The organism is Helicobacter monodelphidis, from assembly GCF_003288845.1.
GTDB lineage: Bacteria > Campylobacterota > Campylobacteria > Campylobacterales > Helicobacteraceae > NHYN01.
Window position 1 is genome coordinate 1 of sequence record NZ_NHYN01000009.1, and the last position, 57,671, is coordinate 57,671.

Genomic DNA, 57,671 nt, shown 5'->3' on the forward strand with positions numbered 1-57,671 from the left:
GTAATTAAAGGTAATTGACCAAAATAGCCTTTACTCTTGCTTAGTTGTCAAAGATCATAAAAACCGAAAAATATCGTTTGGTTTTTGAATAAAGAACAAAGTCATCTTATTTAAAACACAAAAGAATTAAAATATTGTTTATCGAAAACCATACTTAACTTTTCGTGGATAAAAGATGGCAGAATTATAACCTCAAATTTCTTAAATATTTCTTAAATAAAAGATGTTTTCATATTTTTTGTTATTCTCTCTCAAATGCCCTTCTTTCAATCTCTCCACTCAAACATCAAAGTCGCAAAGAATCTCCTTTGCTATCTTCAAATGCCCAGAACTCATAAAATGGATGCTTGAATGCAAATTCCAAAGACTACTGAACAATACCCTACTCATCGCAACTCCAACCTCCCTTTCGTATTCTTTTCCTTGTGCTTGTGCTTCTTGAAGCCTATGCAACCATTCCTCTGGAATAAAAAGACCCGGTAATTTGGAATAAAAAAATAAGCACTTTTATAGCTTATTACGGGATAAAAGCCTATAATCAAAATGGTTTTACTCCCTAACTGATGATTAATCTTATGCAAACATTCAAGCAATTGCTCAGCAACTTGTATATCGTAAATAGGTTGTGTAACAATAGCATTCACCCCACTTTCAACTTTTTTATACATTTTGCGTTTAAGTTTTTCCCAGTCAGTGGCATAAGAGTTCATCACACATAGCGGGTAGATGGGTTTTAATTTTCCACTCAATTCATTGCCTTGTAAATCCCGACCCAAATTAAGTGCATGTATAATCTGAATCAGCAAAGAGCTATTTGACTCAAAAACATCTTTAGCTTGAGGCTGATTACCATATCTAATGGCATCTCCCGTAAGTGCCAAAAATATTCGTAATTCAAATTCATTAGCGGCGATTATATCCGCCTGCAAAGCAAGAGAATTTCTATCACGCATACTAAGTGTGCAAATTGATGGTTTACCCAAAGCATTCTGCAATTTTATACTCGTGAGTATTGATGAGGGCTTCAAGCAAGCTCTAGGCGAGTCTGTACAAATAAAAGCATTAATTTTCTCAACAATTCCGCTCACTTTCAAGGTTTGAATTTGAGCAGAAAGACTTCCGGATAACGATGGCACAAATTCAAAACTTAAGAAAGATCCTTGCTCAATACTTTTAATTACTGATTCAATCATTTCATGCTCCTATCCAAACGCCTTATTAACCACATTCTCTATCCTCCAACATTAGCAAGGTTTTAAAAATGCTACCAAACAAAAACGACCGCAATTTCTCTCACGTCTATAAGAATAAAAATCTGTGCAACAAGAAGAACAAATAGGACAAATATGCAAAGCAGATTCTAACCCACCTACCCTACACCATTCCATCTGCAACAATCGCACTAAATCTAAAAAATATTTTTCACCTTGCTGAACAACACCCATAGCAAGATATTCATTCTGCAAAAAAACAGAATAAACATCTTCTTGAACCTCATAACAACAGACACGAATACTTGCTCCAATATAACCATAAAGGTCGCTTGGTTGACTTCCAAATAAATTGCACATTTTTTGAATTGTTTTTGTAAGAATTTGTAATTCCACGCCTCTTCTGCCTGCATGCACAACACCCAAAATCCGACACTTTGTGTCATAGATGACGATTGGATTACAATCTGCAACCATTACCATCAGTGCTAATTCAGGACAATTTGTTATCAAAGCATCGCCTTGAACTTCTACCTCTTGTCTCCCTTGCAATATCGTTTTATCCACACAAATCACTTCGTTGCTATGAATCTGATTCATAAATACAAGAGGTAATTTCTCTGACTCAAGCTTGCTTAAAAGAATCTGACGATTGTAATAAACATTCTCCTTCGAATCACCCACATGATAAGCAACATTCAAAGAATCAAACTCGCCAACACTCACTCCACCAAAGCGGTTACTTAAAATAAACTTTAGCTCTGCGTAAGGATTCTCTATAAGCATTTATAAAACCTATTTTATGGAGAATCGATTAAAAGGCTGTAAGCCCCTTAAGATTTCTGTTGCACCTCTGGAAATATCTTGCAAAGGATCAGGGGAAAGATGAACTAGCAACTTTAATTCTTGTTCTAAATATTCCTTAAACCCTCTTGTTAATGCTCCGCCACCCGTAATAATCACACCATCTTCTACAATATCAGGAACTATTTGCGGTGGAATGTTAGCGATTGTTTCTACAATAGTTTTTTTGATTTTTTCGATTGCTGGCATAATCGCTGTATATACTTCAGCTGCCGTAATTTCAAAACTCACAGGAAGTCCATTCAATAAATGTTTAGCATTTGCACGATAACTGCCTCCCGTATCAGGATTAATCAGATTTGCCATTTTAATTTTGATTTGTTCTGCAGTATCTTTTGAAATAAGTAAATTTTTTTCGTGTTTAATATATTCAAGTATCACATTATCCAATGTATCACCAGCAGTTTTACTGCAAGAGGAAGTCACAAGCCCACTTAAAGAAATAATGCTCACTTCAGTTAAACCACTTCCGCAATCAACAATCATTCTTCCCCTTGAACTATTAATGTCTACGCCCGCACCGACAGCAGCACTAAAGGGGTCTTCAATCAAAATAACCTCACGTGCACCCGCAAGCATCGTCGCTTCATATAAAGAATTACGTTCCACCTGTGTAAGATTTTGCGGAATGGAAATTCCTACACGCGGACGCGACGAAATATGGGCAGAAAGAATATTAATTAAAGTGCTCATAAAAGCTTTTGTCATTTCAAAATCGCTAATCGCTCCGTTGGCAAGGGGGCTAATTACCTCCAAACTACTATGAGTTTTTCCCCTCATTGCCTTCGCTTTTTTTCCTATCGCAACAACACGGCTCGCACCATACCTTCTTTCAACAGCAATACAAGATGGCTCATTAAAAATAACACCCTCATCCTCAATAGCCACAATCGTATTCGTAGTTCCCAAATCTACAGCAATATTACTACTTTTCTTAAAATGATTTAGATAATTGAACATTTTATAAACTCCTTATTTTAATACATAATCACTAAATTCTAACAAACATCAATTGTCCATTTTTTGGATATAATTCTAACAAAAAAAAATAAAAAAATCTACTCTATTTGTATTTCACAATAACGATTCTCTATCCTCAAACAAGAACAACATTATTCTTGACATAAATCAAGGATTTTGTTGGAGGATTATTATATCATTACTTCCATCGAGTGCGGTTTTATTGTCAGTTTTTTTATAAAACTAAAATCAGCAAATCGAAAAAAGAGGGGGTCAGATTGAAACAAAGTAAAATTCTTGTTTATCTTTCCTTATTGAGTTTTATTGTTGCCATTGGAATGTTTGCTTATTTAGTGAATGCCTCAAAAGCACTTTCTTATCTTTCAGACAATCCGAAAGCCTGCATTAATTGCCATGTAATGTTCACGCAATATCAGACATGGCAGCACAGCTCACATCAAGGAGTTGCAACTTGTGTTGAATGCCATCTTCCAACAGATGGTTTTTTTGCAAAATATCTTGCAAAAGCCAAAGATGGATTCAATCATTCTGTTGCTTTTACAATGGGAAGTTATCAACAAAGTATCGCCATCAGTCAAGATGGTGCAAATAGGGTACAAGCAAACTGCATTTCTTGTCATAGCAACCTTGCAGCTACACTTGTAGATAACGCACAAAATTATCATAATTTCAAGAATCCCACAGAATACAACGACAGGTGGTGTTGGGATTGCCATAAGGAAGTTCCTCATGGTCGTGTGCGTTCTTTATCAGCAACACCTAATGCAATTGGCATTAGAGAGTGGCATCAAAAATAAATTAGGGGAGGAAAGTCAATGAAATACAAAACTTTATTAATTGGGTCTTTATCAGCTATTGTTGTGATGGGGTTACTTGTTGGCAACATCAATGCACGGGAAAATGAACGGGAATCGTTACTTAAAAAACCAACAGAAGAAACAGGAATTCCTAATAAGGAAAAGAGCGATGAATGGGCGAAATATTACCCGCGTGAATTTGATTCTTGGAGACGAACAAAAGAAAGCGAAACAATTGAAGATATGCTAGAAAAAAATCCAGCACTTGTTGTCGCTTGGGCAGGTTATGCATTCTCAAGAGATTATAATGCACCACGAGGACATTATTATGCGGTGCAGGATAATATTAATACTCTAAGGACAGGGGCACCTACTGATGATAAAACAGGACCTCAACCAACCGCTTGTTGGACTTGTAAATCTACAGATGTACCGCGTCTTATGGAAGAGGAAGGAGAATTAGAATTCTTTACGGGTAAATGGGCAAGGCTAGGAAGTGAAGTTGTGAATCCTGTAGGTTGTTCTAATTGCCATGATGACAAAACTGCTGAATTAAAAATTAGCGTTCCTTATTTTGATAGAGGATTACAAGCAGCAGGTATGCCTACTTTTGCAGAATCAACACATCAGCAAAAACGTAGCCTGGTTTGTGCACAATGCCATGTGGAATATTATTTTAAGAAAACTGAGTACATAGACAAGAACAACCAACCTCAAACTGCGATGGTTGTCACATTACCTTGGGCAAAAGGCACAACGGTGGAAGAAATTGAAAAATATTATGATGAGATAAACTTTGTAGACTTTACACATAGCATTTCTAAAACCCCAATGCTTAAGGCCCAACACCCTGATTTTGAATTATTCCAAATTGGCATTCATGGTAAAAAGGGCGTTTCATGTGCAGATTGTCATATGCCTTACACACAAGAAGGGAGCGTAAAATATTCAGACCACCGCATCGCAAGCCCGTTAGAGAATATCGATAAAACTTGTCTAAATTGTCATCGTGATAGCGAGAAGAATTTAATGACAATCGTTGGTGAAAAACGCGAACGTAAAGATATACTCCAAACAATCGCTTTTGACAATATTGCTAAAGCCCATCTTGAAACAGGGAAAGCACTTGAAGCAGGTGCGAGTTTAGATGAATTAAAAGAAGTGCATACATTAATCCGCCACGCACAATGGAGAGGGGATATGGCAATTGCAGGACATGGATCGTTCTTCCACGCACCAGAAGAAGTCTTGAAACTTTTGGCTTCTGCAAACGAAGAGGCACAAAAAGCAAGAATCAAGCTTGTTGGGATTCTTGCAAAGCATGGCATAACGAATTATATTGCACCTGATTTTTCAACAAAGCAAGCGGCTCAAAATGCCATTGGCTTGAATTTGCAACCTTTTATTGATGAAAAGCTAAAATTCAAGGAAACTCTTGAAAAAGAATGGAAAAAACAAGCTATTGAAAAAGGGAGAATTAATGCGAAAGCAGCGGAGGACATTCCTGATAATGCGACTTCCTATTTCAAAAAATAAATTTTGAATGCGTGTTTTACATTCCTACATTTTAAGTCTGTCTCTATTTCTGCTTTTGGCAGGGATAGTGGCAGTGGCGACTTTTATCGAGAATGATTTTGGTACGGAGAGTGCCTATCATCTTGTTTACCAATCATTCTTTTTTGAAATTCTTTTTTTTATTCTCAGTATTCATTATCTCTATCTACTTTTTGCAAAAAAGCTTTACAGACACCTTTTGCGTACAATTTTTCACCTTGCCTTTATTGTCATTCTTATAGGTGCCTTAATTACGCGTTATTATGGCATAGAAGGAAGTATGTACTTAAACCCTCACGAAAAAACTTCCCATTTTTTCACACAACAATATTTCATTCAAATCAATACCCAACAACAATCTTTTTCTGTCCCATTTTTTCTCAACGCATTTAGTCAACCATCTACAATCATTCTTGACCCAGAGGAACATTTAATCCTTCAGGTCATTGATTCCTTCTTTCAAAAAAATGGATTACAGACAAGCGGTTATATCGATGTTAACCTATTGTATCGCCATCAAACCCTAAACCAAAAGCCATTACGGTTTTTTTATCCTCTTTCATTGCAACAATATTCAGAATCGCAAACATTACAAAGCCCTATCGGAGAAATTAAAATAAACTTTATGCCTCAAAAAATTCAACTCCCTTTTTCCCTCAAACTTGATTCTTTCGTTCTTAGTCTTTATGCTGGTAGCCAATCACCTTCAATGTATGAAAGTTTTCTAACCCTCATAGATTCACAACAAAAAGAGCATAAAATTCATCTCTATATGAATCATACTTTTAGCCAAGAAGGTTATAAATTTTTTCAAACTTCTTATGATTCAACCGGAGGTAGCATTCTTAGCGTAAATTACGATCCAGGAACACTCCCCACATACATAGGTTATTTTCTCCTCTTTAGCGGTATGCTCTTGACTCTCTCACATAAACAATCTCGCTTCCAAACTCTTTTAAGACAAATCAAAAAAGGGCAGACACTTCTTTTGTGGCTTCTGTGTCCCATATTACTCTTAACTCCACTCAAAGCCTCACTAAATACGGAATATAAACAATTTCTTATGCAAGATTTAAAAACAGCTAAGCAGGATTTTAAACGTTTAAATACACAAGGCAGAAGCGGAAGAATGCAACCACTTAATACCCTGAATATCGATATTTTACATAAGATTTCCTTGCAAAATCACATAGAAGGACTCGATGCAGATTCAGTTATTTTTGGAATAATCACACATCCTCGCTTATGGCGAAATGTTCCATTAATTGCCGTTAAGAATCCTATGCTACGTGATGAGATTAGCAAAAATAATAAAAATAAATTATTTACATTTCATCAATTTTTTGACTCTCAAGGATACAAACTATCAAAAAATTTACAAAAGGCAAGAATGGTTCCCGCCGCAAAACGCAATATTTATGAGAATGAACTGATTAAGGTTGATGAACGATTACAGATTTTTGCAATGGTTGCTAAGGGTGAATTATTGCGCATCCTTCCACCATCAAAAAACCCTCACAATAGTCGCTGGTTAACGCTCAAGGATTTTGCCAAAGAAGATTATTTACCCCTACAAAAGCAGATAAGCGAACTTTTTTCTGCTTCCTTTGCAAGAGATATTATAAAAATTGAACAAATTATGAAAGAGTGGAGAACATACAATCAACAAAATAGCCCCCTTAGCCAATTTGACATTGAGATAGAAATATTTTATAACCAAATTGATATTTTTCCAAAACTCACCTTTGCTTATTTTTTCCTTTCTATCTGTGCATTGATTTTTGCTTTTTACACCACATTTTATCAAAACAAATCAAGTACTATCACAAGAATACAAACAGGAATACAGATATTCGCATTCCTACTATGGATACTCCACACAATAGGTTTAATACTTAGAAGCTACATCAGTGGGCATGCACCCTTTAGTGATACATACGAATCTTTACTGTATATCTCCTATAGTAATTTGTTTATTCTTTTCTTTTTTCGCAAATATCCCTTTGTTATTGCAGCGGGTAGTCTGCTTGGAGGTATTTTTCTCTTTGTTGCACACCTAAACCATATTGACCCTGAAATTACCAATCTTGTACCTGTTTTAAAATCTTTTTGGTTAAGTATACATGTTTCCATTATCACTGCAAGTTACGGATTCTTTGGAACAGGTGCCCTACTTGGACTACTTACGCTTATTTTATTTTTTCTACATTCCACCCAACACCCCCTCAAAAAAACTATTTTGCAATTATCCTACATTAATGAAGTAGCACTAATTTTAGGACTTTTTTTATTGACGACTGGAAATTTCTTGGGGGGAATCTGGGCAAATGAAAGTTGGGGAAGATATTGGGGCTGGGATCCAAAAGAATCTTGGGCGTTTGTTTGTATGATGATTTATGCTGCTATTTTACATTTTAGATTGCTAAAGCCCCGCCATTATCCTTACTATTTCTCTCTACTATCTTTATTAGCTTTTAGCTCCATTCTGATGACCTATTTTGGTGTAAATTTCTATCTTGCAGGTAAACACTCTTACGCAAAAGGCGACCCAATTCCACTACCATCATGGATATATCTGGTGGCATTTAGCTTTATCTTGTTATGGGCGTTTAGCTTTAAAAAGCGACACTTGCAATGAGGCAGTATCTATCAATCCACCCACCCCGCAACAAAATGGTAAAATACTAAATATATCCATCCGATAAACCACCGCTACCTTTAAACCTAAAATTACTGCAGTAATCTTAAAATATTTTGTTGCGTTGAAGTAGACTGTGCAATTGCATAATTTCCTGCTTGCGCAAGAATATTTAACTTGCTATAAGTTGAACTTTCTTCAGCAAAATCTGTTTCACGAATATTAGATTCAGCGGCTTTCACATTAACTTGCGTAATTGTAATATTATTCAACGTGCTTTGCACCTGTTGTTGTGCAGAACCTAAATCTGCACGAATAGCATTTAAACGACTCATCGCTGATTCAGCAATATCCATTACCGCCATCGCCCCATGAAGTGTCGTTACTGGAATACCCAAAGGAGACATATCATCATCTAAAATTGCACCCACAGCCGAACGCACATCGATACTAAATTCTCCCAAAACATCACGTAAGTTAATCGTTGCCTCAGCAAGATTATTCGTTCCAGAAAAAAGAGGAGAATCTGCCCCAGCACCAAGATTAGCAATCTTAATATCTGAAGGATCATGTCGATTCAAAGTAAGCATACCAATGCGTGAAATATAATTTGTTACATTTGGATCAACATCACCCATACTTAAAAATTCAGTCAAATTTGTTACATTAGGGTCAACAGCAGTAATACCATCCGCACCAATATAAAACCCACGTCCATCAGGTGAATTTAAACGCAACGCTCCAGATGCATCAATAGAAGCCTCCACACCGGTTTCAATTTTCCTCGCATTAATTGCCTGAACTAATTTACCATCAGAATCATTAGCTTTAATGTCCGTAACATCTCCAATATACACCCCATTAATTGTTAAGCCTTGAATACTACCCGCTTGCACTGCCTCAAAACCCACAGCTTGAACTGTATAAGTCGCCCTTACACCGCCTAATAAATCAGAATTTTTATTAATTACTTCAGCTAAAGCCCCCAAACCCGTTCCTGCACTTGTAGAAAGCACAACAGATTCAAGCGTTACATCTTTACCGCCATTAATCTGTAAAAACTGCAGTTTTACATCTCCCATTGCTGTTACGCTTGTTGTCTCAAAACGAACATGCCCAATTTTGGAAGAATTTGTCGCCCCGATAGTAAGATTCACTGTTTGATTAGAATATGCTCCAATCTGAAACTTTTTATTTGTAAAAGATCCAGCAAGTAAAGATAACCCATTATAGCTTGTTGTATTTGCAATATTATCCAAAGAATTGATAAGACGATTAATATCTGCTTGAATTGCTATTCTTGTTTTTGTTGTTTGCCCATCTTGTGCAGCTTGAACTGATTTTGTCTTAATGGTATCTAAAATTTTAACCTGTTCGTCCATTGCTTTATCTGCAATCTGAATAATACCTATTGTATCGTTAGCATTACGCATCGCCTGCCCTAAAGAATTTGCTTGAGAACGTAAAGAGTCTGCAATAGCCATTCCAGATGCATCATCTGCCGCTTTATTAATTCTTAACCCAGAACTCAAACGTTCTAAAGAATTCTGCAAAGATGCCTGCACAAAAGTGCCTTGTGCATGAGAATTGATTGCGTGAATATTTGTATTAATATTAAATGCCATATAACCTCCTTGTTGCTCACTCCAAATCATATCGGAATAAAACCACATTATATTAGAGTTTTGCAAACAAAAAGCAACTTTTTTGCACTCTAAAAATTTTAAACTTAATCCAAAATAACCATTTTTAAGCATAAAGTTAGAAAACACAAGGTAAATTAGCATTCTGGATTAGATTTTATTATTGGAAACGATGATGCAACGATACAAGACAAAGAAAATTTATGTAGGGAATGTAGCTGTTGGTGGCGATAGCCCCATATCTATACAATCAATGACTTATAGCAAAACTGCAAATATTCCGACAACAATAGAGCAAATTGAAGCTTTAATGCTTGCAGGTTGCGATATTGTACGCGTAGCTATTAGTGATGAAGAGGACGCACTTGCTCTTAGAGCTTTGCGTCCTGCTGTCAATATTCCGCTTGTTGCTGATATTCATTTTCGCCATAAACTCGCCATTTTAGCTACCCCTTATGTGGACTGTATTCGCATTAATCCTGGTAATATTGGTTCTAAAGAAAAAATAAAAGAGGTTACTCATATCTGTCAAGAATACAAAATTCCTATTCGCATCGGCGTTAATAGCGGAAGCCTTGAATCACAATTTGAACAAAAGTATGGTCAATCATCAAGAGGTATGGTTGAATCTGCACTTTACCATATTAGCCTTTTAGAGGATTTAGGATTCACAGAAATTAAAGTCTCATTGAAAGCAAGCGATGTAGAACGCACATTAGAGGCTTATCGTCTTTTGCGTCCACTCACTCCCTACCCCTTTCATTTAGGCGTTACAGAGGCTGGAACATTATTTGACTCAACAATTAAAAGTGCAATGGCATTAGGTGGGCTTTTGCTGGAGGGTATCGGCGATACAATACGGGTTTCCATTACTGGTGAATTAGAAAAAGAAGTTGAAGTTGCTCGTGCTATTTTAAAATTTTCAGGAAGAACTAAAGAGGGCATCTATTATATTTCATGTCCAACTTGTGGACGCATTGAAGTTGATTTAGTTGAGGCTTTAGAGAAGGTAAAGAGTCGGTTAACTCATATTAAAGCACCATTAGTTTTATCAATTATGGGTTGTGCAGTCAATGCATTAGGTGAAGCAAAAAGTGCTGATTTAGCTATTGCATTTGGGCATGGCGATGGTTTAATTATCAAAAAGGGAGAAATTGTTTGCAAGCTAAAAGGTGATGACCTGATTGAACGTTTTATTTTAGAGGTTGAGCAAGCAAATCAAGACTATTTTAAAAATAAGGAACTAGGACAATGAATTTGCACAATTCTATACTTAAAACAAAACAAAGCACACAAAAACTTCTAGCTTTAAATTCAAAGCAACGCACTCAACTATTGGAATGTATGGCTGAAAATCTAATCAAGGCAGAAAGTGATATTTTGCAAGCTAACCAAAAAGATATAGAGATAGCACAAAAAAACCAAATGAAGGACTCCATGCTAGAACGATTAAGCTTAGATTCCAAAAAAATTCAAGCAATGTGCAAAAGTGTGCAGGAAATTGCATCTTTAAGAGAACCTTTAGGGCGTGTGCTTGATGGTTTTATTGCACCGAGTGGCATTGCCATTTCTAAGATCTCTGTGCCATTGGGTGTCGTTGCTGTGATTTACGAATCACGTCCAAACGTAACAAGCGATACCGCTGCATTATGCCTAAAAAGCGGAAATGCCATCATACTAAAGGGAGGAAAAGAATCTCACCATAGCAATGTTGCCATCACCAAACCCTTACATAAAGCCTTAGATTCATGGAATCTTCCTCAAGAATTAATCTTTATGTTACCAAATTCTAGTCGCGAGGAAGTCACAGAATTGCTAACATTTAAAGATTTGATTGATGTTGTTATTCCGCGTGGTGGAGAAGGATTAGTTCGCTATGTTAGTGAACATTCTTCAATTCCTGTTATTAAACACGATAAAGGTATTTGTCACGCTTATGTGCATACACAAGCCGATTTCAAAAAAGCAGTCGATATTATCATTAATGCAAAAACATCTCGACCTAGCGTTTGTAATAGTATTGAGACACTACTTGTCGATAGGCTAATATTTCAAGAATTCTTGAGCTTTCTTAAACCTTCACTAATTGCCCATAAGGTGCAATGCTATTGTTGCCCTGCAAGTTTAGGCATCTTAGAAGGAAATGCGGTTTGCGAAGAAAGTTACCATACAGAATATGGAGAAAAAATCCTTAATGTACGCGTTGTGGAGGATATTGATGAAGCTATTGAGCATATCAACCATTATGGTTCACAACATTCAGATGTCATCATTACAGATGAAATTCTTCCTGCTGAAAAATTCCTCAATGAGGTCAATTCAGCTTGCGTTTACTTAAATGCCTCAACACGTTTCAGTGATGGAGGAGAATTTGGCTTTGGAGCAGAAATTGGAATTTCAACCAACAAGCTTCATGCAAGGGGTCCTGTTGGTATTCAAGAATTAACGAGCTACAAATTTATTATTCGTGGTAATGGGGAAGTTCGCTAACAAGATATTCTTTAGCCATTTCCACAAATCTCTGATAAAGGGCGTTAAAATCTGTGCTATACACACGCGTATCAGCTATCGTCGTCATAAAATTAGTATCTCCATGCCATCTTGGCACAAAATGGAGATGTAAATGATCGGGAATTCCTGCCCCTGCACTTTTTCGCACATTAATGCCCATATTCACACCCTGTGCCCCCATTCCTTCGAGCAACATTGTAATACCTCTTTGTGCAAGTGTTTGGATATGCAACCATTGTTCCAAACTCATTGCAGCTGGACAATCAATATGCCGATGTGGAATTAACATAAAATGTCCTGGAGTATAAGGATATTTATTCATTACCCCAAAACAAATTGCATCACGATAAAAAACTTGATGAACACCATCATTTTGTGTTTGTTGCGAAATATGACAAAAAACACAACCCTCAATCTTTTCAGACAGATACACGCTCCGCCAAGGAGCATAAATATTATCCATTATGTTCTCCTTAAATATAACTTGGTGCATCATTTGCAAACAAGATAATATCACCTGCATGCGTACTTGCTTTTAAAATAGACTCCATAGCTCTCTTTTCCTTGAGTAAAATTTTTTGTGCCTTGGTGATATGTTTAGTCAAAATTTCACTATTGAGTTCACCTGTAATAATGACAATTTGGAAGACAGAATCAATCGCCTCAGCCAATCGAACATTATCCTCCTCACAACTTTCTACAAGTCCTGGCGTCACAATGATTCTTCGCCCATTACAATAAAGTGAAGTGAGTCGAATCGCCTCTAGCATTCCTTCAATATTTCCATTAAAGCTATCATCAATCAGAATTTTTTGATTCACTTCTAACTTATTGAGCCGATGAGGTACGGGCATTAACTTTTCTACTTCTTTTTGAATGCGCTCAATACTGATACCCAATTTATATGCAAGCGTAATGGCTGCTGAAATATTATGGGCATTAAAAGCACCTAAAATAGAAGTTTTAAAGGGATAAAATTGCCCATTAATTTTTAACTCAAAGAGTGTTCCATCTAGTGTTGCGTGAATATTTCGAACCTCTTCTGGGAAAAAAGTTGCCTGCACACCTTCTGGAATTTCATTATCGCTATGTGTGTATAAAGTCTTGAGGCGGGAACTTTGTGCAAGTTCATATTTTGTCTTTTGGATTGTATATACATCCTTAAAATATTCAATATGTGCTGAGCCAATTTTACCAATAATACCATAATGTGGAGAAACTAAGTTTGTGATTTCCAAAATATCGCCCTCTCCTCTCGCTCCAGCTTCCACAATATAAATATCACAAAAAGTAGGTAAATTGTTATTAATATCATTCACCACACCAATAAAAGTGTTTACACTTCTAGGTGTCGCATAAACCTGAAATTTATCGCTAAGAATTTGGGCTAAAAAATTCTTTAAGCTTGTTTTTCCAAAACTTCCAGTAACCGCTATAATAGTTAAATCTTGCAAAGATTCGATTTTCTCCTTTGCTACTTTTGCATAACGATTGAGTAAAATACTTTCCATTAAATTACTAATAATAACAGCCAGGATAATTGATGGGAGATAAAGATAATTATGTACACCTTCACTATCAGAACGATAGTATAATACTTCACCAAAAAGAATAAATGCAATATAAACAAACAAAAATCGTTCTACACGATTTGTAAATACAAGAGGCTTATCTAAATTCTTTGCCCAATAAATCAAAAATGGAAGATAGACCAAATAGAGGTAAAAATAAAAATAATCTCCAAGTAATAGCATCAATGTGATGGGTACAATAAAGTAAAAAATATGCCACCGCCACTTATGATGCTTAAATAATACACGTGAAATTTTATAACTATACCACTGCAAATTTGTTAACAAATAATAAGCTAATCCAAGCATAAATATCCAGTTAGATGCAATCCGAATAACATTAAATTCTACATTTAAAAAAGCTATTTCCAATGTCATTATCATCCTTTCAATGATTTATAGCGAATCTCAAATGAGCTAAATGGACTAAAACTAGATTCTTGAATATCACACTCTTGAATCACTAAACGCCCATTGCCCTCTTTAAGACGATTAATAAATTTTTCCATATCCTCCTGCTTAGCATAAATCTCACCCACCACGCTCCCATCATTCTCATTCATCACCCAACCCCCAATTTCAAATTCTTGACTAATCTGTGCAGCATATTTCCTAAAACCAACCCCCTGCACCTTTCCTTTGCAACAAAAACGCCAATTCTGCTTGTGTAAAATAACTTCTTGTTCAACTTGTGCGACACTACTAGATGGCAAACAACAAATCCAATTTAAAATCTCGGCGTGAACCGCTTTTTTTTGTTGCAAAAAAAAGAAATGATCACCCTTAAATGCCTGAAAAGAAGAATGTGGCATATATTCAGCAATTTTGTATCCGGAAGAAATGGGCGTAGTGTAATCCTGTTCACCCCACAAAACCAACGCATTAGAAGGGGAACACTTGAATATCTCACTAAAATCTTCATTTACAACGAGCTTAAATGTTTCATACATGTGGGGTGGCATTGCCTTTACATCTGAAGAACGAAACAGATTGGAAAAAAAAGAAATGCCCAGACGGCGAAAAAACTTACTCACCATAATTTTTAAACGAACGCTTAAAGATTTTGTTGGCACAATTCCTGCACTGCTTAAAAGCACAATTCTAGTAGGTTTTAATAAAACAGCGATTTTTCCGCCAAAACTATGCCCAACAAGAATGGCTGAATGGTCAACACCAATAGAATCTAAAAAAAGTTGTATAATTTCAGCATATTGACTACTTTTTAATACCATTTCATTACGACTTGCACCAAAGCCGGGCAAATCCACATAAATATGTCGGTAATCGGTCAGAGCGTCCTTAAACGCCTGCTTCATTACCTCTTTAGAACTTCCCCAACCATGCAGAAATACAATATCACCTTTTGTTGATGAAAGATTTAAAATTTCATAAGAAATTGAAAAATTATATCCCTGATAAAGTACTTCACGCACAGCCATCACTTACCCTTTGCGTATTGAATTTCACTCAAAAATAAATAACGAACTTGTGGAGAATGGGCAATAGGAAGCCTCTGGGCCAACGCGTCTAAAACAGAAACAAACGAATCCGAAAAAAGATAATGTGCAAGACTTCCTGGAATTGGATTAATTTCATTCAAATATATTGCATCTTTGTGAATAAAAAAATCGCAACGAATCAACGCCCCCTCAAAACAATGATGATACAATGCTTTGAAAGCCATTTGCATTCTTTCTGTCCATTTAGTATCAATCTCTGCTTGAGTCGTTTTCTCCGTCCTTGAAAAATCCAAATATTTTTTATTAAAATCAAGCAATTCACCCTTTTTAGGTTCTTCAATCATCGAAAAAATCCAATGCTCTTCCCCTTGCTTTTTAACCTTACAACCTGCCAAATTATATTCCTTAATTCCACCAATGAAAGGTTCTATTAAGACTTTATTATCAAATTCAAAGGCAACATCTAAGTTATAATTCATTTCTTTTTTATCACGAATAATTTGAATACCGATAGAACTACCTAAATGTAAAGGCTTAACAATAAAAGGGAATTCAAATGGGATAGAATCAATATTGCGTGTTTGCTTATCCAAAATATGGTAAGGGAGCATTTTTACACCCCTTGATTGTGCATACAATTTTGTTAACTCTTTACTAAAACTCATCACGCTTGCTTCTATACGCGGACCAATATAAGGGATATGATAAAATTCACACAAAGAAGAAATAATGCCCTCTTCACCCTCTGAGCCATGAATAAGGTTCAACATTACCTCAACACCTAAAAATTGTTCTTTCAAAAAACTCTTTTGCAAAAAACCACCCTTTGTCATTTGCAATTTTGGATATTTCTCATAACCTCCCGTCGAAAAGGTTTTTGCATTCATTTTATCTTGCGGAATAAGATAAAAATCACCCTTAGAGTCAATAAAAATAAAATATTGAATCCTTTCTTTCAATATATCTTTTAAAACAACTGCACTCACAATACTAATTTCGTGCTCATAACTTCTTGCACCAAACAAAATTGTATATTTCATTTATTCCCCTTGTAATTGCTTTAACGCCTCTTTAATAATTGTCTGTACATCCGATTCTTGGAGTGTTGCAAGAACTTTTGTTACTTGTTCACTCCTAAATCCCAACGCCTCCAATGCCATTCTTGCTTGAATTTTTTCCTCACTACTCCCTGTTTGTAAAATAAAGCCGGCCAATTCTACCATAATTCTTCCAGCACTCTTTGCCCCAACACCCGGTACTTTTTGGAGGGATTTAGTGTCCTTAGAAGCAAGTAAATTTGTAAATTCACTTGGAGAAAAGCTAGAAAGAATCGCTAGGCTTACCTTAGGTCCTATACCATTAACGCGTATCAATCGTTCAAAAGTATATTTTTCTTCTTTATGCAAAAATCCATACAAAAAATTTCCGTCGTCGCGAATAATCTGTGTAATAAATAAATTTACCTGACCTTTTTGAATTTGGGAGGAAGTCTGCAAAGAAATATGCACTTCATAAGTGATTCCTGCACATTGTATCCAAACAAGCATAGGCTCTTTATGGACAACTTCCCCTTCTAAGCCAACAATCACAAACGATCCTTTTTTGCAACCAAACTTCCACTCTCACAAGAAATACGATTGCCATCTTTTCCCATTTTAGGATATAAGAAGAATTCCTGACCACTCGCCAATTTTTTCAGCTTAACTTCATTATAGCCATGCCAACCACTCTTCACTAAAATATAAGATTCTGTTATGATTTCCTCGAGTTGTGCGATACCTTTATCAATTTTTTCAAGCCTCTTTTCAAGAGTATCAATTTCACCTTTTAATTGTTCTGTATAATGTAAAATATTCCGATAGGTATGAGCTTGCTCCCGAATCAATTGTAATTTTTGAGGATTTTGATTTTGATTTTTGTAATCTTCCTTAAACTGCTTAACCATCGGCTGCAATTGCTTTAATTCCGCAATTTCATTAGCATATTTTCGTTGTTTTTCTGTCAATTCATGCGAAAATTGCTTTTTGCCAGCTACAAGTGCTTGATAAGTCGCATTCTTCTTATGCCCAGAGTTTGCTCTCAATGTGAATCGATTATCCTCCCCCTTAAGACTGTCCACAATAATAGATGTAGAAGCATGTGCATGATGATTTGAATGCATCACCACAATACGCAATTCTTCGCCATAGCTCCTGCCACCGTATGCATGGTCAATTTTTACTTTATCAGCACTCACAACACCTGCTTCCAAACGCCCAATATGGGCAACATCGCTTTCTATAAATCCTTTATGAACAGCAACATCAACATTTTTTGCATAAATTTTAGAATTTTTGTGTGTCTGCCCCTTGATGATCACCTGATTAGCACGAATAATTGCATTATTTCCAACATTCCCTAAAACTTCAACAGTCCCTGCTTCAATAACTACTCCCTCACCCAATGCATCTTCCAAAGAATCTGTACTGCTAATATAGATATGCGTCGTTGTACCTGCCCCACCTAAAATCGAACCCGTTGTCGACAAAGAAGCGTTCTTAAGTTTAATTTTTGATGCAATCATTAGCTGATTGCCATCAAAAACAATATAGCCTGCTTCTCTTGCAAAATATTTTACCTCACCTTCAACTTCCTCTGTAATATACAAAGAATCATTAGCAATTAAAGGAGCACTTTCGCCTTGTTCAGGTTCTTGTTCTGGAACAAAACGTCCCAAACAATCTCTAGCATTACCACCCTTTCGCCCCTTATAAAAAGTAGCAACATATTGGTCCTTATGGATAAGTAAAAATTTTATCTTCAAATTCACAGCAAATTCTAAATGTTGATTAACACATGGCTCTCCCCCAACAGCCCTTGAGAGAACAAATTCGTGTGATTTACTCAAAAATTTCTCATCGGGCAAAGATTGCACAAAAATTTTCAAACGTTCATATTCAGTTTTTTCATCACGCATTAAAATATGCATTTCCGCCTTTTGTACACGTATACGCTCAAAAAATACCTTGATATTTGCCTCATCTTTTTCAATCCGGCTTCCCTGCATAATACGACAACAAAGCTCCCTTGCATCAGAGCTAAGATACAAAGAAAAATGATAGGTATAACGCAACGCTAAGTCAACAATAATGGAATAACGTTGTGTAATAATTAAATCACGTTGTAATAAAAAATCTTCGTCATCGATTAAGTGTAATTCTTCTGGTATTAATTCTCTTGTCTGTTGATTTATTGTTACGATATAGTAAACACCCCTAATTCTTGCTTCAAGCATTTTCTCATCAATGTCCTTTGATAAGGCAACCTTAAGAACTTCTTGTGATGGTGAAATACAATCTGGGATGAGAACGGGACTAAAAGTTTCTGGCATTAAACAATCCTTTCTTTACGCTTTATAGAGATTCAACCTATTTTCTATGTTAGAATACTCCATTCATAATTTTATCAAAATTTTTAGGGTTTTACCTTAAAGACATAAATTCAAAATTATTGGAGTTAAGACTTTAATGTTTTTTCGTTCGTTTTTTTCTAATAGTAGCGGGATTTTATTCTCCCGCATTACCGGTTTTTTAAGGGATATGATGATGAGCCATATTCTTGGGGTAAGTATTTATAGCGATCTCTTTTTGATTGCATTCAAAATTCCCAATGTTTTTCGTCGCATTTTTGCCGAAGGGGCATTCAATCAAGCGTTTTTACCTAGTTTTGTTGCAGCAAAATTCAAAGGGGCATTCACACTAAGAATTGCTTTTATTTTTCTTAGTATTATCATCGCTTTATCCATTATGGTTTCTTGTTTTGCACCCTCTGTATCAAAAATTCTAGCCTTAGGACTCAAAGAGGAAGAAATAGCTATTGTTGCACCCTTAGTGATGATTAATTTTTGGTATTTACCTCTTATCTTTATTGTAGCCCTCTTAGGAGCAATTTTGCAATATAAAAATAATTTTATCGCTGCGGCATATTCAACAATTTTTCTAAATCTCTCTATGGTTGTTGCATTATGGCTTACGCGCAATCACGATGCTTTTGAAATTGTGCTTTGGTTAAGCTATTCTACGCTAATTGGAGGGGTTTTACAAATTCTCCTGCATTTCTATCCGCTAAAAAAATTGGGTTTTTGTGCAATGTTTATGGCTGGTTTTACACATTTGCGTCGCAAAAAAAATGAAGTCAAAAAAGATATAAAGCATTTTTCTTCTCAATTTTTTCCTGCAATGGTAGGTGGGTCTACCGTACAAATTGCTTCAATTATCGATATACAACTTGCTTCATTCTTAGCTGAAGGGAGCATTTCATACCTACACTACGCTAATCGTATTTTTCAACTCCCCTTAGCACTATTTGCTATTGCTACTTCTATTGCCCTTTACCCCATGGTTGTAAAAGCCATTAATCAAAATGATGAACAACGGGCTATCATACAACTTAAAAAAGCATTTTGGTTTTTGCTCTACACTCTTTGTGGTTGCTGTATTGCAGGAATAATGCTTTCACACGAAATTGTATGGATTCTTTTTGAGAGGGGAAGCTTTAATGCACAAGATAGCCTCCAAACAGGTATTGTTTTATCAGCATACCTCATTGGACTCATTCCCTTTGGTATTGCACGTATATTTTCATTGTGGCTTTATTCACACCATCAGCAACTCTTAGCGGCAAAAATTTCTATCAAATCTTTGCTGATAGGCACAATTAGCTCTGTAGTATTGATGTGGGAATTTGGAGCATTTGGACTTGCATTAGCAGGTTCTATTAGTGGATTTGCATTACTGTATTGGAGTATTCAATCTTTTGGTTTTAGAAAGTTTTGGGCTATAATTGCGTCCAGAAAACAATGGCTTTTTTTAGGATTACTGATTCTTGTTGAAATTCCAACCATTTGGTTTGTAAAACAGGGATTGAATTGGATTTATCAAACATATTATTAAGGTGAGGAAGAATAATGAAAAAAACTCTCTATCTCTTTGATAGCTCAAAGGGTAAAAAAATAGAATTTGTCCCTATTAAAAGGGGTGAAGTTAGTGTTTATGTCTGTGGACCAACAGTTTATGATCATGCACATTTAGGACACGCAAGAAGTGCGATTGTATTTGATATTTTAAGAAGGTTTTTAGAGTCAGAGGGCTATCGCGTTTGCTTTGTAAAAAATTTTACGGATATTGATGATAAAATTATCAAAAAGAGCTATGAAAGTGGGGATACAATTAGTGAGATTACTCATCGCTATATTGATTCTTACCTTAATGATATGGACGCTTTAGGTGTCAAACGTGCAGATATTGAACCTAAAGCTACAGAATCCTTGAATGAAATTTTTGATATGATACAATTTTTAATTCAAAAAGGTTTCGCTTACCAAACTTCACATGGTGATGTATATTTTAGCGTCAATCAAGATTCTAAATATGGCGACATCAGCCATTTTCATGAGAATCCAAAAGACCTATTAGGGAGAATCGAGAATGATGAGGAAAAAAAGGACCCACGTGATTTTGCACTCTGGAAAAGCTACAAAGGAAAGACAGACATTGGCTATGAATCTCCATTTGGTAGGGGAAGGCCGGGTTGGCATATCGAATGTTCAGCAATGATTGAAAAATATTTTGAAGCTACACAAGATTACAGTATCGACATTCATGCAGGAGGTAGTGATTTATTATTTCCTCATCACGAGAATGAAGCAGCACAAACAAGATGTGCGATGAATAGAGAAATTGCAAAATATTGGATTCATAATGGTTTTGTTACAATTAATGGTGAAAAAATGGCAAAATCTTTAGGTAATAGCTTTTTTGTGCGCGATGCATTGAAAGAATACAGTGGTGAAGTGTTGCGTTTTTATCTTTTAGCAACACATTATAGGGCATCTCTTAGTTTTTCAACGGAAGATTTGCTGATGACAAAAAAGCGTCTTGACCGCATTTATCGCCTCAAAAAACGCATTGCAGGAACGCAAACTACATCACAAACAACAAGCTTTTTTTCACATTTTCAAGAAAGCTTTAAAAATGCCTTGAGAGATGATTTGAATATTTCGGTTGCTTTGAGCGTAATAGATGACTTCATCGCTACAAGCAATGAAAAACTAGATACAAATCCTAAAGATAGAAGCCTTAAAAGTGATATTTTATATGCCATCACAGAAATCACAAGCTTACTTGGAGTTGGCGATAGGGATAGCATAGAATACTTTCAGCAAGGGGTAAACGAAGAGACAAAAAAAGAAATTCAAAACAAGATTGCACAAAGAACAGAGGCAAAAAAAAATAAAGATTATGAGAAAGCTGATTGCATTCGTCAAGAATTACAAACTTTAGGTATTGCGTTGCTGGATACGCCACAAGGCACACTTTGGGAGAAAATTTAATGTTTGAAAAAATTATCAGAATAAATCAAACCAAAACATTTTTTGTCCTTGCTGTTTATATTTGCCTATTTATTTTTATTGGATTAATTGGTGATATTATCCGTATTAATGCCATCTCTTTTTCATCAGCTTTCTATGCACTCATAAGTTTTAAGATTTTTCCCCTCATTACAGTACTTATGGCTGGAATTGCGTGTGCTATCATTTTTTATAGCATTTCACGATTTCAAGGTATTATGCTAAGCGGTAATGAATATAAAGAACTCACAAAAAAATCAGCAATAACACCCAAAGAAAAAGAAATTGTAAGTATCTTAGAAGAATTACTCGTAAAATCAAACACCCCATTTACACCTCGTTTATACCTCTTACAAGCACCCTATATGAACGCATTTGCAAGTGGCTGGGATAGTCATAATTCTCTCATTGCTCTCACAACGACACTTACTCAATCCCTAAATCGTGATGAGATTAAAGCTGTTATGGCACACGAATTAAGCCATATTCGGCATGGAGATATTCGTCTAACCCTTATTGTTGGTATTTTAACAAATATTTTAACTCTAGCGATTAACTTTATCTCTATAGCATTTTTTGGAGGCAATCGTAACGAAGGGGCAAATCTTGCACGCACGATTTTACTTATCCTCACCTTTGTTGTGCCACTGCTCACACTTATTTTACAACTTTTTTTAAGTCGCTCCAGAGAATATATGGCAGACAGCGGAGCGGCATTTATTATGCAAACCAATATGCCAATGATTTCTGCCTTACGAAAAATTAGTGGGCATTATGCACAATATGACTTTAAAGAAGTTGATTCTAATCCAACAAGAAAGGCAGCCTATATTTTCAGTGTAAGTGAGGTTTTCAGCACCCACCCAAGCATAGAAAATCGCATACGAGCCTTAAGGAATCGATAGAAAGGATAATAATGAAAAAAGCACAAGATATGGAAAAACTCATTCAAGATATTTTTGAATTTATCGGGGAAGATAAGCATAGAGAGGGACTTTTAGAAACACCAAAACGAGTTATTAAATCTTGGGAAACATTATTTAAAGGCTATAATGAGGATCCTAAGGAAGTTTTAGGGACCGTATTTGAGCAAGGAGCATGCGATGAGATGGTTGTTTTAAAAGAGATTGAATTTTATTCAATGTGCGAACATCATCTTTTGCCTTTTTTTGGAGTTGTGCATATTGGCTATATTCCAGATTCTAAGGTGCTTGGAATTTCTAAACTTGCAAGGCTTACAGAAGTTTTTGCACGTCGCTTACAAATTCAAGAACAAATGACTGCACAAATTGCCGATACACTTATGGAAGTTTTAGCCCCGAAAGGCGTTATGGTTGTAGCTGAAGCAAAACATATGTGTATGTTAATGCGAGGAGTAGAAAAGCAAAATAGCTTGATGATAACAAGTGCGATTCGTGGAAGATTTAAGAGTGATGCGAAAACAAGAGAAGAATTTATGGCTCACATTCGTGGAAGATTCTAGCATTTAACTAATCTTTCTAAAAATAAAACAATTTAAACGAAATTAAGATAGAAAAATGCTAGAATGCCAGCACCGTTTACGAACACAAATACTAAGGAGATAACATTATGGAAGGACACGCACCTATCTTAGAAAAATTAACAAGCCAGATTAATTCACTTTTAGAACGTCTTAATCAATATGAGCAAGGATTCAGAAAAGAGCAAGAACAAAGACAAATGCTTATTCAGGCTCTTGAGCAAAAAAATCAAGAATTAGAGTCTAAAAACAAAGAAATAGTAAGCCTTTATGAAGAAATTGAACGTCTTGAGGGTAGAGAAAAAGAAAAAGAGTTAGAATTAGAAAATCTAGCTAATCAGATTCAGCTACGTTTAGGTGGCACACAAAATGAGCAATCCGTGCAACAACAATCCTACTAAAACTTAGGAAACCCTATGGCACAAAAGCTTTCTATTACTCTCATGGGAAGACATTACGACATTTCCTTACTTCAGGCTCATCCAAAGGTTCAAGAAGAGTGCGGATGGTTGAATACAAATATTGATCCGAAGGATTTGCTTAGGGCATATATTGCTAAATGTCAAGAATGTGCAGAATTACAATCCGCAATTGAGGATTTGAGTGATAATCTTGAAGAATGGCTTTAATTTATGTTTTTTTACAAGGTCGCAATTTTAGGACGCAAAAGCCCACCATTAATCTATTGCTCTGAACAAAGCATTCAGCCTTTAGAGTTAGTTTCAGCCCCATTAAAGACGGGTCAATCTCGTGGCGTTGTCCTTGAAGAAACCCAAAAACCCATCTTTAATTGCAAGGAAATTAAACCTCTAAGGCAATATTTTACACCTCTGCAAGGGAAATTAGCCTATTTTATTGCACCCTATTATTTTTCAACACTAGGAGAAAGTTTTGGACTTTTTACACCATTGGAGGTAGAGTATACCGAAAACAATGATGGGAATATGGGTTTGCAATCCACAGATACTTTTGTTTCCAATATCTGCCTCAAGAATCTTTCCTCAATACAAGCTAAATTTTACACACAAATTTTACCTCTCAAAAATGCCTTACTTTTTGGTGATACCGGTAGCGGAAAAAGTGAAATTTATTTTCATCTTATCGCTCATACACTCAAACATGGTGGTGATGCAATTTTGCTTATGCCAGAAATTAGCCTTACGCCACAAATGGAATTTCGCTTAAGAGAAAGTTTTGGGGAAATTTGTGCCATCTGGCATTCAAAAATCAGCAAGAAAAAAAAACAAGAGATTATTCGAGGCTTACAAGACAGAACAATTCGTATCATTGCTGGGGCAAGGTCGGCACTATTTTTACCCTACAAGAATTTGCAACGCATCATTGTTGATGAAGAACATGATGATGCCTACAAATCCCAACAAACGCCTTTTTATAATGCAAAAGATTTGGCATTATGGCTTTCAGCACACTATCCCATCTCCACACTTTTGGGGAGTGCAACACCTAGTGTCAGTAGTTACCACAAACTCCATGAGCGTCTATTTCGCCTTAAGGGTGGATATTTTAAGGAGAGTGGTAAAAATGTACGGTTTATTATTGGTGGTGATGAACCCAAAGAAGAAACTTTACAAAAAATTCAAGAAACATTAGATAAAAACAAACAAGTTATTATATTTCTACCCACGCGTGCGAATTTTAAGTATATCACCTGCCCAGAATGTGCAAAAACTCTTCAATGCGATGCTTGTGCAATCACAATGAGCTATTACGAAAAGGAGCAAAAAATTTGTTGTCATCATTGCAATAGCACTGCTCCAGCACCCAAATACTGCCCCTATTGCAAGGGTGATTTAATCCTAAGAAGAATCGGTACAACAGAGCTTTGCAAACGTCTTAAAGAAATATTTAAACAAACAAAAATTGAACGACTAGACCGCGATTGTATTCAGTCCACAAATCATCTCAAACAAATTTTAGATGATTTCAATCAACAAAAAATTCAGATTCTTATTGGAACACAGATGATTTCAAAAGGTCATGATTATCATGCAGTTGGGCTTGTTGTGATTCTTGGAATTGATTATGTGTTGAGAGCAGGCTCTGATTATCGTAGCAGAGAAAAGGTAATGGCGCTAACAATGCAACTTTGCGGGAGAAGTGGACGCAAAGAAAGGGGAGAAGTGTGGATTCAAAGTGCAGAATCACAATTTTTTATGCCTTATTTAGGAAAATACGACATATTTTTAGATGATGAAATTAACTTAAGGGGTGAAGATTATCCTCCATTAAGCAAAATAGCCCTTTTTCACATTAAACACAAAAACCATCATCGAGCAAAAGAAATCATGGAGTTTTTGCTTTTTTTATCAAAAAAAGAATCCTGTAAAATATTAAGTGCTGGGCCATGTGAAATTGAAAAATTACAAAATTATTATCGTTTTTTTATTCTAATTACCTCAAAGAGTGCGAAAACTTTACACCAACAGATAAGTTCTATCCTAGCATCTGCAACCAAACAAGGCTTAGAGCAAGGAAAGTGGATTAATGTTGATATTGACCCCTTACATTTTCTCTAATTTTTAGGTTTTTTTCTGTATATTATCACTCAAATTTCAACAAAGGATTATTTTTATGAAAATTGCGGTTATGTGCGATTCGCCCCTGCTCCAGAAATGTCTTGAGTATTACCTTAAAGATTTTATTGTTAGCTATCGCCAATGCGATTTTGTTATTGCGGATAAAAAAGTAGAAACAACCAAACCAACCTGTCTTGTAAGTTCAACTGATGAAGCAAATATTAAAAAACCTTTTAATCGAACAGATTTAAAACTTGGTATTGAGGCATTTTTTAAATCCTTGCGCCTCAAGCCAAGCCTGAAAGAAATTGACATTCACCATAAAGATTATGCCCTCAAATGTAAAATTCAAAATATTGTTGACACATTTGCTGATGAATTATACTGGGCAATTAGTGAGCATTATGAAGAACAATAATTATGCTAAATTGCGTATAAATGGGGGATATTTAAAAGGTAGGAGCATTCCATTGCCTGACACAAAGTTTACACGTCCAACGAAGTCTATTATTAGAGAATCTTTATTTAACCACTTGGGAGCAAATGTTCTACAAATGATTTTTATTGAGGCTTTTGCGGGTAGTGGTTCTGTGGGTATTGAAGCCTTAAGTAGAGGTGCAAAACAAGCGATTTTTATCGAGGCAGAATCTTGTATTTATCAGCAACTTAAAGAAAATCTGGTGCATTTACAACTTGATTCTCTTGCAAATACTCATCTAGCTGATAGCCTAGAAATCCTCCCTTCCATACTTCTCAACCTCAATGCTCCAGCCATCTTGTATCTTGACCCACCATTCCCTATTCGCATCGGAAAAGAATCTCTATATGAAAGTTTACTTTTACTACTTCCGACACTTTGCCTACAACATATTGAGTATATTATTTTTGAAGTAATGAGTGGACTCAATATTCCTGAATCACTAGGCCATCTCACCCACTCTAAAGAAAGAAAATTTGGTAAAACTTCTATACACTATTATACAAAACGAGAATCTTAAAATGCAAGTAGATTTTTTTATTTTTATACTTTACCAAGAAATAATCTCCAAGCAGTGGAACTATATTGCAATATTGCATCAACACAAAAACTATTCAAAAATTAGAACACTCACAAATAAAAGAAGTTAACAATGAAGCAAAATAATAAAATACCATATTATTATATTTTAGCAAAAAAGTTGGATCTTACCGGCTACTTAGAGAATTTTTCCCATTTTCTTGCACGTATAAAACCACCACATATTGAAGGTGACACGCAACGTCATATTACTATACTAGAGTCTTTAGAATCTATAGAATTCACTCCTCCACCGCCAATTCTCCCCCTACAACACCATCTTACTCATCTGAAAAAAAAGGGTTTTTTGCATAAAATAGATATTTTTGAATGGGTAAAACTATGGCGTTATTTCCTCTACTTAAAAGAATTAAAATGCGAGGGAGCATTTAAAATATGGCTTGATAAAATTATATTCCCTGATTCTATATTAGAGATTGAAAAGCAGTTTTCTGATAATGGAGATTTTAAACAAGGTATTTATCCAGAATTAGATAGTTATAAAGCAATTTTAGAAAATGCAAAAAAAGACAAACAAAAAAGCCTATATGTCGCCTTACATCAGGAATCTTTACGCCCTTTTTTAGTGGATTCACAATTACATTTTATTGATGATGAAGAAACACTCTTATTGCGAGCAGGCTTTAATGCTGTCCTCTCAGGCGAAATATGTTCGCGTAGCAATAGCGGATTTTTTTATGTTATCCCCAATTCATTAAGTAAGCAAAGGCACAAAATTCAAGAAATACAACAACATATTGCCCACTTAGAATACCGAATTCTAAGTAATCTTTCAAGCACTCTCAATAAGCATCTCCCTTTTTTAGGTTTTATTGACCGTGCATTTGATTATTTTGACCAACTTCAAGCAAGAATACATTTCGCAAAGAACAAAAACTATGAATTTCTAGCACCCAGCCAAACACAACAAATTATTTTGCATTCTTTTTCCCACCCAGCCCTAAACAATCCGCGTCCAATTAGTATCGATTTCTCCAAATCGATCCTTCTTATTACGGGTGTGAATGCGGGTGGAAAAACAATGCTTTTAAAATCCATTCTTTCAGCCGCATTTCTCGCACGTTATCTGCTCCCCCTACCCTTAAATGCAACAAAATCAACCATTGGGCATTTTAAGAATATTGAAGCTATTTTAGATGACCCGCAAGATGTAAAAAATGATATTTCAACTTTTGCTGGAAGAATGCTACATTTCAGTCAGCTTTTTGGAGCAAAAAATCAATATATGCTGATTGGTGTTGATGAAATTGAATTAGGGACAGATAGTGATGAAGCTGCAAGTTTATTTAAAGTAATTTTGGAACGTCTCCTAAAACATAAAAATAAAATAATTTTAACAACTCATCATAAGCGACTTGCAGCCTTGATGAGTAAAAACCCCTCTTTGGAGCTCATTGCCGCCTTATATGATGAAAAAAATCGTATGCCAACTTTTAGTTTTTTGCAAGGTACAATTGGTAAATCTTACGCATTTGAAACCGCCCTGCGTTATAATATTCCCGCAGACATTGTACAAGAAGCACGAAAAATCTATGGTGAGGATAAAGAAAAATTGGGAGAATTGATTGAAAAAAGTGCGAAACTTGAACTTATTTTACATCAAAAAGAACAACAGCTGAATGAGGAAATCCACAAAGTACAAAAACAAAGAGAATTATTAAAAAATGAAATAGAACAACAGCATTTAGACTATAAAAAAAGGATTTTTGATTTAGAAAAACAATATTTTGAAGCCATCAATCTCGCTAAAAAGGCAGCCAAAGAAACAGAAATTGCAAATATTCATCAAGGTATCAATAATGCAAATAAAATTTTACAAAAACTTAAATATGATGAGCAAAATCAACAGGTGGAACAAAATTTGCAGTGGAATGTAGGAGAAAATGTAAAAACACAAAAACACAAAGGCACTATTCTCGCTATCAAGGGTAATAATGCGGTTGTGGAGCTAGAAAGTGGCTTAAAAATGCATATTCCGCTAGTTGATCTAAAGAAAAACCAGATTCAAAAACCCAAATCAACAGCAAGAGTTTCGTTAGAGCTACAAAAAAAGCATAGAGTGGGTGGAGTGAGTCTTGATTTACATGGCTTAAGGCATGATGAAGCAATTGAAAAGCTTGATGAATTTTTATCAAATGCTCTTGTTGCAGGATTTGATGAGGTTTTAGTCTATCATGGAATTGGAACTGGGCGTTTGTCTTTTATTGTTAAAGAATTTCTAAAAACTCACCCAAAAGTGCAGTCTTTTAGCGATGCACCGCCACAAATGGGTGGCTTTGGTGCAAAAATTGTTAAACTTTAATTAGGAGGAAAAAATGTTAAATTTTGATATGAGTACAATGAGTGAGCAATCACTTATTAATTGTGATATCGCGACTGACCTTTTAGATAATGTGAGTGTTATTGCAAAACGTATGAGCATTTCAGGAAAAATTAGCGATAAAATGGAAAATGATATCTTAATGGAATGTGCTGCCTTACGCGGGGAACTACAAGCACACATCACAAAAGGTGAAATCAAAACCTCTTTTTTAGATAAAGTCAGAAGAGAGACAAAACGTCTAATTGAAGAAATGCAACCCAAAGAAGAGGAATAAATCTCCTACCGTGAATGAAAGGGCTGTATTATTGCAGATTGGCTTAAAAGCTCCGCAAAATGTGGAAAAGAGACATTCATCGCTTCACTAGAATGCATCACGATAGGGCAGATTAAGCCTACCAATGCAAAACTCATTGCTATGCGGTGGTCACCAAAACTATCCAATTCTGCTGATTTGAATTCTCCGCCAACAATCCTAAAACCATCCGGGTATTCTTCCGCCTGAATACCACAAGCAGAGAGATTCTGCACAACCGCCTTAATTCTATCGCATTCTTTCACACGCAATTCAGTTGCATTAGAAATACGACTTTCTCCTTGTGCCTGTGCCATTGCTATAGCCAAAGCTGGAATTTCATCAATTAGGCTAGGAATAAAATCGCAAACCTCGATACCATGCAAAGGAGCATATTTCACATAAATATCACCCACCATATCATAAGGATTATCGCGATAAGTATACGATACATTTGCTCCCATTCTTCGCAAAACCTCAAAACCTTCAATACGCGTTGGATTCAATAAAACATTCTTCAATAAAATTTCTGAATGGGGCGTAATAGCTGCTGCCACCGCAAAGAAAAAAGCACTGGAAGGATCGCTTGGAATATCAATTTCAAGGGGTAACAAAGATCGACTAGGGGAAATACGGATGCCCTTTTCAATCTCTTGAATATTCGCCCCCATTCCACGCAATATACGTTCAGAATGGTCGCGACTCTTTTCAGGCTCATAATATTCGCATTCCTCATTGCCTTGTAAAGCTGCAAGTATCATAGCAGATTTTACTTGTGCTGAAGCAATGGGACTCCTATAAGAAAAACCCTTTAATGGCATTCCAAGAATACTCAGGGGTGCAAAATTTCCATCTTCGCGTCCTTGAATTCTTGCCCCAATATCACGCAAAGGAGTCACGACTCTTTTCATTGGACGCATATTTAAATATCGGTCTCCATTCAATACAAAATGCCCATTCACGGCACTCAAAAGCCCACAGTAAAGCCTCATTGCTGTTCCTGCATTACCACAATCTAAAACATTACTCGGTTCAACAATACCCTTTTTAGGTGGGCTAAAATACCATTCATCTGCATTCTTTTCAACAGATAAACCCAACGACTGTGCAATTTTAAGCGTATTCAATGTATCTTCTGCTTCCAAATAACCACGTACTACAGAACGTTCTTTGGCTAAAAGAGAGAAGATAGCACAACGATGAGAAATTGATTTATCCGTTGCAATACGCGTGAATTCACCTTGAATCGACACTTTTGGGGAAATTTTTAAAGAACTCATCGCAAGACTGCTCCAAAACAGCGATTTAGCTGTTGCAAAATTTGATTCATAATTTCACTGATTTCAGATTCTTCTAGCGTCTTAGTGTCACTTTGAATCTCAAAACGCAACGTTAAACTTATCTGCCCTTTTTGCAATTGAGAATCTTCATAAATATCCAAAGGATAAATACGTTTAACTTCAGCAATATTCAATGACTCTACCTCTCTTTTAATATCCCTAAATAAAATATCCTTTGAAATAAGAAGCGTTAAATCGCGTTGATTGCGTTGAAATTTGGAAAAAGACTTAGCAATAATGGGTGATTCAGAAAATAGGGCAACCAAATTAATTTCAGCAACAAAACAATCATCAATATCAAATTCTGTATGTAAGGCTGGGTGAATCTTTGCAAGGATACCAATAACTCTACCCCCCTTCATAATATGTGCAGCCTGCATAGGGTGATATAAAACATTCACCTGCACATCATCAGTATTTAGCTCAAAACGTCCAATTACTTGAGAAATTTTCTCAGCAAAATCAAAAAGTGTTATCTCTTGGTCTTTTGCATAAGGATAAGCAGCTTCACGACTGACTTTTGTCATCGCAAAAGCAATAGAACGCATTTCCTCACGTTGATGGTTAAAAATAGACCCAACCTCAAACAAAGCGATATGGCGACGATTATTGCGACGATTTGTTGCGATTGACTGCAACAAAGAGATAAGCAATGATGGACGCAATGTATCTAATTCTTGTGTGATTGGGTTTTTTATATCCAAGGATTCATCAACCGAAGGAAAACCTAAACGCACCAAACGTTCTTTTTGTGCAAAAACAAAATGGATTGTTTCATGAAAACCCACACTAATTGCCCTTTTTGCTAATTCTCTTTCAAATTTATAGTGCATATAGAAGGCATCAATGTGTCTTTCTTCCGAAAACTGCAATGGAACAGACGGTAGAGAATCGATACCCATAATGCGTAAAATTTCCTCAGCAACATCTTGCACATTATGAATATCATGGCGAAATGCTGGAATATTTAAGGCTAACACTTTTTCATCAGACACCATCTCAATACTAAAGCCTAAATTCTTCAAAATTGTTGCAATGGTATTTGCATTCAAATTTACACCAATGATTTCATTAATTTGTTGCACATCAACCGTAATTGTAGGTTGGATATAATTCTGAACAATCTCTTGCGTTCCTAAATAAATTAAAACATCCATTTCTCGTAGCAAAGAACATAAAATCTTGATGCTTTCTGATAAATTTGGGTTACTCCCTCTTGATGTGCGATAATAAAGCTGCATATCCTTCTGGATATGGGGATTATCCATTACTCTCTTAGCAAGAATATCTGGTGGAATATAACTCGCTTCAATAATCCACACACCGTCTTCTTGAGTGTCATCTGCAATCTGCTTTACGCCAATTTGAGAGAGAATACGATCATTCGCATACACAGATTCAAAGCCATTTTCATCAGTTTTTACAGAAAGCGTAATTTTATCACCATCAGCATTCTTGCACATTTGACTTGAATAAATCTGAAAGACTGTCCCTGTTAACCACGACACATATTGCACAAAGGATAATAAAGGTTTGTTTTGCACAAGAATATTATTATAAGCAAGAATAAGACTGACTTTTAAAGGAATATGAAAATTCTCACATTGAATCATCTTATATACCAAAGAAGATTTTAAGTCCCTATCATATTGAAGTTGCAATAATCGCCCAATACCTAAGACATTATCCTCTTTATTATGGTGGGCTTTATTTTCTAACTCAAAAGGTATTTCAAAAGTAGTCGCAATATCCCTTGCCACACCATATAAACTCAAACAATCTCCACGATTAGGGGTTACATTTATCTCAAAACATGTATCATTAAACAAAGGATATTCATTTAAAGCTTTTCCACATTCCAAAATGCCTATTGAATCATCAAGCACCATAATTCCATCGTTTATTTTTGGTAACCCCAGCTCTGTCGCGGAACAAATCATTCCCTCGCTGGTTTCGTTACGAATCTTGCTTTTCTTAATCGTTAATGTATCACTGATTTTCGTTCCTTCAAGTGCAACGGCAACAAATTGTTCAGCCGCTACATTCCTTGCCCCACAGACAATCTGCAAAACCCTATCATCACCAATCTTAACCTGACAAACTTGCAGTTTATCTGCATTCTCATGTGGGTTCACAGCTTGCACAAAACCAACAACGACACCATCTGGTACTTTTATTTTTTCAATGCGATCAACTTCCAACCCGATACGATTTAATCTTGTATAGATATCCTCAACGGAAATTCCTTCAATAGGAATCAATGTTTGCAACAAATAATAAGTAAATATCATGAAAACTGCTCCAAAATGCGTAAATCACTTTCAAAAAAGGACCGCAAATCACTCACTGCATGAATCAACATTGCAAATCTCTCCACCCCCATTCCAAAGGCATAACCACTAACATTCTCATAATGAACGGCAGCAAAAACATTCCTATCTACAATGCCACACCCCAACACTTCAAGCCAGCCTGTATGCGAACAAACACGACAACCATTTCCTTTACAAAAAATACAACTAATATCCACTTCCGCACTTGGCTCTGTAAAAGGAAAAAAACTGGAACGAAATCTCACGGAAATATCCCCACCAAACATATAATGTAAAAAATCCTCCAAAATAAATTTCAAATGACTGAAAGAAATTTTACCTTTTTCTTCTACGACCAATCCCTCCACCTGATGAAACATCGGTGTGTGTGTTAAATCATAATCACGACGAAAAACTGCACCTGGACAAATCATACGAATAGGGAAACTTTCCTGCTCCATTGTTCTAATCTGCACTGGGGAAGTGTGAGTTCTTAAAACCTTTCCATCGTTAAAATAAAAAGTGTCCTGCATATCCCTTGCAGGGTGATATTCTGGAATATTCAAGGCTTGAAAATTATGGAAATCATCTTCAACCAAAGGACCACTGCGTAAAGAAAAATTCATTGCAACAAAATAATCAATAATCTTTTCTAAAGTTATAGATACCGGATGCATAGAACCATAATTGCTAGAAGTATTAAACAAGGTCATATCAATACGTTCTTTTTTAAGCTGATCAGCTAATTCCTGTGCTTTTAGTATCTCCTTTTTTGTTGCCAATGCTGATTCAATTTGACTCTTTAAGGCATTCAACTCACGTGCCTTTATTTTTTTTGTATCACCTTCTAATTCCTTTAAAAGCACGAATAATTCTGTAATGTTGCCTTTTTTTCCAAAAGCCTTAATACGAATATCCTCTAATTCCTGCAAACTTGTTGCTAATTCTATCGCCTTAAGTGTGTTATTTTCCATAGCAGTAAAGAGTCTCCTTTAAATCGATTGGGCTTAAATCAACTTTTAGTAATCCTGAAGCCACAACTCTAGAGATTATAATACGAGATAGCTTAAAAAGTAAGAAAGCCATTGTCTACAACGACTAACAGTCTGTTTTCTAAGAAAATTGATAATATCACTCCCCTAAACTTATTATCGCCTTAATTTCAAAGAAAGAGAAATATTCTACTTAACTAAAGCACTAATCGCTTTAAAGGCATCGTCCTTGCAAGTACGAATCGAGGCAAACAAAAAACTTTCCGTAGGAATGATTTGCACATTCTCTTGACTCAAAGTCCATAAGGCGAGATGATGGTTATTAAGATTTCTTGAGCTACAGGCATCGCCAATTAAAACAACTTCCAGGTCAAGCATTCTTGCATGCTGAATGCTTTGAAAAATACAAACATGCGTCTCAATACCAAAAAATATAATTTTTTTGTAAGATTTTTGGATAATTTTATTATAAATCTGTTCTTCACCAAAAACACTGAAACTTAGTTTTTCAAAACACTCAAAACCCTCAATATTTAATACACTCTTTCCTAAACCTTTTGTGTATTGTTCTGTAATTAATGTAGGAATAGATAAAATCCTAGCCGCATCCAAAAGAATGTTGCCATTTTTCAATACTCTCTCTTTTTCAGACATTACAGGAACAAGCCTCTCCTGTACATCAACACAAATCAGCAAAGAATCTGCCGGCTCAAAAATTGCTTGTTGAATTTGTCTCATACTTAATCCCTTATAAATTGATTTCCTCAAAAGTATAACTTTTAATCCTTTAAATTTTCTTTTTAATTTCTTCTTTTAGTTGCTTAATTTCATCAATAATATTTGGACTACCTCTAAGCAAAGAATGTAATTGCATGTAAAATAATCTTTTATGCGTGAACGCTTCTGTGTTTTTGAGTAGAGGTAAAGAATTCAATAAGCCGGATTCACTATCAACCCTAACTCCATAAAACAGGATTTGTGGAGGATTTTTCAATAAAAATTCTTGCTCAATAATAGGACGTTTTCCATGTACTTCCTTTGCAATATTCTGAATCCCTAATAATTCTAAGATATCGCTAGGAAGGGTATCTCCTCCAAATAACATTAAAGGTGCTGTTGAATAAATAAATGCACCTTGAAGTCCTAAAGAATCTTTTTTTAATTCTTGAATATCTGTTTCAAATTTACCCACTATTTTCTGTGCTTCTTGATTTTTCCCAACAATTTTTCCAATTTCAAGAATATTGTTTTTGATTTGCTCTAAAGAATGTGCTTCAAATGATAAATTTTTTATATTGAAATTATCTAATTGTGGTTTGATACCCATTGCATAAGAATTTAAAATCACATAATCAGGCTTTAATCGTAAAATATCTTCAATTGAAGGATGGGAAAATGTCCCAACTACAGGTAGCTTTGATGTCTTATCAGCAGGTTTAATGGGAGCTTGCATTTTAGCAATGGCTAAAATTCTATCTTCTGCCTTTAAAGCATAGAGAATCTCCACAATAGCTGGGTCTAGCACAATCATTTTAGGTGCTTGTGCAAACGCAAATGAAAACAATCCCATACACACACAAAGTATTTTTAATAACTTCTCTAACATAAATATTCCTTTATTTGATTTTATGACGCCATCGACTGAAATTTGTTTCCTTTTTTAGGAACAATGATGTGGCGATTACTATGCCGAATAACTTCTGATTCTAATCCATACACTGCTTGAATATTTTGGGTTGTTAAAATTTCACTCATTTTTCCCTGAACGAATACTTTTCCATCCCTCATTAAAACACCTTGACCACAAAATAAACTTGCCAGATTCAAATCATGAATTACAATAAGCATTGCCAAATGCATATCTTTAACCAAATGTTCACAAATCTCTAAAATTTCAATTGCATAACGCAAATCCAATGCACTTGTTGGTTCATCAAGCAATAATATCTGCGGTTCACTAATCAATGCCCTTGCAAGTAAAGTTCGCTGTAATTCTCCACCCGATAGAGTTTGTGTGTTTTGATGACGCATTTCCCACACATTTAAAAGTTTTGCAACTTCATAAACTTTTTGGTGATCTTTCTCGTTATGCGAAGCCCATAAGTTTGATTTATGTGGATACCTCCCCATATACAATAAATCTTCAACCCTCAAAGACATAGACAAGGAGGAATGCTGAGGAATGTATGCGATAGTTTGTGCAATTTTTTTTGGATTCATTTGCTGAATTGGTGTCCCAAAAAGATTTAAAATCCCTTTTGATGGCTGAATGCTTCCTAAAATTGTCTTCAATAAAGAGCTTTTTCCGCAACCATTTGCCCCCAAAACTCCTAACATCTCACCCCTGTGTAAGGTGATATTTAATCCATTCAAAACCTTCTTATCCCCATACTGTACATACAAATCTTGAATATTTAAGCACTCTTGCTGATTCATTAATGACCCCTTTTCAAAGCTAGATATAAAAATATTGGTGAACCAATAAATGCAGTAATAACGCCGATTGGAATTTGCGTAGGAGCAATTATCGTTCGACCTAAAGTATCGCAAATCAGCAAAAACAAACCACCCACAAGAAAACTTAAAGGTAGCAAAAATTGATGGTTGCTACTTCCAAGTGCTATACGAATGATATGTGGCACAATCAATCCAACAAAACCGATAATTCCGCTAAATCCTACACAAAATCCTACAGATAAAGACGCAACAATCAAGAGTTGTTTTTTTATTTTAAGTGTATCCACCCCTAAACTTCTTGCTTCATCATCACCACTCAACAAGATATTGAGCGTTTCGCGATGGTAATAAAAAAGTGCAATAGATAAAACCAATGGTATGCAGAGCAAAAAAATACGATTCCAATTTGATCCACCCAAATCACCCATTAGCCAAGCAACAATACGAAAAGAATCTTCACCAATCAAGTAAATATAGAATGTACTAAACGAGCCAATAAATGCTGACAATGCAATACCAATGATCAACAATGTTGTAATTCCTATCCCTTTAGAAATACTAAAAATAAGTAAGGTAAATACTGCACAAAAGATAAAACCCATCACACCAAAAAAAGCATCATTCAACCCTAGCATATAAGCAATAACTGCCCCCAAAGTTGCACTGGATGCAATACCAATAATATACGGGTCGGCAATAGGGTTTGCAAAAACACTTTGAATAACAACACCTGAACTTGCAAGCAAAGATCCGATAAGAATCGCCATAAGAATGCGAGGTGCACGGGCTTCTAATAAAATTTGTAAATCGTTTTGTGTGAATGAAAACAACGAAATTGAAACACTCCCCAAATTCAATGCAATAAGGGATATTAGACATAACGCCATAAAGCTAAAAATGTAGAACCGGGTAACCATCATTATAAACCCCTTAATGTATTTTTATAGTAAAAATTGTCCGCAATTATAGACATTGAAAGCTTAATATAATTTTAATAATGTGTATTATTTTTGAAATAAGCTTACTTTAAATGTTGTTAATACATTCGTCTATTAATAATAAATTCTAAAAAATTAATTTTAATATTTTTTTAAGAAAATAAATGATATAAACGCCTCCATAAAGACTCTCAAATCCCTTAAATAGGGATAAAAGACTCTTTAAATCCTTAAAAATTCAAGAATCGAGAAGAAATATGGCAAAAAATGATCTCTTAGGTGGTGCATTGTGGGACGCCTATTCAAATAAGGTAGCAGAAAGAATGGATAATCCAACTTTTTTGGGAGTAATTACTCAAGCGGATGCAGATGCAAAGGGTTATCAATTAGTTGTTGCTGACTATGGTGCTGAATCTTGTGGTGATGCCGTGCGTTTGTATTGGCTAGTTAACCCTAAAGATGATCGTATCATGGAAGCGAAATTTAAAAGTTTTGGGTGTGGAACAGCCATTGCAAGTTCAGACATGATGGCGGAGCTGACAATCGGTAAAACAGTCGATGAGGCAGTCAAAATTACTAATATTGATGTTGAGAAAGCACTTAGAGATGATCCCGATACACCTGCTGTACCGGGTCAAAAAATGCACTGTTCCGTGATGGCATATGATGTAATTAAAAAAGCGGCTTCTATCTACAAAGGTGTGGATATGGAAAGTTTTGAAGATGAAATTATTGTTTGTGAATGTGCACGTGTTTCTCTAGGAACACTGAAAGAAGTTATCAAACTCAATAAACTCACAACAATTGAACAGATTACGGATTACACGAAAGCAGGTGCTTTCTGTAAAAGCTGTATTCGTCCTGGTGGGCATGAGGAACGAGAATATTACCTCGTTGATATTCTTGCAGAATGCCAACAAGAAATGTTGGAGGAAGAATTAAAAACAAGAGCGGATATGGCAGACAACAATAATCTTGCTTTCTCTCAAATGACAATGGTGCAAAAAATAAAAGCGGTGGATTCCGTAATTGATATGCACATTCGACAAATGTTAATGATGGATGGTGGAAATATGGAGATTGTCGATTTGCGTGACTCAAGCGATGGGCATACAGATATTTATATTCGCTATCTCGGTGCTTGCTCTGGCTGTGCCGCAAGTTCTACTGGGACATTATTTGCGATTGAATCAATCTTGCAAGAAAAGCTTGATTCTTCTATTCGTGTTTTTCCAGTCTAATTACTTTTGATGATTGGGCTATAAATTGCTTAATCAGTTAATTGCATTCAGGTAAAAAACTGGATATTCACATATGTTATTCAGTCGTTTTACCTGATGTTTGCTAAGGTAATTGGTTTATTCACACTGAAGTAACCATTCAAGGCTTTTGTAGCCAACTTTAGGTCGATAAAATGAGAGATTTGAAAAATACACAACGGCGTATACAAAATTCACCCTCCTTTAAAAATGGCATTGCACAAAATCGTGAACCTATTCCAAGGTTTCGTCAAATTGAAAGTGCCTACAAAAAGCCATCTATAGCAAAAACCCTCTTTGAGCTTTTTGTCTTACCCAACCACCCCAAGAATATTCCTAGTATCAAGAGTTGTTTAAAAAATATTCAAGGGGATTATTTTGTATGGCTTGGGCATTCCTCTTGCCTATTACATATCAAAAATTTATTTTTTTTGATTGATCCCCTTTTTAAAGAAAATGGGTCACCTTTTGCATGGATTAATGTGCCTTTCAAAGGTAGCACACCCTTTTCCCTATCAGATTTACCGCCCATTACACATCTTATTATTACCCACAATCATTACGACCACTTAAGTAAATATACAATTAAAGCTTTAAGTCAACAGCAAATTCAGCAAGCCATTGTACCGCTTGGTATCGGAAAATATCTCAAATCTTGGGGAATCCCTGAAAAAAATATTATAGAATTAGATTGGGAAGAGAGTATCTGCATTGCAGAGAATATAGAATTATTTTGTTTGACGGCACGCCATTTTAGTGGACGAAAATTGGTCGATATGAATAAAACCTTATGGGCTTCCTTTCTACTGCAGACCAACAAAAGAAAAATCTATTTTAGTGGTGATGGTGGATATGGAGTACATTTTAAATCTATCGGAGAACGATTTAAACACATTGATTTGGCTTTCATTGAAAATGGGCAATATAGCAAGGATTGGCCTTTTGCACATATGTTTCCACATCAAACCTTTCAAGCTGCAAAAGACTTGAATGCAAAATTCCTTATGCCCATTCACAATTCTAAATATAAGCTTTCACTGCACAACCCCAATGAACCATTATCAGAACTTTATAAACTTTTACACAAAGAACAATCTTTAAAACTTATTACTCCAATAATTGGGCAGGTTGTGCCTTTATGGGATTCTCAATCAGCAGAAAATATAGAATCAATGCAATTTGATACTTGGTGGGAACAATTAGGAGGTTAATGCTAAATTTGCTTTGTTTTTACTGCCAATAATTTATGCTATAATACCCGCTTATTTTTAAAACTTCCTAGCAAAAACCCCAAAGTTCTTTAGTCTTTGGGATGAATGCTTATCGCTTTGTGCGATAAATTTAGGGTAGGAATTACCCGAAGTTACGCTTATAAAGATAGCACTAGTGGGGTATCAAAATATGGTAACATGCTTGATACTAACTATCTATCGATGAGGCAAGAAGCTCAGCCATCTTCAGTGGTTGGGTAATTCACGAAAGGAGTGTATCATGGGTCACAACATAAATGAAATAGAGATTATTGGTGCAAAAGAAAATAATCTTAAAAATATTCACCTCACTATTCCTAAAAATAAGTTGGTTGTTTTTACAGGATTGAGTGGTAGTGGCAAATCCACCCTCGCTTTTGACACTCTTTATGCCGAGGGACAAAGACGTTATATTGAATCTCTAAGTAGCTATGCTAGACAATTTTTAGATAAGATGGGCAAGCCTAATGTGGACAAAATCAATGGGCTAACTCCGGCTATCGCCATTGATCAAAAAAGTACAAGCAAGAATCCTCGTTCCACCGTTGGCACAATCACAGAAATTTATGACTATTTTCGTCTTCTTTATGCACGCATTGGAATGCAACACTGCCATCTTTGCGGGCAACCCATCTCAAAGATGAGTGCAAGCGATATCATTCAACAAGTTTTATTGATTCCTGAAAATTCTAAAATACTCATTCTTGCTCCAATTATTAAAGAAAAAAAAGGTTCTTTTGCAGATAAATTAGAATCTCTTCGGCATAAAGGTTATGTTCGTATGCAAATTGATGGCGTAATGGTTAGGCTTGATGAAGAAATTGAACTATCCAAAACTAAAAAGCATACATTGAAAGTTGTTATCGACCGCTTAAGCCGCACAGAAGAAAATAAAGAAAGGATTGCACAGGCTATCGAACATGCCCTTAAAGAATCCTATGGAGAAGTTGAAATTGAAATTTTATCTGAAGATCCTAAAAAACCCCAAATTCTACATTATAGCGAACATTTAGCTTGCTTTAATTGCAAGGTTAGTTTTGAACCATTAGAACCCCTTAGTTTTTCATTCAACTCTCCTAAAGGAGCTTGCCCTGAATGTGATGGTTTAGGTATTCGCTATGCTATTGATATGAAAAAGGTAATTGATGTCCATATCCCCTTAAATGAGGGTGGAATCAAGGTAATTTTCGGATTCAACAAAAGCTATTATTCAGAACTTTTTCATGCTTTTTGCCGGACAGAAAATATTGCCCCCTCCTCTACCTTTGAAGAGTTGCAAGCCCATCAACAAAAAGCTATTTTACATGGAAATGGGCAGGAAGTTGTGTTTGAATGGAAAGGTTCTTCTATTAAACGTGTCTGGAATGGCATTTTACAAATCGCTTATGATAGCTTCAAAGATAATAAAGAAATTAATGATTTTATGAGTGAAAAAATCTGTGATATGTGTTCCTCTCATCGGCTAAAAGCCTCTTCCTTGAGTGTAAAAGTCGCTTCCAAAGGAATTGGGGAGCTACTTGATTATTCAATTGAAAATTGTTATCGCTTTTTTGCTGAAGATTCACATTTTGGCTATTTAAGTCCACAACAAAAAATCATTGCTGAACCGATTTTAAAAGAAATCAAGGAAAGACTCTTTTTTTTGTATGATGTCGGGTTAGGTTATTTAAGCTTAGGACGAGATGCAAGAAGTATTAGTGGTGGAGAATCACAGAGAATTCGTATTGCAAGTCAAATCGGCAGTGGCTTAACGGGTGTGATGTATGTCCTTGATGAACCAAGCATTGGATTACATGAACGAGATACTTTAAGATTAATTAAAACTTTAAGAAATTTACAGGAAAAGGGAAATAGTGTTATTGTGGTCGAGCATGACAAAGAAACGATACTTGCAGCAGATTTTATTGTTGATATTGGGCCTGGTGCAGGTAAATTTGGTGGTGAAGTTGTTTTTGCAGGAGATAAAAAATCTTTACTAAAATCTCACACACAAACCGCTGACTATCTAACAGGCAGGAAAGAAATTAAATATTTTTACCGTCGTCCCCAAAAAAAATGGCTAACCATCGATCATGTCCACATTAACAATATTGAGGATTTAAGCGTAAATATTCCATTATCTAATTTTGTGTGTGTAACGGGCGTTAGTGGCAGCGGAAAGAGTTCCTTGATTCTACAAACCCTTTTACCTGTTGCACAAGAAATTCTCAATAATGCAAGAAAGGTGAAAAAAGTGGATGGCGTAAGTATTGAAGGCTTAGAACATTTGGATAAAGTAATTTATCTTGACCAAAGTCCAATAGGACGCACTCCAAGAAGTAATCCGGCTACCTACACAGGAGCGATGGACGATATTCGTTTAATTTTTGCAGAAACCAAAGAATCAAAAATTCGTGGATACAATGTGAGTCGCTTTAGCTTCAATGTTAAAGGAGGTCGGTGCGAAAAATGTCAAGGAGAAGGTGAGATTAAGATTGAAATGCACTTTCTGCCTGATATTTCCGTAAAATGTGATAGCTGTCAAGGAAAACGTTATAATCCCCAAACACTTGAAATAACCTACAAAGGGAAAAATATTGCTGATGTTTTAAATATGAGCGTAAATGAGGCTTTGGAATTTTTCAGTAGCATTCCAAAAATCGCTCAAAAACTTCAGACTTTGCAAGATGTCGGCTTAGGTTATATCACATTAGGGCAGAATGCAATTACACTAAGTGGCGGTGAAGCCCAAAGAATCAAGCTCGCAAAAGAATTGAGCAAGAAAGACACAGGTGCAACGCTCTACATTCTTGATGAACCCACGACAGGATTGCATTTTGCGGATATTGATCGCCTCACAAAAGTTTTGCATCATTTGAGTAGTTTAGGGAATAGTATTATCGTCATTGAACATAATCTCGATATGATTAAAAATGCAGACTATATCATTGATATTGGCCCTGAAGGTGGCGTTGGCGGAGGAAGAATTGTTGATTGTGGAACACCAGAAGAAATCATTGACAGACATCAACAAAGTGGGAGTTATACAGGCAAATTTTTGCATGAAGAGCTAAAATGATAAAATTTTTTAACTTCTTACTTGAAATTTTAGGTAATAAAGGAGTATAATAACCCTTGATGTTACTTTAAGGATTCTGCTTAAGGTAAGGAATTGAGTTGCTTTCTTTGTATTTTGGTAGAATTAAGGGTACATAAAAGCCCTTAAAAAATAAAGAAAGTTAGTTATCGTCACACACGATTGGGAGGGTTTTTTATGCGAAATGAAGAGATTGTTGAAGGATATCTCGGGATAACCACTGAACGCAAGAAAAGTCGGTTACCTGCGAAATTGGACTTCTGGCAGAGTGCAACAGGTGCTTTTTTAGGGTTGTTTATGATTGCTCATATGTTTTTTGTCTCTAGTATTTTACTAGGTGGCAATGCGATGTATGCCATTACAAAATTTTTTGAAGGAAGTTTTATTTTTGGTGCAGCGGGGCAACCTCTTGTTGTTAGTGGTGTTGCAGTTATCGTAATTCTTGCATTTGTAACACATGCATTTTTAGCATTGCGTAAGTTTCCTATCAACTATAGACAATTTATGCTTTTTCGAACGCACAAGAATATGATGCGTCACAGTGACACAAGTTTATGGTGGATTCAGGCATTGAGTGGTTTTGCACTTTTCTTTTTAGCAAGTGTGCATCTTTATACTGTTCTTGTCCAACCTCATACAATTGGACCTGAGGCATCTGGCTTTAGATTTGTTCACCAACATTATTGGTTACTTTACATTGTTCTTTTGTTCTGTGTTGAACTCCATGCTTCTATTGGCTTGTATCGGTTATGTGTTAAATGGGGCTGGTTTGAGAACTTTGGACTTCAGACTTTAAGAACGATAAAAAAAGCAATGAGTGCTTTTTTTATTATCTTGGGGCTTTGCACATTCGCTGCTTACGTTGTGCAAGGTATGAATTCTACTGCAACAAACATTGAAGAAGCACGTCAAAATGACTGGAATAATTATGGTCCTAAAGGAGTCAACTAATGAATATTACTTATTGTGATGCACTGATTATTGGTGGTGGTTTGGCTGGGCTTCGTGCTGGAGTAGCTGCAAGAGATAAAGGCTTAAGCACGATTATTCTTAGCCTTATTCCCGTAAAACGTTCTCACTCTGCAGCCGCACAAGGTGGAATGCAAGCAAGTCTAGGAAACTCTAAAATGAGTGATGGGGATAATGAAGACTTGCATTTTATGGATACTGTTAAAGGAAGTGACTGGGGTTGCGATCAACAGGTTGCAAGAATGTTTGTGACTACTGCACCAAAAGCGATTCGTGAACTTGCTGCATGGGGGGTTCCATGGACGAGAGTACAGAAAGGCACAAGGACTGCCGTAATTAATGGTGAAAAGAAACCAATTGTTGAAGAAGACTTTCGTCATGGCTTGATTCATTCAAGGGATTTTGGTGGAACAAAAAAGTGGAGAACCTGCTATACCTCTGATGCAACTGGACACACAATGCTTTTTGCGGTTGCAAACGAGTGCTTAAAGCGCGATGTAGACATTCGTGACAGAAAAGAAGCAATCGCACTCATCCACCAAAATAATCGTTGCTTTGGTGCAGTCGTACGCGATTTAGTTACGGGTGAAATTTCAGCCTATGTTGCGAAAGGGACGCTTATTGCAACAGGTGGTTATGGGAGAATTTATAAAAATACAACAAATGCTGTGGTTTGCGAAGGAACAGGTGCAGCCATTGCTCTTGAAACGGGTATTGCAAAACTCGGAAATATGGAAGCTGTGCAATTTCACCCTACACCATTATTTCCATCAGGTATCCTACTTACGGAAGGCTGTCGTGGTGACGGTGGTTTATTGCGCGATGTTGATGGTTATCGCTTTATGCCTGACTATGAACCAGAAAAAAAAGAATTGGCAAGCCGTGATGTGGTTTCACGTCGCATGATTGAACATATTCGTAAAGGTAAGGGAATTGATACTCCTTACGGAAAACACTTATGGCTTGATATTACAATTCTTGGCCGTGAACATATTGAAAGAAATTTACGCGATGTGCAAGAAATCTGTATGACATTTGCAGGAAAAGATCCCGCTGATGTATGGGTGCCTGTTCTTCCTATGCAACATTATTCGATGGGCGGAATCCGAACAGATAAGACGGGTGAAGCACAAGGGCTTAAGGGCTTATTTGTGGCTGGAGAAGCAGCTTGTTGGGATTTACACGGATTCAATCGCTTAGGCGGTAACTCTGTAAGCGAAGCTGTTGTTGCAGGCATGATTATTGGAGCATACTTTGCTGAATCATGTGCTGCCGCACAAACAGAAATCAAGACAGAAATTGTTGAAAAGTTTATAGAAGACCAAGTGGCTTACATTCAAGGTATTATTGACTCTAAGGGCGGTGAAGATGTTTATGTTATCAAGAATGCAATGAAGCAGATTATGGACGATAATGTGGGGATATTCAGAGATGGACCTCATCTTGAAAAAGCTGTTAAAGAACTTGAACAGCTCTATATTCGTTCTAAAAATATCAGTATTAAGAATAAACGCAAACATGCAAATCCAGAGCTAGAGGATGCATATCGTGTACCAAAGATGCTTAAAGTTGCACTTTGCGTTGCAAAAGGTGCTTATGATCGCACAGAGTCAAGAGGAGCACATAGCCGTGAGGATTATCCAAAACGAGATGATGTAAATTGGTGTAAGCGAACATTAACCTCATGGAAGGATCCGAATCAAACATTACCGGGTGTAGAATATGAGGAATTGGATATTATGTCGATGGAAAGTGCACCTGGCTATCGTGGATATGGTGCAAAAGGAAACTATATCGAAAATCCCAAGAGCGTGGAAAGGCAAGAACAAATTGATAGAATCCGTAGCGAAATGGAAGCACAGGGCAAAGATAGACATGAAATTCAACATGCCCTTATGCCATTTGAATTACCTTTGAACTACAAAGAGAGAAATGAACGAATAGGAGATAAAAAATAATGGGTAGAAAGCTAACACTTAAAATCTTCAAATACGATCCCGCTAATGTTGCATCAAAGCCTCATTTCAAGGAATACACTATTGAGGAAACGGATTCAATGACAGTGTTCATTGTATTAAATCTCATTCGCGAACAACATGACCCTGATTTGAATTTTGACTTTGTTTGTCGGGCAGGTATCTGTGGGAGTTGTGCGATGATGATTAATGGACAACCGCGTCTTGCGTGTAGAACATTGACTAAAGATATTACTGATGGCATCATTACCATTATGCCTCTTCCGGCGTTTAAACTCATTAAAGACCTTTCTGTAGATACTGGAAATTGGTTTAATGGCATGAGTAAAAGAGTAGAAAGCTGGATTCACTCGCAAGAGCAAGTTGATATTTCTAAGCTTGAAAAACGTATTGAACCTGATGTTGCTGATGAAGTTTTTGACCTTGATCGTTGTATTGAGTGTGGTTGCTGTATTGCCGGCTGTGGAACAAAGCTTATGCGTGAAGAGTTTGTTGGCGGTGCTGGAATGAATCGTGTTGTACGGTTTATGCTTGACCCACATGATAATCGCACCGATGAAGACTGGTTTGAGATTGTAGGAGATGATAATGGCGTATTTGCTTGTATGTCTTTACTTGCATGCCATGACTATTGCCCTAAACATTTGCCTCTCCAGAGTAAGATAGCTTACCTAAGGCGTAAAATGGTTGCAATTGGTAAATAAAATGTATTTTTGCATTCCCTCCAGTATGGAGGGAATCGCCACAAATCTTTACCTCCTCTAAGATTGAAGCTTTTGTCAACTACCCCACTTTATCTTTTATCACATAAGATTCTCTAATTGTTTCTCTCTAATCCAATTTATAAAGAATTCAGACTCAAGCAAATCTTACTTAACTCATCACTCCGAATCTTTACTAAATAGCTAATAAATTATTTTAAACATTTTTTAGATATTCAAAAGGATGGCTTTAAGCTCAAAAATAAAAACAATAAACAATTCTAGATAGAGAAAAGATTTAAAGCTTTGTGAGTTTTAAATAGTCATTAAAGGACTATAGAAGCTGATAAAATTTTATCAAAACTTCTAACCTATTTTTAAAAACTCCATGAAAGAATGTATCAATGAGAAATACAGATTCTCAATAAATGACAACAGACATTAATGCTAATTATAACATATACAAACAAGTAAGTAGATTTAACTCAAGCCAAATTTACACCCAAAGACTTGATAGCTCTGCAAAAAGTAGTAAAATTATTCTAGGGTTTTATCAGCTTATGAGAACGGTTATATTAGCCTTCAAATTAAGATAAGCATTGAACTTTTATAAAATAATCACACAATCCAAAAACATCAACACCGACAAAGAGTTAGAAAACTACAGAACACTTAGAAAATTTTGTAAGAGTTCACAAAACAGCTATAAAAATATTTCAAAAACTTACAGAATACAACTAAAAAAACCTTCAATAATATAAAACTAAAATATTTATTGACAACCCTCACATTCAATAGAACGATCAATCGCCTCTTCCTCTAAACTTTGGATAGCCTCTGGACTCTGGCTACGAAGATAATAAGTTGACTTTAATCCTAACTTCCACGCATTAAAATAAATATCATTTAAATATTTTCCACTTGCCTTATCAAGAGTGATAAAAATATTTGTACTTTGTCCTTGATCTATCCATTTTTGACGAATTGCTGCTGCCTTGATCAACAAATTTTGATCCAATTCATACGCAGACTGATAGAATTTCCAATTATCCAAATTCAAATTTGGGACAACAACAGGAATAATTCCACTCAAATTCTCTTCAAACCATTTTCGTTTATAAATGGGTTCAATCGTTTGGGTTGTACCCACAAGAATGCTGATAGAACTTGTCGGTGCAATAGCCATTAAATAACCATTACGAATACCATTTTTTTTCACCTTTTCTTTCAGGGCTAACCAATCACAATTCTCTTCAAATAATCCACCACGATCTACAAGCTTTTTTGCTTCCGTCCGTGCAAGATCAATAGGGAATATCCCTTTACTCCAATTAGAACCCTCAAAAAGACTATAGCTACCTTTCTCGATAGCCAAATCACAACTTGCAGAAATTGCATTAAAACTGATATGCTCCATTAGAATATCAATTTTCTTAAAATGTTCTTCACTGCCCCAAATAATGCGATTTTCAGCAAGCATCTGTGCTTCACCCATGATCCCAAGCCCAATAGAACGCGTTTGCATATTTGTTATTTTCACTTTGCGTGTAGGATAAAAATTAAGATTAATCACATTGTCAAGCATTCTAATTGCTGTTGGAACAATACGTTTAATATCCGCTATAGTATTAATTTTTGATAAATTGATACTGGCTAAATTACACACCGCACTGCATCCATCAATCCCCTCCCTCCTTGCAATAAAAATCTTTTCACCATTTAGAGAATCTATTGATGTCAGCTTATTTGCTTTTTTAGTAATACCACTATCCACTTGAACTTGATCATTTTCTTGAAAATATCGAATCTCTCCACTTTCAAACTCAACACAAATACGATAATGATTTGGTTCTGTATTTTGAAAAATTTCTGTGCATAGATTACTTGAACGGATAATACCACTATGCGCATTTGGATTTGCACGGTTTGCATTATCCTTAAAACACAAAAAAGGTGCTCCCACTTCAAAATAGTTTGTTAAAATTTTTTTCCACAATTCTTTTGCACTTATACTCTCCTTGATAATGCCATCCATCATCTCATACTCTAAGTAACGTTTCTCAAATTCTTCACCATACAAATCCGTTAAATCACTGCATTCATAAGGGTCAAGAAGTGTCCAATAAGAATTTTCCTCTACGCGTTTCATAAAGAGGTCGCAAATCCACAATGCCGGAAATAGATCATGTGCTCTTCGCCTCTCCTCACCACTATTTTTCTTCAAATCAATAAAATCAAAAATATCTGTATGCCAAACTTCCAAATAAACACTAATTGCACCCTTGCGTGTCCCTAGCTGATCAACTGCCACAGCAACATCGTTGGTAATTTTTAAAAAAGGGACAACACCTCCAGCTGCATTCCTATGCCCATCAATAAAACTTCCAAGCCCCCTAACTTTAGAATAATCCCAACCAATTCCACCACCATATTTAGAGAGCAGAGCCATTTCCTTGTAGGAATCAAAAATACCCTCAATATTATCTGGCGTACTACCCACATAGCAAGAACTCAACTGATGACGTGGAGTTCTTGCATTGCTCAATGTCGGCGTTGCTGCCATTACTTCAAACTTAGAAAGCATATCATAAAATTTAATTGCCCATTCATTGGGAGATTGTTCGTTTTGAGAGAGAAACATCGCAATTGCCATAAACATATGTTGGGGGAGTTCTATAGGCTTTCCTTGTTCATCTTTTAACAAATAGCGATCATAAAGTGTCTTAATACCTAAGTAGTTAAACTGCAAATCTCGTTCAGGGCGAATATGAGAATCCAAAAGATCTAAATCAAATTTTTCCTTTACACCTCGCACAATTCTACCGCATTCTTCCCCTTTGTTGAAATAATCTTGCAGACGCCCATAACCCGTATTTTCACCCTTAATAACATAGTCTTTCGGTTTTGTTTGATTTATGTTATGCATAACTTTATGGTATAAATCATATAAAAAAAGCCGTGCTGCAACAAATGTCCAATCAGGACGATCAATATCAATCTTGCTGACGGCTGTTTGAATCAATGTTTGCTGAATCTCCTCTGTAGTAATTCCATCACGAAATTGGATTCTTGCATCAACCTCTAATTCACTCTGGCTGACTTCTAAACCATCAACCGCCTGATAGGTAAATTTTTGAATTTTACCCACATCTAAAAGTTCAATACGTCCACTTCTTTTAATAACTTTTAGCCCTGTCATCATTTCATAACCTCCTTAAGAAAAACCTATTCTATATAATCTACTTATTTTCTAGCATTCCTACGACGTTGTGTAGGGTCTAAGAATTTTTTTCGGATTCTTAAGTTTTGTGGCGTAACTTCTAAAATTTCATCATCCATAATCCATTCTAAAGCTCTTTCTAAGCTGAGAGCACGCGGGGGAGTGAGTTTAATTGCCTCTTCTGCCCCACTAGAACGCATATTAGTAAGATTTTTTGTTTTAATTGGATTCACATCCAAATCATTTTCACGGCTATGCTCCCCAACAATCATACCTACATAAACCTTTGTTTGGGGGCAGATAAACAATACCCCCCTATCTTGCAAGTTAAACAAGGCAAATCCACTTGCTTCACCATTCTCCATAGACACTAAAGCACCATTACTACGTCCTTCAAAACTACCACTATATTCTCTAAATTCTAAAAAAGAATGGTTCATAACGCCTTCACCCTTTGTATCAGTTAAAAATTCACCCCGATAGCCAATCAAAGAACGTGCTGGAATCTCAAATTCAAGCCTTGTATAGCCATCACCCATCGGATTCATTGCTTTTAATTCCGCCTTTCGTTTGCCCAATTTCTCAATCACTGCACCGCTATAATCCTGAGGAGTATCAATCACTAAATGCTCAAAAGGTTCTAGCTTTTTACCTCCATCTTCCTTAATGATAACTTCAGGACGCGAAATAGAAAATTCAAACCCCTCCCTCCTTAAGTTCTCTGCTAAAATCGTAATTTGCAATTCTCCACGTCCACTAATCTTAAATTTTCCTTCACCAATCTCATCACACTTCATTGCAATATTAACCTGCATTTCTTTTGTAAATCGATCTTTGAGCTTATTTGCTGTAACATGTTTTCCTTCCTGTCCAGCAAAAGGACTATCATTTACCGCAAAATAGACACTCATTGTAGGCTCTTCAAGGTGCATGGGGTCAAGCGGCATAGGATTTTCTGGATCTACAATAGAATCTCCTACATCAATTGCATTGAATCCCGCAATCGCAACAATATCCCCTGCTTGTGCGGATTCTATCTCCGTACGTGCAAGCCCTAAGAATCCGATTAATTTTGTAATCCTTCCAACCTCTTTTTCACCATCACCCTTTGCCAAAAGTACAGTATCACCTTTTTTAATAATGCCATTAAAAACTCTTGCAATTCCAATTTTTCCTACATAATTATCATAATCTAAAGTAAAAACTTGCATCTGTAAAGCATTTTCGCTGTTTCCACTCGGGCAAGGAACAGATTCTAAAATTGTTTCAAATAAAGGCTTTAAATCCTTCTTTTCATCTTCCAGATTTTTCATAGCATAGCCATCGCGTGCGGCAGCATAAACAATAGGAAACTCAAGTTGTTCATCGCTTGCACCCATTGCAACAAATAAATCAAATACTTCATCAACAACACGGTCTGGCTCTGCGGCGGGCTTATCGATTTTATTCACAACAACAATTGGACGAATCCCAAAACTTAATGCTTTTTTAACAACAAATTTTGTTTGAGGCATCACCCCTTCTTGTGCATCAACCAACAACAACACACCATCAACCATCTTTAAAACTCGTTCCACTTCTCCACCAAAATCAGCATGGCCGGGTGTATCAATAATATTAATTTTCGTTCCTTGATAGTTGATTGCTGTATTCTTGGAAAGAATCGTAATTCCGCGTTCTTTTTCAAGATCATTGCTATCCATAACCCTTTCACTAACTTGTTCATGACTTGAAAAAATTCCTGACTGACGCAATAGCCCATCAACTAAAGTTGTTTTTCCATGATCCACATGGGCGATAACTGCAATATTTCTGATACTCTGCATATTTTTTTGCCTAATTTCTATAAGATTATTTTTGTTACTTTTTAACACAGATAGCAACAAAAAAAGAAAACGCATTCTATCTAATTCTTTAAAAAAACATTCTTAAAAAAAGGATTCAAAAATAGGCATCATTATGCAAATTCAATTTTATATAACTTTAAAAATTGTTGCTATATAATTGAGCCAATTTTACATGGGAGAGTCAAATGCTAGATAGGGTTTTTAGTATCGCTGGTTTAATCAGCCACGATAAAGCTTTTGAGATTGGTTTTTATACGGTTTTGGTTGCAGTGATTGCTTTGGTTTTGGCGAAGATGGCAACGCGTTCTTTGCAAATTGTTCCCGGAACAACGCAGAATGTATTTGAAGCACTCTTGGGGGGTATTTTAGACTTGGCAAAGGAAGTAATAGGGGAAGAAAAAGCAAGAAAGTATCTACCTTTAACCGCAACATTAGCCATATTCATCTGCTTGGCAAATCTGATTGGTATCGTGCCAGGCTTTGAAGCTCCTACCTCAAACTTAAATTTTACATTGACGCTCGCTATAGTGGTTTTTGTGTACTATAACTTTGAGGGAATCCGCACATTTGGAGTTGTTAAATATTTTGCACATTTTGCTGGACATATCATTTGGCTTGCACCCATTATGTTTGTTATTGAAATTATCTCTCATTGTTCTCGTATAGTTTCCTTATCTTTCCGTCTCTTTGGAAATATTAAAGGTGATGATATGTTTTTAATCGTGATGCTTTTCCTTGCTCCATGGTTTGCACCACTTCCTGCATTCCTAATTCTTACCTTTATGGCATTCTTGCAAGCATTTATCTTTATGATTTTAACTTATGTGTTCCTATCTGCTGCCGTTTTAGAGCAGGAACACTAAAAATTTTACTGCTTCCTAAAAAAGAAGGAAGGGAAGGGTGGTGCGATGAAAAAGTATCTCATCACGGATCCCACTCTCTATCCTCCTTCACATTTCTTTTCTCTACTAGAATCTGCATTTCAAAGGCATTCTCCTAATATTGCCTTATTAAGAGGTTATGATGCTCAAGAATTTGCATCTAGTTTTATCTCTTTATGTCATCGCTATAATGTTTTAGCTTTCATAAGTGGAAATTTAAAAATCGCCATACAAAAGGGGTTTGATGGTGTTCACTTTAAAAGTACACAAATTCAGCAACTTAAAGAAAAACCAGATAATATCCTTTCGTTTTATAGTGCCCATTCTTTACAAGATATATTGTCTGCACAACAATATTGTGCAGACGCCGTTACACTTAGCCCCATCTTTAAAACCCCAAACAAAGGAGAGCCATTGGGCATACAATATCTTGTAAGGATATTACATGACTCACGCATCAACATTGATATTTTTGCTTTAGGCGGAATCTTAAGCCACCATATTCATCAATTGCAGAATCTACCTCTTGCTGGGTTTGCTGCCATTCGTTATTTTGCTGATTTAAATAATACTTAACTTATATAAGAACACTAAAAAAACCCTAATTAACAGGGGGCAAACTTTAAGGTATTCCTCTATAAGAATAGGCTAGATTCTGAAAGTTACTTGTTTATCTTTTGTGCCAAAAGTGTCTCCTTGCCTCAAAAAAGATTTTAAATATCGTTTATCAATTTGATTAAAACCTTGTGGATTTGATACAAGCTTCACTTGAATATTTTGGACATCTTGAAGCTTCTTAAGTTTTACAGCTACATTCACTACAACTTGTATATCTGCTTTGAAACTTCCTTTTATTTTTTCTGCTTTTACACTCTCAATTTCTTTTAAATTATAGCCCATAGATTCTAGCCATTCTTTTGCTAAATTATTATTTTCCCAATCATTAAAAGTATTGATTACAAAATTTTCATTTCTAAAACCATCTTTAGCGGTTTTTGAACCAAGTTCTACCTTATCCATTAGGCACATCTTTTTTAGTTATCATTTTTAAAATATTACTCGCAATATCTTCTATCACATTTACACTCATAGCATTTCCGGCTTGTCTTAAAATATCACTTGTTTTAAGATTTTTAATTTTATTTTGTAAATTTGGTAATTTATTAAATCCCTGCAATGCTAAAGCCTCTAAAGCACTTAACTTATAAAGAACCCCATTAAACACATAAAGCAAACCTTGCCTATCTCTTCTTAGCGTTGGAATTTTATTTTTATAGATTCTTAAATCACTTTGCCTCGTATCAATGATTAAAAAATCATATTTTAAGAGTTCATCTAAATTAATTCGATTAATATTATATTTATTATTAATATATTTTAAAAAAGTCTTATAAGATTCTACATTATTATCAAATATATTTTCATTGCTTGGATTTAAAAAATCTTTTATTTGTATCTTAGAATCTTGAAAAATTTTTGTTTCGAAAGAGAATTTAATTCCCAAATCTTTTCTTATTCCAACAAAATATACTCTTTCTCTACTCTGTGGTAAATCAAAATCTAAAGTATTTAAGAGTTGATGGGAGACATTATAACCGCAAGATTCTAATAATTCTAATATTATTTTAAGCGTTTCGCCCTTGTTATGACTCATTAAACCTTTAACATTTTCAAGGATAAAATAACTTGGTTGCTTGATTGCTAGGATCTTGCTTAAATAAAAAATTATTTGTCCTTTATCCAAATTCTCTAGCCCCTCTCTTTTACCCACAATACTAAAAGTTTGACAAGGGAATCCAGAAATAAGCAAATCAAAATCAGGTAAATTATATGGATTAATATTTGTCAAGTCCCCTAATTCTAGCTCATTGGTTGTGTCAAAAAAGCTTTTATAAGTCTTAATTGCTTCTTTGTCAATCTCGCTAAACCCAAGACATTGAAAGCCATTGAGTTCTAATCCTAGTCGCCCACCACCAATGCCACTACAAAAATCTATAAAAGTCAAACCCATTTACCTCCTCCTTAACCTTGTAGTCTAGCATATAATTCTCCTGATAATATCTTCGCTGAAAATATTATATCTTCTATCTTCCAAGTTATGTCATTAAATATTATGCCACTATCGCTAGAATCTTTGTATATAGAGGCAATTTAAGAGAAAATATTTTTGGTATTTATTGGTAAAGAACAATTTGTACCCCGCCCCTATAAAAAGCTCATGTCATCTGTATTTATACTAAAATTATATCTCTTAATATTATCAAATGAAGATTATTTTACAAAACATAAACCAGAAATTGTTCCTTTTAAATTTAAAAGACACTATTAATGCAAGATAGACCATACAAAAAATCCATCACTTCAGGTAATTAGTGATACCGCTTCATTAGCTTTAAATGTAAAAGTAACGAAGTTGCAATAAAAACGGAGCCAATCGCAAATTGAATGGAATTTTCAATATCCCGCCCAAAGAAAAGAAAATTAATAAGAATCGCCAAAGGAATAAGAACATTATTCATAATAGCCAAAATACCGCTATCAACAAGACAAGCTCCCCGATTCCATAAAAAATAAGAAAGACCCGAAGCAATAATTCCTAAATAAAATAAAATTCCCCACTGAATCGCTGTTGTAGGAAGATTTTCCCCATTCCCAAAAAAGAGAAAACTAAAAGCACCCACCATCAATGCCCCCAAATAAAAATACCCAAAACATTCACTTTGCTTAATATTGCTTTCATTTTCAATTACAAACTTATACAAACTCTGCCCCGCACCAAAACAGAGATTTGCAACCTGGATCAATAAAAAACCAATTAAGAAATGGCTATTGATTGAGCCATACTTAATAATATATGCCCCCAACACTGCAATAAAAATACTCAATAGATACCAAGCACGAAAATGTTTAGAACAAATATCATAAATAAGAGTAACATAAAAGGGTGTAAAAATTGTAAACAACGCAACTTCAGACACACTTAAGTATAAAAAAGACTGGTAGTAGCAAATATACATTATTCCAATCTGAATTGCCCCAATTCCAATTAGTTTTAATTTTAAAGCTCCACAAATTTTCCAATTTATTAGTGGAGCAAACACAAGAAAAGCCAATCCAAAGCGAACAAGAATAGAAAAATAATTATCAACACTCCCAGCCAGATAATGTCCAATTAGTGGAAAAGAAAATGCCCAGATGATACTCACAATCACTAAATAAGCCAAGTAAGTATCTCCTTAATAATAAAACTATACTCTCATTTCTAAAGCATGTTGCCAAAACTCAGCTTCAAGTCTTACAACATTATGAAAGATATGACTTAACTTATTAAATTTTTCATCACTAACATTATAGGTATTCAAAAATTCCTCAAACTCCTGCGTTTCCTTCTGAAATTCCTCGCCTGCATAAGTTAAAATCCATTCCCTGTATGGATGATTTTCAAGAGAATGTTGAGAATTTTTAAAAACCTCTTTCCCAATATACGCATAACCTATTGCACAAGCACTTAGTGCAACAAGCATATCAAGAAAATCCCCGCTCTCCCCTACGCTAAGCATATAACGCGTATAAGCAATATTCGTGATACTTTCATCTTTTGCACACAAATTATCTACATCAATCCCAAGTTGCAAAATACTTTTATGTAGTTCGATTTCACCTTCAATAATGTATTGCTGAAACTTCATTGCAAAACGTAACTCCTTAGCATTATCTGCATTCAAGGCAAGTCTCGCATAACATTTTGCATAGTTAATAAGGTACATGTAATCCTGCTTAAGATAAAACAAGAATTTTTCCTTTTCTAAACTTCCATCTTCTAACCTTTTCACAAAACAATGATGAAGGTAACTATCCCATATCGCTGCATTTTCTTTGATTAATCGCTGAAATAACATTTATTCTCCTTTGTAATTATAATACGGATTATAGCTCAAGAGGGCTAAATTATGCTAGATTATATTAATCATTATGGTGATTTATATACGCACATGTGTGAATTTTACACAAGAAGTGTCGCAAGATGGCTAGACTTCTATCTTTCTTACGCTAAAAAAACACACAAAATCCTAGAACCGCTGTATGGCAATGGGGTTTTTAACCCCCTCTTTTCAAAGAAAATTCAATAATATTGGTGTAGATTCTTCCCTAAAAATACTTAAGCAATCACAACACAAAACCCCTTATATACAAAATTCTACAGGCTAATATAATAAATAATTTATAATTAATTAACTTTATTATATTTTATTAAACTAGGATATATTTCGTTACTTACAGACATAGAATTGTGCAAAAAATAAAAAAGAATGCAAGATTTCTATTTAAGTCAAGACAGATGAAAGATTTAATATAATTTAAAAAATAAATACCACCATAATCCACATTCACAAACGCAATTTTCGCCCAACATTTATGAATTATACCAAGAGAGGCAATTACTAAAAAGTGAATCAATGGCATTCTAAACACATCTTTATTAACTTGGAAACAGGTATTTATCCTTCCAAAAACTCCCTGCTAACAATGATTTTTATGTGAATACAATTATATAGATAATCCGCTTATACAATATTTGTTGACTTATCTTAAGATATTAATAAGAGTTATTATAATATACTTTCTCGTTTTTATTACAACAATAAGGATTTTTATGATTAAAACCTCTTTAAAAACTTCCTATTTTTGCCTCTTTACACTTGGGTTATGTCTACCATCATCTATTCAAGCGACACCTCTTGAGGAAATCATTTCTGGAATTAAAAGTGAAAGTTTCTTGCGATATCGTTACAACGATACTCGATGGAATAACCTTGATTTCATCAAAGGTAATAACAAAACAGGTAGAACACAAATCAGCAGTGCAGGAAAAGGGGCTGCACATAATTTTAGGGCAGATTTTTCATTCACGACTCCAGATATACATGGTGTGAGCATGAATCTTGGTGCGGTCTATTTCAAGAATGCTTCAACAAACATTGGTGGAAACTATGGCGAAGGCTTAGGTGCTGGTGAAGATGGGGATTTTGGCGTGAGTACTTTTTATGCAAATATACAACCCTCAAACAACACACTCATTCAAATTGGAAAAATGCGCTTTGAA

Annotated in this window: 49 protein-coding genes (1 of these 49 running past the window's edge); 26 read left to right on the forward strand and 23 right to left on the reverse strand. The window is 35.5% G+C overall.

Annotated features, from left to right (window positions below; genetic code table 11):
- Positions 1 to 386: 386 nt before the first annotated feature.
- Genes CCZ01_RS05130 through mreB form a run of 3 tightly spaced genes read right to left on the reverse strand, consistent with a single transcriptional unit; the run spans position 387 to position 3,035 of the window.
- Positions 387 to 1,193, reverse strand: coding sequence for a methylenetetrahydrofolate reductase (locus CCZ01_RS05130; protein WP_112052157.1), 807 nt, complete (start codon positions 1,191 to 1,193; stop codon positions 387 to 389).
- 51 nt (positions 1,194 to 1,244) lie between these two features.
- Positions 1,245 to 1,997 carry a peptidoglycan editing factor PgeF gene (gene pgeF / locus CCZ01_RS05135; RefSeq protein WP_112052158.1) on the reverse strand — a complete coding sequence of 251 codons (753 nt, stop codon included), beginning with the start codon at positions 1,995 to 1,997 and terminating at the stop codon, positions 1,245 to 1,247.
- Between the two features lie 9 nt (positions 1,998 to 2,006).
- The gene (mreB, locus tag CCZ01_RS05140; protein WP_112052159.1) at positions 2,007 to 3,035 is read right to left on the reverse strand and encodes a rod shape-determining protein; all 1,029 of its coding nucleotides are present in this window, start codon (positions 3,033 to 3,035) and stop codon (positions 2,007 to 2,009) included.
- A gap of 278 nt (positions 3,036 to 3,313) precedes the next feature.
- Here mreB and nrfH point away from each other — a divergent pair, with 278 nt between their 5' ends.
- The 3 genes from nrfH (at position 3,314) to CCZ01_RS05155 (ending at position 8,045) form a co-directional block, all read left to right on the forward strand.
- Positions 3,314 to 3,853: a cytochrome c nitrite reductase small subunit gene (gene nrfH / locus CCZ01_RS05145; RefSeq protein ID WP_112052160.1), complete on the forward strand. Its 540-nt coding sequence runs from the start codon at positions 3,314 to 3,316 to the stop codon at positions 3,851 to 3,853.
- A gap of 18 nt (positions 3,854 to 3,871) precedes the next feature.
- Positions 3,872 to 5,389, forward strand: coding sequence for an ammonia-forming cytochrome c nitrite reductase (gene nrfA, locus CCZ01_RS05150; RefSeq protein ID WP_112052161.1), 1,518 nt, complete (start codon positions 3,872 to 3,874; stop codon positions 5,387 to 5,389).
- A 73-nt stretch (positions 5,390 to 5,462) separates the two neighbouring features.
- A complete protein-coding gene (locus CCZ01_RS05155) occupies positions 5,463 to 8,045 on the forward strand; it encodes a cytochrome c biogenesis protein (RefSeq protein WP_181566327.1) in 2,583 nt (860 codons plus the stop codon).
- Between the two features lie 92 nt (positions 8,046 to 8,137).
- Here CCZ01_RS05155 and CCZ01_RS05160 read toward each other — a convergent pair whose 3' ends face one another.
- Positions 8,138 to 9,670 carry a flagellin B gene (locus CCZ01_RS05160; RefSeq protein WP_112052163.1) on the reverse strand — a complete coding sequence of 511 codons (1,533 nt, stop codon included), beginning with the start codon at positions 9,668 to 9,670 and terminating at the stop codon, positions 8,138 to 8,140.
- A 190-nt stretch (positions 9,671 to 9,860) separates the two neighbouring features.
- Between CCZ01_RS05160 and ispG the strand changes: the two genes are divergently transcribed.
- Together ispG and CCZ01_RS05170 are read left to right on the forward strand one after the other, a co-directional pair.
- Positions 9,861 to 10,943, forward strand: a complete 1,083-nt coding sequence (ispG, locus tag CCZ01_RS05165; protein ID WP_220106537.1) for a flavodoxin-dependent (E)-4-hydroxy-3-methylbut-2-enyl-diphosphate synthase — start codon at positions 9,861 to 9,863, stop codon at positions 10,941 to 10,943.
- Entirely contained in the window at positions 10,940 to 12,178 is a 1,239-nt protein-coding gene (locus CCZ01_RS05170; protein WP_112052165.1) for a glutamate-5-semialdehyde dehydrogenase, read from the forward strand. The genes ispG and CCZ01_RS05170 overlap by 4 nt, the downstream gene beginning before the upstream one ends.
- Here the strand turns inward: CCZ01_RS05170 and CCZ01_RS05175 are convergent.
- Genes CCZ01_RS05175 through CCZ01_RS05200 form a run of 6 tightly spaced genes read right to left on the reverse strand, consistent with a single transcriptional unit; the run spans position 12,150 to position 18,600 of the window.
- A complete protein-coding gene (locus CCZ01_RS05175; protein ID WP_112052166.1) occupies positions 12,150 to 12,662 on the reverse strand; it encodes an HIT family protein in 513 nt (170 codons plus the stop codon). The genes CCZ01_RS05170 and CCZ01_RS05175 overlap by 29 nt on opposite strands.
- A gap of 10 nt (positions 12,663 to 12,672) precedes the next feature.
- Positions 12,673 to 14,148: a Mur ligase family protein gene (locus tag CCZ01_RS05180; RefSeq protein WP_112052167.1), complete on the reverse strand. Its 1,476-nt coding sequence runs from the start codon at positions 14,146 to 14,148 to the stop codon at positions 12,673 to 12,675.
- A gap of 2 nt (positions 14,149 to 14,150) precedes the next feature.
- Entirely contained in the window at positions 14,151 to 15,209 is a 1,059-nt protein-coding gene (locus CCZ01_RS05185) for an alpha/beta fold hydrolase (protein ID WP_112052168.1), read from the reverse strand.
- Complete coding sequence (locus tag CCZ01_RS05190) at positions 15,209 to 16,270, reverse strand: D-alanine--D-alanine ligase (protein WP_112052169.1); 1,062 nt, start codon at positions 16,268 to 16,270, stop codon at positions 15,209 to 15,211. The genes CCZ01_RS05185 and CCZ01_RS05190 overlap by 1 nt, the downstream gene beginning before the upstream one ends.
- Entirely contained in the window at positions 16,271 to 16,819 is a 549-nt protein-coding gene (gene ruvA / locus CCZ01_RS05195; RefSeq protein ID WP_112052170.1) for a Holliday junction branch migration protein RuvA, read from the reverse strand.
- The gene (locus CCZ01_RS05200; protein WP_112052171.1) at positions 16,816 to 18,600 is read right to left on the reverse strand and encodes a FapA family protein; all 1,785 of its coding nucleotides are present in this window, start codon (positions 18,598 to 18,600) and stop codon (positions 16,816 to 16,818) included. The genes ruvA and CCZ01_RS05200 overlap by 4 nt, the downstream gene beginning before the upstream one ends.
- Positions 18,601 to 18,736: 136 nt before the next feature.
- Here CCZ01_RS05200 and murJ point away from each other — a divergent pair, with 136 nt between their 5' ends.
- From murJ to CCZ01_RS05255, 11 genes are all read left to right on the forward strand, one after another.
- Positions 18,737 to 20,161, forward strand: a complete 1,425-nt coding sequence (gene murJ / locus CCZ01_RS05205; RefSeq protein ID WP_112052172.1) for a murein biosynthesis integral membrane protein MurJ — start codon at positions 18,737 to 18,739, stop codon at positions 20,159 to 20,161.
- A gap of 14 nt (positions 20,162 to 20,175) precedes the next feature.
- A complete protein-coding gene (gene cysS / locus CCZ01_RS05210; RefSeq protein ID WP_112052173.1) occupies positions 20,176 to 21,600 on the forward strand; it encodes a cysteine--tRNA ligase in 1,425 nt (474 codons plus the stop codon).
- Complete coding sequence (htpX, locus tag CCZ01_RS05215; RefSeq protein ID WP_112052207.1) at positions 21,600 to 22,523, forward strand: zinc metalloprotease HtpX; 924 nt, start codon at positions 21,600 to 21,602, stop codon at positions 22,521 to 22,523. Before cysS ends, htpX begins: the two co-directional genes overlap by 1 nt.
- A gap of 11 nt (positions 22,524 to 22,534) precedes the next feature.
- Complete coding sequence (gene folE / locus CCZ01_RS05220; RefSeq protein ID WP_112052174.1) at positions 22,535 to 23,101, forward strand: GTP cyclohydrolase I FolE; 567 nt, start codon at positions 22,535 to 22,537, stop codon at positions 23,099 to 23,101.
- 107 nt (positions 23,102 to 23,208) lie between these two features.
- Positions 23,209 to 23,520: a hypothetical protein gene (locus CCZ01_RS05225; protein WP_112052175.1), complete on the forward strand. Its 312-nt coding sequence runs from the start codon at positions 23,209 to 23,211 to the stop codon at positions 23,518 to 23,520.
- A gap of 15 nt (positions 23,521 to 23,535) precedes the next feature.
- Positions 23,536 to 23,748: a hypothetical protein gene (locus tag CCZ01_RS05230; protein ID WP_112052176.1), complete on the forward strand. Its 213-nt coding sequence runs from the start codon at positions 23,536 to 23,538 to the stop codon at positions 23,746 to 23,748.
- 3 nt (positions 23,749 to 23,751) lie between these two features.
- Positions 23,752 to 25,656 carry a replication restart helicase PriA gene (gene priA, locus CCZ01_RS05235; protein WP_112052177.1) on the forward strand — a complete coding sequence of 635 codons (1,905 nt, stop codon included), beginning with the start codon at positions 23,752 to 23,754 and terminating at the stop codon, positions 25,654 to 25,656.
- Positions 25,657 to 25,711: 55 nt separating this feature from the next.
- Entirely contained in the window at positions 25,712 to 26,074 is a 363-nt protein-coding gene (locus CCZ01_RS05240; RefSeq protein ID WP_112052178.1) for a hypothetical protein, read from the forward strand.
- A complete protein-coding gene (gene rsmD, locus CCZ01_RS05245) occupies positions 26,061 to 26,654 on the forward strand; it encodes a 16S rRNA (guanine(966)-N(2))-methyltransferase RsmD (RefSeq protein ID WP_181566328.1) in 594 nt (197 codons plus the stop codon). Before CCZ01_RS05240 ends, rsmD begins: the two co-directional genes overlap by 14 nt.
- Before the next feature lie 132 nt (positions 26,655 to 26,786).
- Positions 26,787 to 29,036, forward strand: coding sequence for an endonuclease MutS2 (locus tag CCZ01_RS05250; protein WP_112052180.1), 2,250 nt, complete (start codon positions 26,787 to 26,789; stop codon positions 29,034 to 29,036).
- A 13-nt stretch (positions 29,037 to 29,049) separates the two neighbouring features.
- Entirely contained in the window at positions 29,050 to 29,331 is a 282-nt protein-coding gene (locus tag CCZ01_RS05255) for a hypothetical protein (RefSeq protein WP_112052181.1), read from the forward strand.
- A 5-nt stretch (positions 29,332 to 29,336) separates the two neighbouring features.
- Here CCZ01_RS05255 and aroA read toward each other — a convergent pair whose 3' ends face one another.
- The 7 genes from aroA to CCZ01_RS05290 all read right to left on the reverse strand — a co-directional run bounded on the left by aroA (position 29,337) and on the right by CCZ01_RS05290 (position 37,370).
- Positions 29,337 to 30,629, reverse strand: a complete 1,293-nt coding sequence (gene aroA / locus CCZ01_RS05260) for a 3-phosphoshikimate 1-carboxyvinyltransferase (protein ID WP_112052182.1) — start codon at positions 30,627 to 30,629, stop codon at positions 29,337 to 29,339.
- A complete protein-coding gene (gene pheT / locus CCZ01_RS05265) occupies positions 30,626 to 32,980 on the reverse strand; it encodes a phenylalanine--tRNA ligase subunit beta (protein WP_112052183.1) in 2,355 nt (784 codons plus the stop codon). The genes aroA and pheT overlap by 4 nt, the downstream gene beginning before the upstream one ends.
- Complete coding sequence (pheS, locus tag CCZ01_RS05270) at positions 32,977 to 33,975, reverse strand: phenylalanine--tRNA ligase subunit alpha (protein WP_112052184.1); 999 nt, start codon at positions 33,973 to 33,975, stop codon at positions 32,977 to 32,979. Before pheS ends, pheT begins: the two co-directional genes overlap by 4 nt.
- 207 nt (positions 33,976 to 34,182) lie before the next feature.
- The gene (locus CCZ01_RS05275; protein ID WP_112052185.1) at positions 34,183 to 34,731 is read right to left on the reverse strand and encodes an isochorismatase family protein; all 549 of its coding nucleotides are present in this window, start codon (positions 34,729 to 34,731) and stop codon (positions 34,183 to 34,185) included.
- 49 nt (positions 34,732 to 34,780) lie between these two features.
- A complete protein-coding gene (locus tag CCZ01_RS05280; RefSeq protein WP_112052186.1) occupies positions 34,781 to 35,599 on the reverse strand; it encodes an ABC transporter substrate-binding protein in 819 nt (272 codons plus the stop codon).
- A 20-nt stretch (positions 35,600 to 35,619) separates the two neighbouring features.
- Positions 35,620 to 36,429 (reverse strand): ABC transporter ATP-binding protein, encoded by an 810-nt coding sequence (locus CCZ01_RS05285; protein WP_112052187.1) that lies wholly within the window; start codon positions 36,427 to 36,429, stop codon positions 35,620 to 35,622.
- Positions 36,429 to 37,370 carry a FecCD family ABC transporter permease gene (locus CCZ01_RS05290; RefSeq protein ID WP_258436776.1) on the reverse strand — a complete coding sequence of 314 codons (942 nt, stop codon included), beginning with the start codon at positions 37,368 to 37,370 and terminating at the stop codon, positions 36,429 to 36,431. Before CCZ01_RS05290 ends, CCZ01_RS05285 begins: the two co-directional genes overlap by 1 nt.
- 275 nt (positions 37,371 to 37,645) lie before the next feature.
- Here CCZ01_RS05290 and CCZ01_RS05295 point away from each other — a divergent pair, with 275 nt between their 5' ends.
- The 6 genes from CCZ01_RS05295 to CCZ01_RS05325 all read left to right on the forward strand — a co-directional run bounded on the left by CCZ01_RS05295 (position 37,646) and on the right by CCZ01_RS05325 (position 46,622).
- On the forward strand, positions 37,646 to 38,629 hold the full coding sequence (locus tag CCZ01_RS05295) for an iron-sulfur cluster assembly scaffold protein (protein WP_112052188.1): 984 nt from the start codon (positions 37,646 to 37,648) through the stop codon (positions 38,627 to 38,629).
- A gap of 182 nt (positions 38,630 to 38,811) precedes the next feature.
- Positions 38,812 to 39,858, forward strand: coding sequence for an MBL fold metallo-hydrolase (locus tag CCZ01_RS05300; protein ID WP_181566329.1), 1,047 nt, complete (start codon positions 38,812 to 38,814; stop codon positions 39,856 to 39,858).
- A gap of 280 nt (positions 39,859 to 40,138) precedes the next feature.
- A complete protein-coding gene (gene uvrA / locus CCZ01_RS05310) occupies positions 40,139 to 42,955 on the forward strand; it encodes an excinuclease ABC subunit UvrA (protein WP_112052190.1) in 2,817 nt (938 codons plus the stop codon).
- 195 nt (positions 42,956 to 43,150) lie between these two features.
- Positions 43,151 to 43,924, forward strand: a complete 774-nt coding sequence (locus CCZ01_RS05315; RefSeq protein ID WP_112052191.1) for a fumarate reductase cytochrome b subunit — start codon at positions 43,151 to 43,153, stop codon at positions 43,922 to 43,924.
- Positions 43,924 to 45,900 carry a fumarate reductase flavoprotein subunit gene (locus CCZ01_RS05320; RefSeq protein ID WP_112052192.1) on the forward strand — a complete coding sequence of 659 codons (1,977 nt, stop codon included), beginning with the start codon at positions 43,924 to 43,926 and terminating at the stop codon, positions 45,898 to 45,900. The genes CCZ01_RS05315 and CCZ01_RS05320 overlap by 1 nt, the downstream gene beginning before the upstream one ends.
- Positions 45,900 to 46,622: a fumarate reductase iron-sulfur subunit gene (locus CCZ01_RS05325; RefSeq protein ID WP_112052193.1), complete on the forward strand. Its 723-nt coding sequence runs from the start codon at positions 45,900 to 45,902 to the stop codon at positions 46,620 to 46,622. The genes CCZ01_RS05320 and CCZ01_RS05325 overlap by 1 nt, the downstream gene beginning before the upstream one ends.
- A gap of 769 nt (positions 46,623 to 47,391) precedes the next feature.
- Here the strand turns inward: CCZ01_RS05325 and CCZ01_RS05330 are convergent.
- Positions 47,392 to 49,818, reverse strand: a complete 2,427-nt coding sequence (locus CCZ01_RS05330) for a ribonucleoside-diphosphate reductase subunit alpha (RefSeq protein ID WP_458692857.1) — start codon at positions 49,816 to 49,818, stop codon at positions 47,392 to 47,394.
- Between the two features lie 44 nt (positions 49,819 to 49,862).
- Positions 49,863 to 51,665 (reverse strand): translational GTPase TypA, encoded by a 1,803-nt coding sequence (gene typA / locus CCZ01_RS05335; protein ID WP_112052209.1) that lies wholly within the window; start codon positions 51,663 to 51,665, stop codon positions 49,863 to 49,865.
- A gap of 206 nt (positions 51,666 to 51,871) precedes the next feature.
- On the opposite strand from typA, the gene CCZ01_RS05340 reads away from it, so the two are divergent.
- Both CCZ01_RS05340 and CCZ01_RS05345 read left to right on the forward strand, forming a co-directional pair.
- On the forward strand, positions 51,872 to 52,549 hold the full coding sequence (locus tag CCZ01_RS05340; protein WP_112052195.1) for a F0F1 ATP synthase subunit A: 678 nt from the start codon (positions 51,872 to 51,874) through the stop codon (positions 52,547 to 52,549).
- Positions 52,550 to 52,594: 45 nt separating this feature from the next.
- The gene (locus tag CCZ01_RS05345; RefSeq protein ID WP_112052196.1) at positions 52,595 to 53,143 is read left to right on the forward strand and encodes a thiamine phosphate synthase; all 549 of its coding nucleotides are present in this window, start codon (positions 52,595 to 52,597) and stop codon (positions 53,141 to 53,143) included.
- A gap of 72 nt (positions 53,144 to 53,215) precedes the next feature.
- Here the strand turns inward: CCZ01_RS05345 and CCZ01_RS05350 are convergent, their stop codons facing one another.
- The 4 genes from CCZ01_RS05350 to tenA all read right to left on the reverse strand — a co-directional run bounded on the left by CCZ01_RS05350 (position 53,216) and on the right by tenA (position 56,466).
- On the reverse strand, positions 53,216 to 53,587 hold the full coding sequence (locus tag CCZ01_RS05350; RefSeq protein ID WP_112052197.1) for a PDDEXK family nuclease: 372 nt from the start codon (positions 53,585 to 53,587) through the stop codon (positions 53,216 to 53,218).
- Positions 53,580 to 54,578 (reverse strand): DNA (cytosine-5-)-methyltransferase, encoded by a 999-nt coding sequence (gene dcm, locus CCZ01_RS05355; RefSeq protein WP_181566330.1) that lies wholly within the window; start codon positions 54,576 to 54,578, stop codon positions 53,580 to 53,582. Before dcm ends, CCZ01_RS05350 begins: the two co-directional genes overlap by 8 nt.
- Before the next feature lie 358 nt (positions 54,579 to 54,936).
- Complete coding sequence (locus tag CCZ01_RS05360) at positions 54,937 to 55,791, reverse strand: EamA family transporter (RefSeq protein ID WP_112052198.1); 855 nt, start codon at positions 55,789 to 55,791, stop codon at positions 54,937 to 54,939.
- 24 nt (positions 55,792 to 55,815) lie between these two features.
- Positions 55,816 to 56,466 carry a thiaminase II gene (tenA, locus tag CCZ01_RS05365; RefSeq protein ID WP_112052199.1) on the reverse strand — a complete coding sequence of 217 codons (651 nt, stop codon included), beginning with the start codon at positions 56,464 to 56,466 and terminating at the stop codon, positions 55,816 to 55,818.
- A gap of 51 nt (positions 56,467 to 56,517) precedes the next feature.
- Here tenA and CCZ01_RS10230 point away from each other — a divergent pair, with 51 nt between their 5' ends.
- Together CCZ01_RS10230 and CCZ01_RS05370 are read left to right on the forward strand one after the other, a co-directional pair.
- A complete protein-coding gene (locus CCZ01_RS10230; protein ID WP_146745218.1) occupies positions 56,518 to 56,697 on the forward strand; it encodes an SAM-dependent methyltransferase in 180 nt (59 codons plus the stop codon).
- 524 nt (positions 56,698 to 57,221) lie between these two features.
- On the forward strand, positions 57,222 to 57,671 hold the beginning of the coding sequence (locus CCZ01_RS05370) for a major outer membrane protein (RefSeq protein WP_112052200.1). It continues 864 nt past the right edge of the window; the window shows 450 of its 1,314 coding nt (coding positions 1–450); the start codon lies at positions 57,222 to 57,224; its stop codon lies beyond the right edge, outside the window.

Coding starts and splice junctions, on each gene's coding strand:
- CCZ01_RS05130 (WP_112052157.1), bottom strand. CDS start 1,193: ATGATTGAATCAGTAATTAAAAGTATTGAGCAAGGATCTTTCTTAAGT.
- pgeF (WP_112052158.1), bottom strand. CDS start 1,997: ATGCTTATAGAGAATCCTTACGCAGAGCTAAAGTTTATTTTAAGTAAC.
- mreB (WP_112052159.1), bottom strand. CDS start 3,035: ATGTTCAATTATCTAAATCATTTTAAGAAAAGTAGTAATATTGCTGTA.
- nrfA (WP_112052161.1), top strand. CDS start 3,872: ATGAAATACAAAACTTTATTAATTGGGTCTTTATCAGCTATTGTTGTG.
- CCZ01_RS05160 (WP_112052163.1), bottom strand. CDS start 9,670: ATGGCATTTAATATTAATACAAATATTCACGCAATCAATTCTCATGCA.
- ispG (WP_220106537.1), top strand. CDS start 9,861: ATGATGCAACGATACAAGACAAAGAAAATTTATGTAGGGAATGTAGCT.
- CCZ01_RS05170 (WP_112052165.1), top strand. CDS start 10,940: ATGAATTTGCACAATTCTATACTTAAAACAAAACAAAGCACACAAAAA.
- CCZ01_RS05175 (WP_112052166.1), bottom strand. CDS start 12,662: ATGGATAATATTTATGCTCCTTGGCGGAGCGTGTATCTGTCTGAAAAG.
- CCZ01_RS05180 (WP_112052167.1), bottom strand. CDS start 14,148: ATGACATTGGAAATAGCTTTTTTAAATGTAGAATTTAATGTTATTCGG.
- CCZ01_RS05185 (WP_112052168.1), bottom strand. CDS start 15,209: ATGGCTGTGCGTGAAGTACTTTATCAGGGATATAATTTTTCAATTTCT.
- CCZ01_RS05190 (WP_112052169.1), bottom strand. CDS start 16,270: ATGAAATATACAATTTTGTTTGGTGCAAGAAGTTATGAGCACGAAATT.
- CCZ01_RS05200 (WP_112052171.1), bottom strand. CDS start 18,600: ATGCCAGAAACTTTTAGTCCCGTTCTCATCCCAGATTGTATTTCACCA.
- murJ (WP_112052172.1), top strand. CDS start 18,737: ATGTTTTTTCGTTCGTTTTTTTCTAATAGTAGCGGGATTTTATTCTCC.
- cysS (WP_112052173.1), top strand. CDS start 20,176: ATGAAAAAAACTCTCTATCTCTTTGATAGCTCAAAGGGTAAAAAAATA.
- htpX (WP_112052207.1), top strand. CDS start 21,600: ATGTTTGAAAAAATTATCAGAATAAATCAAACCAAAACATTTTTTGTC.
- folE (WP_112052174.1), top strand. CDS start 22,535: ATGAAAAAAGCACAAGATATGGAAAAACTCATTCAAGATATTTTTGAA.
- CCZ01_RS05225 (WP_112052175.1), top strand. CDS start 23,209: ATGGAAGGACACGCACCTATCTTAGAAAAATTAACAAGCCAGATTAAT.
- CCZ01_RS05230 (WP_112052176.1), top strand. CDS start 23,536: ATGGCACAAAAGCTTTCTATTACTCTCATGGGAAGACATTACGACATT.
- priA (WP_112052177.1), top strand. CDS start 23,752: ATGTTTTTTTACAAGGTCGCAATTTTAGGACGCAAAAGCCCACCATTA.
- CCZ01_RS05240 (WP_112052178.1), top strand. CDS start 25,712: ATGAAAATTGCGGTTATGTGCGATTCGCCCCTGCTCCAGAAATGTCTT.
- rsmD (WP_181566328.1), top strand. CDS start 26,061: ATGAAGAACAATAATTATGCTAAATTGCGTATAAATGGGGGATATTTA.
- CCZ01_RS05250 (WP_112052180.1), top strand. CDS start 26,787: ATGAAGCAAAATAATAAAATACCATATTATTATATTTTAGCAAAAAAG.
- CCZ01_RS05255 (WP_112052181.1), top strand. CDS start 29,050: ATGTTAAATTTTGATATGAGTACAATGAGTGAGCAATCACTTATTAAT.
- aroA (WP_112052182.1), bottom strand. CDS start 30,629: ATGAGTTCTTTAAAAATTTCCCCAAAAGTGTCGATTCAAGGTGAATTC.
- pheT (WP_112052183.1), bottom strand. CDS start 32,980: ATGATATTTACTTATTATTTGTTGCAAACATTGATTCCTATTGAAGGA.
- pheS (WP_112052184.1), bottom strand. CDS start 33,975: ATGGAAAATAACACACTTAAGGCGATAGAATTAGCAACAAGTTTGCAG.
- CCZ01_RS05275 (WP_112052185.1), bottom strand. CDS start 34,731: ATGAGACAAATTCAACAAGCAATTTTTGAGCCGGCAGATTCTTTGCTG.
- CCZ01_RS05280 (WP_112052186.1), bottom strand. CDS start 35,599: ATGTTAGAGAAGTTATTAAAAATACTTTGTGTGTGTATGGGATTGTTT.
- CCZ01_RS05285 (WP_112052187.1), bottom strand. CDS start 36,429: ATGAATCAGCAAGAGTGCTTAAATATTCAAGATTTGTATGTACAGTAT.
- CCZ01_RS05290 (WP_258436776.1), bottom strand. CDS start 37,370: ATGATGGTTACCCGGTTCTACATTTTTAGCTTTATGGCGTTATGTCTA.
- CCZ01_RS05295 (WP_112052188.1), top strand. CDS start 37,646: ATGGCAAAAAATGATCTCTTAGGTGGTGCATTGTGGGACGCCTATTCA.
- uvrA (WP_112052190.1), top strand. CDS start 40,139: ATGGGTCACAACATAAATGAAATAGAGATTATTGGTGCAAAAGAAAAT.
- CCZ01_RS05315 (WP_112052191.1), top strand. CDS start 43,151: ATGCGAAATGAAGAGATTGTTGAAGGATATCTCGGGATAACCACTGAA.
- CCZ01_RS05320 (WP_112052192.1), top strand. CDS start 43,924: ATGAATATTACTTATTGTGATGCACTGATTATTGGTGGTGGTTTGGCT.
- CCZ01_RS05325 (WP_112052193.1), top strand. CDS start 45,900: ATGGGTAGAAAGCTAACACTTAAAATCTTCAAATACGATCCCGCTAAT.
- CCZ01_RS05330 (WP_458692857.1), bottom strand. CDS start 49,818: ATGACAGGGCTAAAAGTTATTAAAAGAAGTGGACGTATTGAACTTTTA.
- typA (WP_112052209.1), bottom strand. CDS start 51,665: ATGCAGAGTATCAGAAATATTGCAGTTATCGCCCATGTGGATCATGGA.
- CCZ01_RS05340 (WP_112052195.1), top strand. CDS start 51,872: ATGCTAGATAGGGTTTTTAGTATCGCTGGTTTAATCAGCCACGATAAA.
- CCZ01_RS05345 (WP_112052196.1), top strand. CDS start 52,595: ATGAAAAAGTATCTCATCACGGATCCCACTCTCTATCCTCCTTCACAT.
- CCZ01_RS05350 (WP_112052197.1), bottom strand. CDS start 53,587: ATGGATAAGGTAGAACTTGGTTCAAAAACCGCTAAAGATGGTTTTAGA.
- dcm (WP_181566330.1), bottom strand. CDS start 54,578: ATGGGTTTGACTTTTATAGATTTTTGTAGTGGCATTGGTGGTGGGCGA.
- tenA (WP_112052199.1), bottom strand. CDS start 56,466: ATGTTATTTCAGCGATTAATCAAAGAAAATGCAGCGATATGGGATAGT.
- CCZ01_RS10230 (WP_146745218.1), top strand. CDS start 56,518: ATGCTAGATTATATTAATCATTATGGTGATTTATATACGCACATGTGT.